This is a genomic window from Deltaproteobacteria bacterium (genome assembly GCA_020848905.1).
In the GTDB taxonomy this organism is placed as follows: Bacteria; Myxococcota_A; Polyangia.
The window spans coordinates 1-40,582 of sequence record JADLHG010000073.1; the positions used below are offsets into that span (position 1 = coordinate 1).

The 40,582-nt window shown below is 70.2% G+C and carries 32 protein-coding genes; 24 read left to right on the forward strand and 8 right to left on the reverse strand.

What is annotated here, in order from left to right:
• Positions 1–12 precede the first annotated feature (12 nt).
• On the reverse strand, positions 13–495 hold the full coding sequence (locus IT371_29700; protein ID MCC6751865.1) for a helix-turn-helix domain-containing protein: 483 nt from the start codon (positions 493–495) through the stop codon (positions 13–15).
• Positions 492–773, reverse strand: a complete 282-nt coding sequence (locus tag IT371_29705) for a DUF4258 domain-containing protein (protein MCC6751866.1) — start codon at positions 771–773, stop codon at positions 492–494. The genes IT371_29700 and IT371_29705 overlap by 4 nt, the downstream gene beginning before the upstream one ends.
• Positions 774–1,414: 641 nt before the next feature.
• On the opposite strand from IT371_29705, the gene IT371_29710 reads away from it, so the two are divergent.
• Entirely contained in the window at positions 1,415–2,002 is a 588-nt protein-coding gene (locus IT371_29710; protein MCC6751867.1) for a hypothetical protein, read from the forward strand.
• A gap of 1,892 nt (positions 2,003–3,894) precedes the next feature.
• Here the strand turns inward: IT371_29710 and IT371_29715 are convergent.
• Complete coding sequence (locus tag IT371_29715; protein ID MCC6751868.1) at positions 3,895–4,377, reverse strand: helix-turn-helix domain-containing protein; 483 nt, start codon at positions 4,375–4,377, stop codon at positions 3,895–3,897.
• 641 nt (positions 4,378–5,018) lie between these two features.
• Between IT371_29715 and IT371_29720 the strand changes: the two genes are divergently transcribed.
• The 4 genes from IT371_29720 (at position 5,019) to IT371_29735 (ending at position 9,423) form a co-directional block, all read left to right on the forward strand.
• The gene (locus tag IT371_29720) at positions 5,019–6,110 is read left to right on the forward strand and encodes a hypothetical protein (protein MCC6751869.1); all 1,092 of its coding nucleotides are present in this window, start codon (positions 5,019–5,021) and stop codon (positions 6,108–6,110) included.
• 488 nt (positions 6,111–6,598) lie between these two features.
• On the forward strand, positions 6,599–7,441 hold the full coding sequence (locus IT371_29725; GenBank protein ID MCC6751870.1) for a hypothetical protein: 843 nt from the start codon (positions 6,599–6,601) through the stop codon (positions 7,439–7,441).
• Between the two features lie 15 nt (positions 7,442–7,456).
• Positions 7,457–8,911: an amino acid permease gene (locus IT371_29730; protein MCC6751871.1), complete on the forward strand. Its 1,455-nt coding sequence runs from the start codon at positions 7,457–7,459 to the stop codon at positions 8,909–8,911.
• Positions 8,908–9,423 carry a GNAT family N-acetyltransferase gene (locus tag IT371_29735; GenBank protein MCC6751872.1) on the forward strand — a complete coding sequence of 172 codons (516 nt, stop codon included), beginning with the start codon at positions 8,908–8,910 and terminating at the stop codon, positions 9,421–9,423. Before IT371_29730 ends, IT371_29735 begins: the two co-directional genes overlap by 4 nt.
• A 16-nt stretch (positions 9,424–9,439) precedes the next feature.
• Here the strand turns inward: IT371_29735 and IT371_29740 are convergent, their stop codons facing one another.
• Positions 9,440–9,829, reverse strand: coding sequence for a hypothetical protein (locus tag IT371_29740; protein ID MCC6751873.1), 390 nt, complete (start codon positions 9,827–9,829; stop codon positions 9,440–9,442).
• Between the two features lie 163 nt (positions 9,830–9,992).
• On the opposite strand from IT371_29740, the gene IT371_29745 reads away from it, so the two are divergent.
• Positions 9,993–12,290, forward strand: a complete 2,298-nt coding sequence (locus tag IT371_29745) for a PAS domain S-box protein (protein MCC6751874.1) — start codon at positions 9,993–9,995, stop codon at positions 12,288–12,290.
• A gap of 23 nt (positions 12,291–12,313) precedes the next feature.
• Here the strand turns inward: IT371_29745 and IT371_29750 are convergent, their stop codons facing one another.
• A complete protein-coding gene (locus IT371_29750; GenBank protein MCC6751875.1) occupies positions 12,314–13,480 on the reverse strand; it encodes a heparin lyase I family protein in 1,167 nt (388 codons plus the stop codon).
• A gap of 91 nt (positions 13,481–13,571) precedes the next feature.
• On the reverse strand, positions 13,572–15,320 hold the full coding sequence (locus IT371_29755; GenBank protein MCC6751876.1) for a DUF1565 domain-containing protein: 1,749 nt from the start codon (positions 15,318–15,320) through the stop codon (positions 13,572–13,574).
• Between the two features lie 93 nt (positions 15,321–15,413).
• Between IT371_29755 and IT371_29760 the strand changes: the two genes are divergently transcribed.
• From IT371_29760 to IT371_29795, 8 genes are all read left to right on the forward strand, one after another.
• Complete coding sequence (locus IT371_29760; GenBank protein MCC6751877.1) at positions 15,414–15,776, forward strand: cupin domain-containing protein; 363 nt, start codon at positions 15,414–15,416, stop codon at positions 15,774–15,776.
• 96 nt (positions 15,777–15,872) lie between these two features.
• Positions 15,873–20,282 (forward strand): DEAD/DEAH box helicase, encoded by a 4,410-nt coding sequence (locus IT371_29765; protein ID MCC6751878.1) that lies wholly within the window; start codon positions 15,873–15,875, stop codon positions 20,280–20,282.
• Positions 20,283–20,328: 46 nt separating this feature from the next.
• On the forward strand, positions 20,329–21,018 hold the full coding sequence (locus tag IT371_29770; protein ID MCC6751879.1) for a DUF1566 domain-containing protein: 690 nt from the start codon (positions 20,329–20,331) through the stop codon (positions 21,016–21,018).
• On the forward strand, positions 21,015–21,476 hold the full coding sequence (locus tag IT371_29775) for a DUF1566 domain-containing protein (protein MCC6751880.1): 462 nt from the start codon (positions 21,015–21,017) through the stop codon (positions 21,474–21,476). The genes IT371_29770 and IT371_29775 overlap by 4 nt, the downstream gene beginning before the upstream one ends.
• Positions 21,477–21,675: 199 nt before the next feature.
• Complete coding sequence (locus tag IT371_29780; GenBank protein MCC6751881.1) at positions 21,676–23,175, forward strand: hypothetical protein; 1,500 nt, start codon at positions 21,676–21,678, stop codon at positions 23,173–23,175.
• Positions 23,176–23,507: 332 nt separating this feature from the next.
• Positions 23,508–24,032: a hypothetical protein gene (locus tag IT371_29785; GenBank protein MCC6751882.1), complete on the forward strand. Its 525-nt coding sequence runs from the start codon at positions 23,508–23,510 to the stop codon at positions 24,030–24,032.
• A 60-nt stretch (positions 24,033–24,092) separates the two neighbouring features.
• Positions 24,093–25,652 carry an SLC13/DASS family transporter gene (locus IT371_29790; GenBank protein ID MCC6751883.1) on the forward strand — a complete coding sequence of 520 codons (1,560 nt, stop codon included), beginning with the start codon at positions 24,093–24,095 and terminating at the stop codon, positions 25,650–25,652.
• A gap of 146 nt (positions 25,653–25,798) precedes the next feature.
• Complete coding sequence (locus IT371_29795; GenBank protein ID MCC6751884.1) at positions 25,799–26,440, forward strand: hypothetical protein; 642 nt, start codon at positions 25,799–25,801, stop codon at positions 26,438–26,440.
• A 16-nt stretch (positions 26,441–26,456) separates the two neighbouring features.
• Here the strand turns inward: IT371_29795 and IT371_29800 are convergent, their stop codons facing one another.
• Positions 26,457–27,812, reverse strand: coding sequence for a hypothetical protein (locus tag IT371_29800; GenBank protein ID MCC6751885.1), 1,356 nt, complete (start codon positions 27,810–27,812; stop codon positions 26,457–26,459).
• 387 nt (positions 27,813–28,199) lie between these two features.
• On the opposite strand from IT371_29800, the gene IT371_29805 reads away from it, so the two are divergent.
• The 9 genes from IT371_29805 to IT371_29845 all read left to right on the forward strand — a co-directional run bounded on the left by IT371_29805 (position 28,200) and on the right by IT371_29845 (position 38,364).
• Positions 28,200–29,153 (forward strand): hypothetical protein, encoded by a 954-nt coding sequence (locus IT371_29805; GenBank protein MCC6751886.1) that lies wholly within the window; start codon positions 28,200–28,202, stop codon positions 29,151–29,153.
• 31 nt (positions 29,154–29,184) lie between these two features.
• On the forward strand, positions 29,185–30,309 hold the full coding sequence (locus IT371_29810; protein ID MCC6751887.1) for an aromatic ring-hydroxylating dioxygenase subunit alpha: 1,125 nt from the start codon (positions 29,185–29,187) through the stop codon (positions 30,307–30,309).
• Between the two features lie 51 nt (positions 30,310–30,360).
• Positions 30,361–31,764: an amino acid permease gene (locus tag IT371_29815; GenBank protein ID MCC6751888.1), complete on the forward strand. Its 1,404-nt coding sequence runs from the start codon at positions 30,361–30,363 to the stop codon at positions 31,762–31,764.
• Positions 31,765–31,776: 12 nt separating this feature from the next.
• Positions 31,777–32,433: a cobalamin-dependent protein gene (locus IT371_29820; GenBank protein ID MCC6751889.1), complete on the forward strand. Its 657-nt coding sequence runs from the start codon at positions 31,777–31,779 to the stop codon at positions 32,431–32,433.
• Positions 32,430–33,320: a homocysteine S-methyltransferase family protein gene (locus tag IT371_29825; protein ID MCC6751890.1), complete on the forward strand. Its 891-nt coding sequence runs from the start codon at positions 32,430–32,432 to the stop codon at positions 33,318–33,320. Before IT371_29820 ends, IT371_29825 begins: the two co-directional genes overlap by 4 nt.
• Positions 33,317–33,973 carry a hypothetical protein gene (locus IT371_29830; GenBank protein ID MCC6751891.1) on the forward strand — a complete coding sequence of 219 codons (657 nt, stop codon included), beginning with the start codon at positions 33,317–33,319 and terminating at the stop codon, positions 33,971–33,973. Before IT371_29825 ends, IT371_29830 begins: the two co-directional genes overlap by 4 nt.
• Entirely contained in the window at positions 33,970–35,418 is a 1,449-nt protein-coding gene (locus IT371_29835) for a trimethylamine methyltransferase family protein (GenBank protein MCC6751892.1), read from the forward strand. Before IT371_29830 ends, IT371_29835 begins: the two co-directional genes overlap by 4 nt.
• Positions 35,419–35,633: 215 nt before the next feature.
• A complete protein-coding gene (locus IT371_29840; protein ID MCC6751893.1) occupies positions 35,634–37,403 on the forward strand; it encodes a hypothetical protein in 1,770 nt (589 codons plus the stop codon).
• 232 nt (positions 37,404–37,635) lie between these two features.
• Positions 37,636–38,364, forward strand: a complete 729-nt coding sequence (locus IT371_29845; protein MCC6751894.1) for a DUF1963 domain-containing protein — start codon at positions 37,636–37,638, stop codon at positions 38,362–38,364.
• Between the two features lie 69 nt (positions 38,365–38,433).
• Here IT371_29845 and IT371_29850 read toward each other — a convergent pair whose 3' ends face one another.
• Positions 38,434–38,997: a hypothetical protein gene (locus tag IT371_29850; protein ID MCC6751895.1), complete on the reverse strand. Its 564-nt coding sequence runs from the start codon at positions 38,995–38,997 to the stop codon at positions 38,434–38,436.
• A gap of 457 nt (positions 38,998–39,454) precedes the next feature.
• Here IT371_29850 and IT371_29855 point away from each other — a divergent pair.
• The coding region (locus tag IT371_29855) for a hypothetical protein (GenBank protein MCC6751896.1) at positions 39,455–40,582 on the forward strand (1,128 nt) is incomplete at its 3' end.

Consider the following 40,582-nt stretch of genomic DNA (forward strand, 5'->3'; position numbering starts at 1 on the left):
GCGGCTACGGGATCAGGCCGCGCGGATCCGCCACTCGTGATCGAGCGCGGCGGAAAACTTCACCCCGCTGGGTCGCTCACCAAGCTCATCGGGGAGCGGGTATTCCTCCACAGGGTCGACCACAAGCGCCGAAAGCCTGAGAAGCCGTTCCGCCGTGGGCCCCATCGGCTTCGCCCCATTCTCCCACCGCGACACCGTTTCCGGCGTCACCCCAAAATGACGCGCAAAGTCCTGTCCCGACCATCCCAGGTGCTTTCGCAGGAACCGAATCTCACCCGGCGCGAGTTGGTGCGCCGACTTGGCGATCGTGGCAGCCAGCAGACGGTGAAGCCTCGCGAGCTTCGGGATCACCACGCTCGTCGCCCCGCAGTCCTCGCAGGTCCGAAGCTTCACGCCAATCAACTCCACGTTCGGGAGCTCGTCCCCGAGGTAGGCGTGCGTTCCGATCTTCTCCGAGACCGTGCCCCCGCATTCCGGACACTTCATCGCCCTCATTTCTTTCTCCAAGCCGTGACGACGGCCAGGTTCTCCTCGGACCACAGTTGCACGACCACGCAGATCTTCGGCGTGTGCACCCGGTATCGCCACGCTCCTCCCTCGAACTCGCCGGGATCCGGCCATCCGCCCCGGAGGACGTTCAGTACGTCGACCTGGGACAACCCGTCTTCGGCCATCTCCTTCAGCGCGTGGCCCCAAAACTCCACCTCGCCATCTTCGATGATCGAGCGGATGACGCGGTGTGCTTCCGCCTCCTTCAGCGGCTCATCGCGCATCACGGCACAGCTTGACTATAGATCAATTCTACGCGTCATTGATCATATGTCAAGTCGTGGGCTCCCCCTGTGGCAGCCCAACAACGCGTTGCAGCCGACCGGCCGGGCGGCTACGATAGAGGGGCTTTCGGGGGACTCAATGACACTCGCACCACCAAACGGCTCGCTTCTCCCCGCCCGCCCGGCGACGGAACGCGTAGCCGTTGGGCAGCCAGGGTTATGGGGTAACTAGGAGGCACAGGGGGGACACGATGTTCACGTCGGACGCAGTTCCTTGCGGTAGCTCGCCAGGGAAGCGCGTCATCTCCCTGGTGCTCGGATCTCCTTTCGGACCTGCGGTGTGGCCACACGGCAGGTGGCTCGTGCTTCTCCTCGCCGTTTCCGGCACTGCGTGCAGCGCCGCCTCCAGCTCTCCGAAGATCGACAGCGGCACCCCCTCTCCCGGAATAGACCGCGGCACCTCCTCTCCGGGGATGGACCGCGGCACCTCCTCTCCAGGAATGGACCGCGGCATCTCGTCGGCCGGATGCACCGATCTTGGCGGTCCCGACCTCGGCGAGTGTGTGGCCGATCCCGGCTCTCTCCGGGGATGCGTGGTGGGTACCGCCTGGGCCGAGTGCCCCGGCCAAGGATCCCCCGCCGTGTACTGCGGCCGGGAAGGGTGCAAGTGGCTCACCGACGGTAACCCGAGGGGTTCCTTCGCGGTGCCGCTGAGCTCGACCTGCGACTCCAGGGGCACGAGCTGCTGGCCCGAGGCGCCCCCCACCATGGCCTCGTTCATCTACGCCTGGGGCGACAAGCCCTGGTCCCGAACCCGCGCCCTGACGCTGCAGGTCACAATCGACGGCAACCTAGCGCCAGCTCCTGCCGCCATCGCCTGCACGGGCTGCACTGGGGCCTGTTCGGGCCCGTCCGGCCCGTGCTCTGGCACACCGCCCTTCGTGATCCGTCAGTTTCCCGGCCTCCTCGTCTACACCGCCACCCCGCAGGGCGCTCTCGCCGGCTGGGACCTCGTCCTCGAAGTGGATCTCGGCCTCGCGCCACCTCGCGCACGCGCTTGCCGCACGCACTTCTCCGATTCCCCAAGCTGCAGGGTCAAGGAGCCCGTCTGCGCCACCGAGGGCACCGTCACCCTGAACCAATCCCCCTGTCGCAGCCGCCTCGACGACCTCAAGGCGCGTTTCACCGCACGGTTCCCCGACGGCGTCATGCTGGAGGGCACCCTGTAGATGCCGAACCGCGCACTTCATCCCGTCCGTCTCCACGACCCCGACCGCGCACCGTTCATAGCGCCCCGCTCGGTGCCCCCTCATGGCACCCTCGCCACGCTACGCCTGACTGCGGCCTCCGGTCCCCACACGCTCGCCGCTTGTCCCTGTCGTACGGGCACGAGGCTGCCCAACAACGCGTTGCAGCCAACCAATCGGGCGGTTTCGTTAAGGGGGATTGGGGTGAACTTAGAAGATAAGACCATAAAGGCCATCTCGCTCCCCACCCGCCCGGCGGCTGAACGCGTGGCCGGCCATGGGGCCGAACGCTGCGGCGGTGTCGAGCGGAGGAACTGGGGCGCGATGACTGGGGGATGCCGGGATCGACCGGGTCTTGGGGTTAGCACACCACGATGCGCGACGCACCTCGGCGGAGGCGCTGGCTTCGCCTACGGCGCGCTTTCCGCTTCGTTGCACAACGTGGCTCTTTGCCTCTTCGCCTCTCTTGCGCTGTTGCTCGCCGGGACCGCCTCTGCCTGTACCGCTCGTTCAGCGGGCCCTGACGACGCCTCTCTCGCAGGTCACGATATCTCGGCACATGTCGGGGACAGCCGCGTCCATAAGCCCGACGCGCCTGCCCTTCGTTTGGACGGCGTTGCTTCTCCCGAGGACGGACTGGGCGCAGACCACGGCACCTCGAGCGACGCGAGCAGCGACGGCCGGCGCGAGGCGGGAAGCGACGGTCCTGCATCTTGTTTGGGACTCGGCGTCACGCTTTTCACCGTGAAAGTCCTCGAGACGGAGGTATGCGGAACTCCGTTCTGTGCGCCGGGCCAGACAGCGGCCATGACCAGAGTGCTCTCCACAACCAGGACGTGCCGCGGGAGTGGTTATGGGTTTAACGTCGGGACCGAGGTGCCTATCCGTATCCCGTCGACGATTTCGCTCGCGCCGGGGGATGTCGTGAACGTCGAGTGCCACGTCTGGTCCGTGTGCTCCGACGGGTGCGGGGGCACGCTTCCGTCCGTGAAGCCGCAGGGTCCGTGTTGGCATCTCGACTTCGGCTGTCGGATGCGATGCAACTACGAGCAACCGACAAAGGTCTGGAAGTGAGCCGCTGGCTAACACACGCATCTCGGTTGCGTCATTCCGGCCGGCGCCACGGACGGGGGCGCCAGGTGACCTGCCGTGACGGCGGCTTCGTGGAGGGAGTTCCGGCAACCGAAGGCGCCGGTGACGGATGCGGATCTACCTCGCCGTCGGTCAGGCCAATGGGCCCCTGTTGGCGGAACGATTTCGGGTGTCGCATCGCATGCGATTACGGACCAAGAACCAAGATCTGGAAGTAGGCCGGCGTCGGCCCAACAACGCGTTGCAGCCGACCGGTCGGGCGGTCTCGTTGAAGGGGAATTGGGGTGAGCTCAGAAACTAAGACCATAAAGAACTTCTTGCTCCCCCCCCGCCCGGTGGCCGAACGCGCAACCGTTAGGCCGCGCGTGATTCTCCCTGACATAGCGCCGACCGCCTGTCCAGGCTCCGTGCACCGCCGCGCAAGAGTGGCGATCACATGGAGCGGCACCCATCACCTCTCGGCCGCCGTCCAGCCCGGCGGGCGGCCCACCGACGAGGCCGCGGGCAGTGCTTTCCCGTCGGTCCCATCGGCGGGCGGCCAGCGAACCACCGAGGGCGACCGTGCCGTCCTCACCCTATCCGGTCACGAGGGCGTAGCCTCGCGGCTCTTCCTAACTCTCCACGGCGCCACCAACGCGACCGTCGCGCTGGGCTCCTCTGCCGCGATCCGCGTCACACGGATGCCGTTAACGCGCTCCTTCTTCCTCAGTTACGCTGCTACGTCGAGGATGGGGGGGAGGCCGATGAGGCCGGGGGACACCGAGACCAGTGCGACTGCGGGATCAGGTCGCGCGGATCCGCCACTCGTGATCGAGCGCTGCAGAAAACCTCACCCCGCTGGGTCTCTCACCAAGCTCATCGGGGAGCGGGTATTCCTCCACAGGGTCGACCACGAGCGCCGAAAGCCGGAGAAGTCGTTCCGCCGTGGGCCCCATGGGCTTCACCCCATTCTCCCATCGCGACACCGTTTCCGGCGTCACCCCAAAATGACGCGCGCAGTCCTGTCCCGACCATCCCAGGTGCTTTCGGAGGAACCGAATCTCCCCTGGAGCCAGTTGATGCGCCGACTTGGCGATCGTGACAGCCAGCAGCCGGTGCAGCTTCGCAAGCTTCGGGATCACCACGCTCGTCGCCCGGCAGTCCTCGCAGGTCCGAAGCTTCACGCCCCTCAACTCCAGGTTCGGGAGCTCATCCCCGAGGTAGGCGTGCGTTCCGATCTTCTCCGAGACCGCGCCCCCACATTCCGGACACTTCATCGCTCTCACCACTTTCTCCGAGCCGTGACGACGGCCAGGGAAGCAACGTCTACGTCGGCATGGCCCGCGATGCGGCCTAGACGCCCGAGCAAGGCAATCCGTCTCTCATTGCTCCTCGGCGCTCTATTGCTTTCCGCATGCCGCAGTGAACCCCGCCCGTGTGGAAGCACTCGGCAGCTACCCTGCCGCATCGACCACGAGAGACGCGTCGTGGCGTGCCCGGCGGGGACCGAGCTTCAGCCTGTCTGTTGTCCGAACGAGGAAGACGCTGACCCTTTCATCGAGGCGACGGCGATTCATCCCGCCACGCGTCAGTGCTACCGGCTCACCCCATGCGTCCCCCTGGCCGCGCTCGGTTGGGCCTCCTGCAACCGGCTTGACGCTCAGGGCGGTGACGGCAGTACCACTGCGGCTCGTGACGCACGCCCGCCGGATGCCGGTGCTCACGAAGACGCGACCAGGACAGATTGAACTCTCTCTGAGGGCGCGCCGCACCGCCACGGCCGGGAATCGCCGGCGCTCAGGCGTCCTTCGTGATCCGTGCATTCCGCCCACGGTTATAGATGGCTGCATGTACGACGGCAGTCCAAGAACGCGTTGCAGCCGACCGGTCGGGCGGGTACGATGAAGGGGCTTTGGGGGGATTCACGGTGAAATGCCCATTACGGCACTGCGCCACGCCGGTCTATCTGGCCGCCTTGCTGGCGTGCCAGCTGCTCAGCGTCCGCACGTCGGAAGCGTGCACGCCCTTCCCCGCGGTCGCTCCCTATGCTCTTCCCCGCCCGTCGTCCACCCCGATCTCCACCGCGACCTCGATCCACATTATCTCGGAGCAGCGGCCGGCCTGGGTCGAGGTCACCGCGGCCGGCTCCCTGGTCAAGACCGATGGGCTCGAGCTCCTCGGGAATGTCTATCTCAAGGGCAACACGGGAAGGGCCTGGCGGGTACTCGGGCTCGATGCCGCGAATCCGAACGGGTTGCTCCTCCCCAGCACGGAGTACGTGGTCTCCGGTATCATTGGCGGCACGCGCGTGGAACTGACGCGCTTCTCAACGGGCGCGGGGTACGACAAGAGGCCGGGCACGCCCCCCGTCCTGCGGTCGATCAAGCTGTGGCGCGTACACTATGCACGCCGCACATCGACCTGCGTCTCGGGTGACTATCAGGCCTTCATCGAGCTGGACTACCAACCGGCCGCGGTTCCGGATTCGCCGCCAGCGTCCGTGCTCTATACGCTCTGGTTGTCCCCGAAGACGGGGGGCCCGATGGAGCGGATATACTTTACCGGCGCTGACCTCTACGTCGGGGGCGGGCCACTCCCACCGGATAACGGCCCTCGCCACCCGAAGTGGCCGAGCGACCTGGACCCGACGCGCGAGTATTGCGCCATCATGAGCGCCGCGGGGATCGGCGACCTCTCTCGACAACCGCTCCAGAGCGACACCGCCTGCGCGCCGGTAACCCTCGTCGAGTCCACGGCCTCCCCGTCACCATCTGGCGGCCCTGCTCCCGACGCCGGTCTCGGCGGCGGAAGCGGAAACAGCGCCGGCTGCGCCGTCCCCGGGGGCGACGCTCGGTTTGGCCTGGGGTCTGCCGCGTACGTGTTTCTAGGCTTCCTGTGGCTCGTTCGGGGAGGACGCAGGGTCTTTCGCGGATCGCCAACCACGTCGGGCAGCACCGCTCCTTCGACGACGGTGTTCGCCCGGAAGCCAGCTTCTGAGGACGATCCCCGTCTTTCCTAGTGCAACCAGCCGCTTGCGGCGGCGCCAGGCGCCAGCCCGTCCTCGGGTTTCAACGAGGCGCCACCTGCGCAATGCTTTGCAATCCTACAAGCTTTGGTTGGCGCAGGGGTTGCTCATCTCGCCGAGCCGGAGGATCTCGACCTGGCAGCACGTCGAAGGCTTGGAGCGGCGGTTCTCATCGGTTGCGTGGCCGCGGCCCTCGGCGCGGCTCGATTCGGCGGCGGGCGGCCGTAAGTGGGTCACGCGCGCAGCGGCCCGCAGGCTGGCACCCGATACGCGCGGGGTGTGGAGAGAGGCCAAGTCGCGTCGGCAGCACAGCTGGCTCTACGACCGAGCGGTCGAAGCCGCCTTCCCCGACGGGCAGGGGGACCAGGAGCTCTTCTTCGATCGCTCGCTCCCCATGCTCCGCAAGCGCGCCCACTACGAGGCCTTCTCGCGCTTCAAGGTGCTCGAGCGCTTCCCCGCGCTCGTGGCGCTCGTGGCCGGGCGTGCGCATCAGCAAGGGGGGCTCGAGCCTCGAGGTCTTCGCCGACGCCGACCAGCTGCAGCTCGGCGCGGGCTACGGCGGCATGAGCTACGAGCGGGTCAGCATCTACGTCCGCCTCGGTGAGACGCTGTCCGAGCTCAAGCGGCAGGCCAAGCAGCACCCGGCGACCGCCACGCTGGTCAAGGTGGCGCGCAAGACCGCCGGGAACGACACCCGGGAGCTGCGCCAGCGGATGACGCCTTCGGGACCCACGGCCAAGGAGATCAACGACCGCTTCCAGCACGGCACCGACTGGTGGTTTTCGGTGCGACTCCTGCGGATCATGGACCAGGCGCTCAACGAAGGACGCGACGGTCAGGCCATCACCGAGCACTACACCCGCGCGAGGCGCGCGCATCGCGACCTGCTCGCGACCTGCTTCCGGCGTAAGGACCTCCTCGGCTTCTTCCGCTCCGTTGTCGCGTCGGTGCGCAAGGCGGGCCAGCCGATCTCCCTCGGGGACTACGACGACACGCTGAGCATCGCAAATCGCTACGTGGTCGAGGACGAGGACGGCCAGCCGCGGACCCTCGTCTCGGGTCGCGGGCCGCTCCTCATCCTTGAGGACCACGCCGGGGGTCGGGCGGTGGTGGTCCCGATCTCCGACCTCGACAAGGGCGCGGTCGACGCCTACCTCTTCGACGGAACGAGCTCTTGCGGCAAGCTGAAGCTCACCGCGAACGGCAAGCGCGACCGCATCCCCCGGGACTACCGCTTCCTCTACGGGCTGGCCTTCGACCGGGACTTCTTTCCTGGCGAGATCCGCCCTGGCGAGATCCGCGAGGTGCTCCGCGAGGCAAGGTAGTATGGTTTCCGGTCCATGAGGAGAACGCCCGAGCCCGCGGGGGTACGTTACGAGCACGTTGGGGAGGACTACCTGGCGCAGCGCACCCTGCGCAAAGGGGCGGGGTGGATCTTGCTCTGGGCGCTCGGGGTCGGCGCCACGATCTCCGGGGACTACTTCGGCTGGAACTACGGCCTCGCCGTGGGCGGCTTCTACGGTATGGCCGCCGCGACGCTGCTCGTGTCGGTCCTCTTCGTCTGCATGGTCTTCAGCATCGCCGAGCTGTCGGCGGCTCTGCCGCACGCCGGAGGTTTCTACTCCTTCACGCGCAGCGCCCTCGGTCCGACGGGCGGCTTCGTCTGCGGCGTGACCGACACGATCGAGTACGTGCTCAGCCCGGCGGTGATCGTGGACGGCATCGCCGGCTACCTGCACGCGCTCTGGCCGCTCGTGCCGGCTCACGTCTGGTGGGTGGGCGCCTACGCGCTCTTCGTGGCGATCAACGTGCGTGGGGTGGAGCTCACGCTCCAGGTGAGCCTCATCGTGACCACGCTCGCCGTGGCGGTGCTCCTCGCCTTCTTCGGGGGCGCGCTCCTGAGCGGCGCCTTCTCGACGGAGCTACTCTTCAACGTGGCACCTTCTGCGGGTCAGAGCGCGCGGGGCTTTCCGCACGGGCTCGTCGGCGTGCTCGCGGCGCTGCCCTACGCGACGTGGTTCTACCTCGGCATCGAGCAGCTACCGCTCGCCGCGGAGGAGACCTACGACGTGGTGCGCGACATGCCGCGGGCCTTGCGCCTGGGGCTCGCCACGCTGCTGGTGCTCGCGCTCGCGACGCTGGTGCTCAACACCGGCGTGGGTGGAGGGGCCGAGGCCATCGCGCGCAGCGACGCGCCGCTCGGGGAGGGCTTCAAGGCCGTCTTCGGCGCGGGCGCGACGACCTGGGTCTTGACTCTCACGGCGCTAGCGGGCCTCGTGGCGAGCTTCCACAGCCTCCTCTACGCGGCGGGGCGCGTCCTCTTCGCACTCTCTCGCGCAGGATACTTCCCGCGCGTCATCTCGCTCACCAACCGGCACAAGACCCCGCACGTGGCCCTGATCCTCTCGGGGGGCCTCGGACTCGGCTGCGTGATGCTTCTCGACCGCTTTCGTGGCGGCGCGGTCGGCGCGGCGCTGCTGAACATGGCCGTCTTCGGCGCGGTCATCTCCTACGTGCTCGTGCTGGTGAGCTTCATCAAGCTGCGGCTCGGGAGGCCCGCGTTGCCCCGCCCCTACCGCAGCCCGCTCGGCATCGCGGGCGCAGCGGTCGGAGTGCTGCTCGCACTGCTCGCCCTCGTCGCGACCTTCGCCAGCCCGAAGCTCCGTCCCGCGGTGCTCGGGGTCGCGGTCTTTCTCGCCCTGGCGCTCCTCTACTTCGCCCTCTACAGCCGCAAGCGCCTCGTCGCGCAGGCCCCCGAGGAGGCCGCGGCGCGGGGGGAGGAGGGCGGCGCATGAGTCGGCCCTTGGTCACGCTCCGATCAGCGCGCGTGGAGGACGCGGGGATTCTGGCGCAGGCGGAACGCCTGATCGCGGCGACGCCCGGATTTCTCGTCTCGCAGCCCTCCGAGCTCACGGACGAGCGCTTCGCGCAGAAGATCGCCGTCCTGAGCGGGGCCGACAACGGGCGCTACCTCGTGGCTGAGACCGAGGGGGAAATCGTCGGGCACGGAATGCTCGACCCGCTGCCGCTCGCTGCGGTGCGACACGTGGCCCACTTGACGTTGGTGGTCCATCCCGGGTGGCAGCGCAGAGGTATCGGGCGGTCCCTGCTCGCCGGCTTGATCGAATGGGCGAAGGCCGCCCCGGCCGTCGAGAAGATCGAACTCAATGTCCGGTCGTCCAATACGCCGGCCCAGGCGCTCTATCTCTCGATGGGGTTCACGGAGATGGGACGCTGGAGACGCCGCGTCAAGATCGCACCGGGTCACTACCTCGACGACGTGGCCATGGAGCTCTTCGTGAAGTGAGTCGCACGGAGGCGCCTCACTTCCTCAGCTCGAAGACGCGGATCACGCGTGCGTCCTCCCCGAAGCACCAGCGCTTCTTCTGAGACCGATACGTGAGCGCGACCGAGGAGACCCGACCGGTCCAGTTGCACTCCGCCACCTTGCTGGCCGGCTCCAGTCGATCGGGGTTGCCGAACTTCGCCACCACCGCAGCCAGCGAGGTGCCGGTCCAGGGTGTACTCTGCAGGCTGCCTGCCGTCGGAGCCGGCGCCGCCCTCCCCGCTGAGCCCGATCCCTTCGGCGAGACCGTCGCCTTCGCCGAATCGCCCTGAGCCAGGCCCGTCGCGGGCCAGAGGCTCGTGACTCCGAGGAGGAGGACCCTCAGCGCGACCCTCGCGCGAACCGAAAATTGCCGCGTTTCGACCATCTCATCCCTCCAGAGGACCGGACGAAACGATCGCCGATGGACCAGCCTGCCAGCAAGCGACTTCGCGACGGCGGAGTGCACGGGCCTGCCGACGCTCCGATCTGGTACCATCCACCTTTCGCGCAGGGGGAAACGGTTCTCGCGCCTTCGAGAGGAGCGACGGATGTCGACCTTCGCCGGACTGCACGATCCCCTGGCCCTGCTAGAGGAGGTCTTCGCGCGCGCCCCGATGGGGCTACAGGTCTACGGCGCGGACGGCACCTCCCTGCTCGTCAATCCGGCCTTCAACACGATCTTCGGCGCCGTACCTCCGCCTGGCTACAACGTCCTCCAGGACGAGAAGCTCGAACGCCGAACAGCCGAGTTCCTCCGACGCGTCTTCGCCGGGGAGTCACTTCTCCTGCCCGCAACCTGGTACGACCCGCTCCGCGCCGACTACGGAACGATGGAGAGCGGCGGGCTTTCCGCCGTGGAAACGGTAGGCTTCCCGCTTCTCGACGGTCAGGGGCAGGTTCGGCACGCCGTGATGCTCTTCACCGACGTGACGGAACGCCTGCGCAGCGAGAAGGCGCGCGGGGAGACCGAGCTGCGCTTCCGGCGCATCGTCGAGCTGGCCCACGAAGGCGTCTGGACCCTCGACGAGCAAGACCGCACGACCTTCGTGAATCCACGCATGGCCGAAATGCTCGGCTGGCCGCCCGAGGAGCTGCTCGGCCGCTCGCCGCTCGACTTTTTCGATGAGCCCTGGCGCAGCCGCGCCACCGGCGGCATCGCCCGCCAACGGCTCGGCCATCCCGGCCGCGCAGAGCTGCAAATGCGGCGGAGGGACGGCCGACCGCTCTGGGTGCTGCTCTCGGCCACCCCGCTCACCGACGAGGCGGGCGCGTATCACGGAAGTCTCGCCCTGCTGACCGACGTGACCGACCGAAAGCTCGCGGAAGAGGAGGTGGCGCGGTCCGAGCGCCGCTTCCGCGCGATCGTCGAGCACGGGGCGGACGTCATCACGCTTCACGACGCCGACGGCGCGCTGCTCTACGCGTCCCCCTCGGTGCGGCGGGTGCTCGGTTACGATCCTGAGGAGCTGCGGCACCTCGACCTTCTCGCACTGGTGCACCCCGACGACCGGGCGCGCGCGGAGCAGGAAGTGCCCTTCGTGGTCGCGCACCCCGCGACGCCACATCGCTCGCTCCTCCGCGTTCGCCACCGGGACGGCAGATGGCGCTCCATGGAGACCGTCACCGTCAACCTGCTGCACGACCCGGACGTGCGAGCGGTGGTCTCGAATCAGCAGGATGTCACCGAACGCGGGCACCTCGAGGAGCAGCTACGCCACGCGCAAAAGATGGACGCGGTGGGGAGGCTCGCCGGTGGTGTGGCGCACGACCTGAACAACGTCCTTTCGGTCATTCAGGGCTTCGGCGAGATGATCGAGCCGGAGCTCCCTAACGAGGAGGTCCGCGAGGACCTGCGGGAGATCCTCCGCGCCGCAGAGAGAGCGCGCACCCTCACACGTCAGCTCCTGGCCTTCGGCCGCCGACAGGTCCTCAATCCGGAGGTCCTGGACCTCAACGGCTGCGTGACGGGCCTCCAGCGCATGCTGGGCCGCGTGCTCGGCGAGCACATCGACATCCACCTGCGACTGCACCAGGTCCCCCTTCCGGCGAAGGCCGATGCCGGACAGCTGGAGCAGGTGATCCTGAACCTGGCCCTCAACGCGCGCGACGCGATGCCGACCGGGGGCCGCCTGACGATCGCGACCGGCGAGGCGCTGCTCGATCAGGAGTATGCCCGCCACCACGCGGACGTGCGGCCGGGCGAGTACGTCACGCTGACGGTCAGCGACGAGGGGTCGGGCATGGCTCCAGAGGTCCGGGAACGGATCTTCGAGCCCTTCTTCACGACCAAGGCCGCCGGGAAGGGGACCGGGCTGGGCCTCGCCACGGTCTTCGGTATCGTCACGCAGAGCGGCGGCCACATCGGCGTGCAGAGCGAGGTGGGAGCGGGGACGAGCTTCACGATCTTCTTGCCCAGGGCCTCCGCTCCCCCCGACGAGCGGGCGGAGCGCCCCGGCCCGCGTCCAGGGCCGCCGGGCCGGGAGACGGTGCTGGTGGTCGAGGACGACGAAGGGGTTCGGCGCTTCGTCATGCGGGCGCTGGGCCGCCACGGTTACCAGCTCCTGGAGGCCCCGGGAGGTCGGGAGGCGCTGGAGGTGCACGCGCGGCACTCGGGTTCCATCGACCTGCTCCTCACCGACGTCGTGATGCCGGCGATGAGCGGCCCGGAGCTGGCGCAAGCCCTCCGCGCTCGGCAGCCGGAGCTGCGGGTGCTCTTCATGTCGGGCTACGCCGACGGCGCGGTCTCCAGCCACGGCGCGCTGGTGGCAGGCACACACTTCATGGAGAAACCGCTCACCGTCGAGGAGCTGACGCGTCGCGTGCGCCGCGCGCTGGACGAGTCGTGAGGGCGACCGGACGCGGCGAGCCCCTACGGCCCGACGCGGGTCGTGCTGATCACGGCGTCGTCGATGAAGATCGTCGCGGGGCTCGGGTTCAGCCCGTCGGAGTAGCTCAGCACGGCCCACTCGTTCTCCGCGCCCCAGCTGTTGTAGGTGCTGTTCGCGTAGCTCGTGCGGACGTTCGTGAAGTCGAAGAGCTTCACCCCGTCCTGCCAGAGCGTGACCTGACCGTCGAACCCGCTCGACTGCCGCAGGAAGGCCTCGAGGTGCACCCACTTGCCGACGGGGAGCGAGGCCGTGGTCTGGTAGAAGTTCTTCGCACCCACGCTATCGCCCGACTTGGGGCCGGCGACGGTGGCGCCTCCGTAGCCCCACCCCGCGCGGAGTCGCACGCCCCCCTTGCCATCGGCGTCGGCGTAGAAGGCCCAGAGCGGATCGTCGCGCCCGCCGGTGGACCGGGACTTGAACTGGAACAGGTTCCAGAAGAGACCGCTTCCGTTCGGCGTCACGGCCGTCGGCAGGTAGAACCACGCGCTGTAGTAGAGCGCACGATTGGCGCGGGACTCGGCCCAGCGAAAGAAGCGCGCCCCGGCCGTGGGTGAACCGGGCGTGGTGATGGTCAAGGACAGCGCCCGGGTGCCGCCGTGCGCGACGGTGGTGACCACGGCCGCGCTCGCGTTGCCGGTCAAGACCTCCGCGCCGCCGTAGTTTCCCGTCGGGCCCGTGCTCGGCGCGTACCACTCGGACTTATCCCCTGTCTCGTGACGCGCGGCCCACAGGATCTGCCCCGCGGCGGCGTCGGGGAGCAGCACGCGCTGGTCGGGAGCCGGAGTCGCGCGGTCGGGAGCCGGACTCGCGCTGTCGGCGGGCGGTGTCCCACGATCGGCCACGGGCGCTCCCTGGTCGGCAGGAGGCACCGCACCGTCGAGGCGCGGCGCACCATCCGGAAGGGGTGCGAAGAGGTCCCCGGCCGCCGCGGCATCTCCCCGATCTGCTACCGCGCCGTCTGCCGGTCCGGAGGGCGCGTCTGACCGCCCGTCCCGCGCCCCGTCGGCTCCTCCTCCGCCGCCGTCCCGGATCACCGCCCCGTCGACGACCCGCGAATCAGGTCCCCCTTCCAGCGTGCCCGCGCACCCGCCTGGAGGCGCCGCCGCGAGGAGCAGGACGACTACTACGTGCCCATACTTCTGTCTCATGGCGGAGGCAGGTTAGCACAGGAGTCCGACGCCGGGAGCGCGTGAACGGCGCCCGGGGCGGCGGGCCGGGGGCCCGGACACGGGCCCTGAGTTACTTGAGCCGCGGTCCCGACGGCGGCCGCGGCCCCCCGTAGACGTCCGCCGGCCAAGGCAGGTTCCCGCTGCCGAACGACGGATCTTCGCCCCCGGGCGGCACCGCGTACACGGGCGAGGGCACGACGCGGAAATCCTGTTCCCCCGCCTGGTAGGCCCCCACGTCGGCCTTGGCGGCCACGACCGCGGAGGAGGCGAAGCCGACGGAGAGCACGATCGCACGCGCCCGACCCCGGGCCGCCGCCGCGCTGCCGAGCCGGAAGTCCTCGGGCGTAGTGCGCAAAAAGCCCGGCTCCGCGTTCGAGAGCCCATTCGGCTCGGCGTACCCGAGGCTGGTCTGCGAGATGTCGGCATCGAGCTCCGCGTCCACGAGCCTGGGCGCCGTGGAGATGGTCACCTTCTCGGTCCGGTAGGCATTGTTGTAGTGGAAGAGCTTGTGCACCTCGGCGGCCAGGAGGTCGACGCCGTAGCCGTTCACGCCAGGAGTGGACACGTCTATGCTGTTATTGAAGACATACGCCCCGTTCGTGGGAAAGGTGCTATTTAGCTCCACCTTGAAGGCCGAGTTGCGGCGGCCTTTCGAGGCCGCTTCGCCCGTGACGTCGGTGGTGAGAGTCTGGACGTTGGCGTAGCAGTATATCGGTCCGAGGTAGGCCGGAGCCAGCGACATCATGCGATGGGTGTTCACGAGCGTGTTATGGAAGAAGTGATTATTGAAGGCGTAGGTCTCGGGCTCGTACGGGTCGTCTACGATGCGCTCGAAGCGGTTGCGATAGATCCACACGTTCGCATCGTGATAGGAAGCGGTCCGAGATCCCTTGGACAGATAGATACCGTTGAACGCATCGTGGATGTGGTTGAAGCGCACGACGTGCATCCCGGCGCCGCCGAACGACACGAACGCGCCACCCTCCCACTTCGATCCTTTTAGTTGGGTCCAGGTCTGCTGGCCGTAGCTCTGGAAGAGCTCGCAGTACTCGACCAGCACGTGATGGGCCTTGTCCTTCACGAGCACACCCTGGCCGTGGAAGTCGAGCACCAGGCGGCGCAGGACCACGTAGCCGCTCGCGGCGATCGAGACGGAGGCCTTGCTGGAGTTCACGATCTTGAGCCGCTCGAAGGTGAGCCACGAGCTCCGGGCGATGCTGACGGCGGGCTTGTCCGACGAGGTCGCATACCCCGGGTCTCCGCCGTCGATCACCGGATAGGTGTTCGGGTCCCGACTGTCCCCGAGGACAGTGATGGGCCGCCCCTGCACCCCGTGCTTGCCGTCGAGGGAGAGGCGCTCGGCGTAGGTGCCTGGCCGCACGAGGACGAGGTCCCCGGCCGCCGCCAGCGCCAGGGCCTTGCCGATCGTGCGCAGGGGTGCCGCGGCTGTGCCGGGGTTGCTGTCCTTGCCGGCGAGCGCCACCACGTAGGTCTTGCCGGCGGGGGCCGGCGCGTCCGCTGCCACCGCCCCGTCGCTCGGCCCTCCCCCGTCGGAGCGCTTGCCGTCGGAAACGCGACCGTCGGCGAGGCCACCATCCCGAGCGGTCCCATCGGCCCCCGGGGGACCATCGAAACGCGCGCCGTCGCCCGGAAGCGCGCTCGATCCACTGTCGGGCGCAGGCCCCGGGGTCCCCGCACCGCAGGCCACGGCCGCCCCCACGAAGCTCACGAGGAACGCGGCCAGCCTCCACCGGCCCTCTGCCCACGTAGCAGGCCGGTCGCGTTCTGCCTCACCCCATACCAAGTCGTCGGATCTCATGAGTATCGACGCTACCACGTCGAGGGTCACCTTGGCCTATGGCCGCGGCCTCATACCGCTCCCACATTTATGAATTGGGGAAGGAGGTGGGTCATGGGGACTGCAGAGCAGAAGAGCCTCTTCAAGCCGGACGAGGTCCGTACCTTCGAGAAGGGCCGGATGGAGCTGGTCCGCATCGGCGGCGGCGTCGTAGGGCGGGCCGTGCTGGAGCCCGGCTGGCGCTGGTCGGAACACATCAAGCCCCTCGCGCACACGGAGTGGTGCGAGGCGCCGCACTTCCAGTATCACATCGCCGGGACGCTCCACGTGAAGATGGCGGACGGTACCGAGTTCGACGCCAAACCCGGACAGGTGACGTCGCTCCCGGCCGGACACGACGCCTGGGTCGTCGGCAACGAGCCGGTCATCCTCGTGGACTGGAGCGGGGCCACCCACTGGGCCGAGCACCCGCACTAGCCCAAGCGCCAGCCCGAGCCGCTGCGCTGCTCCGCGCCGCGTGGCGACGCACGCTCTCCCCCGTTCCACGAAGCTCCGGGGCATACTACGTCTCGCATGCCGCGCCGCCCCCGAGCCTCGTCCAATCCGCCGACGCATGAGCAGGCCCTGCCGGGCTTCGGCGAGGCCACGCGCCGCTGGTTCGCCGAGACGCTCGGCGCGCCCACTCGCGTGCAGGAGCTCGGCTGGCCCGTCCTCGCCCGAGGCGAGCACGCCCTGCTCGTCGCCCCCACCGGCACGGGCAAGACGCTCGCCGCGCTCCTCGCCTGCCTGGACCGGCTGATCCGCGCGCCCCGGCCCGCTCACCCGGGGGTCCGCGTCCTCTATCTCTCGCCGCTCAAGGCCCTGGCGGCCGACATGGAGCGCAACCTGCGCGCGCCCCTCGAGGGGATCCGGCGCCTGGCGACCCACGAGGGCCTGACCTGCCGCGACGTGGAGCTGGACGTGCGCACGGGTGACACGTCGGCCAGCGAGCGCCGGCGCCAGGCTCGCGCGCCCGGCGAGGTGCTCATCACCACGCCCGAGTCCCTCTTCCTCATCCTCGGCTCCGCCGCGCGCGAGACGCTGCGCACCGTCGAAACGGTGGTAGTGGACGAGATCCACGCGCTCGCCCCGTCGAAACGTGGCGTGCATCTCGCGCTCTCGCTCGAGCGACTGGCCTGCCTCACCGCCCGCGACCCGCAGCGCATCGGCCTGTCGGCCACCATGCGTCCCCTCGAACGCGTCGCGGCCTACCTCGGCGGGGACCGGCCCGTCACGGTCGTGGACGCCGCCGAACGCCCGCGCCTCGAGCTGGCGGTGCGCCTGCCGCAGGCCGAGCCCACGCCGCAAGCGGGCGTCTGGCCCATCCTGATCCCCGAGCTTCTGGCGGAGATCCGCGCGCACCGGAGCACGATCGTCTTCGTGAACAGCCGGCGCGTGGCCGAGCGGGTCGCGCGGGCCCTGAACGAGCTCGCCGGCGAGGAGCTCGTGCTCGCGCACCACGGGAGCCTGGCCCGCGAGCAGCGCCGCGTCGCGGAGGAGGCCCTGAAGACCGGCGCGCTCCGCGGCATGGTAGCCACGAGCTCGCTGGAGCTCGGGATCGACATGGGCGCCGTCGATCTGGTGATCCAGGTCGAGGCTCCCGCCGCCGTGACGCAGGCCCTGCAGCGCCTCGGTCGCGCGGGCCACTCCGTCGGCGAGACGAGTCGCGGGCTGGTCTTCGCCAAGAGCCCGGGGGACCTCCTGAACACCGCGGTCGTGGCGGAGCGCACCCTCAGCGGCGCCATCGAAGAGCTCCAGGTACCGGACCGCACCCTGGACGTGCTGGCGCAGCAGGTGGTGGGGATGGTGACGGTCGAGCCCTGGCGAGCGAGCGACCTCCTGCGGGTGGTCACGCGCGCCGCGAGCTTTCGCGGGCTCTCCCGCGACGCGCTGGACGCCGTGCTGGAGATGCTCGCCGGGCGCTATCCGTCGGACGCGTTCGCCGACCTGCGACCGCGCCTCGTCTGGGACCGGCGACGCGACGAGCTCACCGCTCGCCCCGGGGCGCGCACGATCAGCCTCGTGAACGCCGGGACGATCGTGGACCGCGGTCTGTACGCGGTGCGCCTCGGGGAGGGGGGCCCGCGCGTCGGCGAGCTGGACGAGGAGATGGTCTACGAGTCCCGCGTCGGCGAGGTCTTTCTCCTCGGCGCCTCGAGCTGGCGCATCGAGGCCATCCAGCGCGACGAGGTCATCGTGCGCCCCGCCCCCGGCGAGCCCGGGAAGATGCCCTTCTGGAAGGGCGAGGGACCGGGTCGCCCCGTCGAGCTCGGACGCGCCATCGGCGCCTTCGTCCGCGAGCTGGCCGCGCTGCCACCCGCGAAGGCGCGAGCCCGGCTCGTCGAGCGCCACCGCCTGGACCTGTCGGCTGCCGACCGCTTGCTCGCGTACCTGGCCGAGCAGAAGGAGGCCACGGGCACCCTGCCCACCGATCGCGCGATCACCGTGGAGCGCTTTCGCGACGAGCTCGGCGACTTCCGCCTCTGCATCCTCTCTCCCTTCGGGGCGCGCCTCCACGCGCCGTGGGCCCTGCTGCTCGAAGCCCGCCTGTCGCACCGTGCCGGCTTCTCGGTCGAGTCGGTCTACACGGACAACGGGATCGTCCTGCGCTTCTCGGGGGCCGAGCCCGAGGCGCTCCCCGGGGCGGACGACCTCGTCCTCTCTCCCGAGGAGGTGGAGCCGCTGCTCGTCGAACAGCTGCGACACGCGCCGCTCTTCGCCGCCCATTTTCGCGAGAACGCCGCCCGCTCGCTACTCCTCCCGCGCAGACGCGCCGGACAGCGGGCCCCTCTCTGGTCCCAGCGACAGCGCGCGCGGGAGCTGCTCGGCGTCGCGCTCAAGCATCCTCGCTTCCCGATCGTCCTCGAGACCTACCGCGAGTGCCTGAAGGAGGTCTTCGACCTGCCGGCCCTTCTCGAGCTCCTCGGCGCGATCCGCTCCCGGAAGGTGCGGCTCGAGGAGGTCGAGACGCGCACGCCCTCTCCCTTCGCCCGCGGCCTCGTCTTCGCCTTCGTGGCGGCTTACCTCTACGAGGGAGACGCTCCCGCGGCGGAGCGCAGGGCGCAGGCCTTGACCCTTGACCGCACGCTCCTGCGCGAGCTCCTCGGAGAGGAGGCGCTACGCGACCTGCTCGACGGCCAGGCGGTGGGCGAGGTGGAGGAGGAGCTCCAGCGTCTGAGCTCCGAGCGGCGCGCTCGTACCGCCGACGAGCTGCACGATCTGCTGCGACAGGTGGGAGATCTATCGCTCGCGGAGGTCGAGGCCCGTACGAGCGAAGACCCCCGCCCCTGGCTCGAGGACCTCCGGGTCGACGGCCGCGCCCTCGCGCTCCCTATTGGAGGGGACGCTCGCTTTGTGGCGGTGGAGGACGCCGCGCGCTATCGCGACGGGCTCGGCGTGACCCTGCCGGGCGAGCTTCCCGCCGCGCTCCTCGAACCCGTCCCCGAGGCGCTCGAGGGGCTCCTCCTACGCCAGGCGCGACGCCGCGGTCCCTTCCACGCCGCGACGCTCGCCGACCGCTACGCCCTCCCCGTCGCCGCGGTGGAGGCGCTCCTGCGCGCCCTCGTCGCCCGCGGGGAGCTTGTCCACGCCGAGCTGCTTCCGGGAGGCACCGCGCCGGAATGGTGTCACGTCGAGGTCCTGCCGCTGCTCCGCAGGCGATCGCTGGCGCGGCTCCGAAACGCGGTCGCGCCGGTCGGCCCCGAGGCGGTCGCGCGCTTCCTCCCGCGGTGGCAGGGGCTCGATAGTCCCGCCGGCGGCCTCCCCGCGCTGCGACGCGCGGTGACCCAGCTGGAAGGACTCGCCTTGCCCCTCTCGGAGCTCCTCGGCCGCGTCCTTCCGGCGCGCGTGGCTGGCTTTCGCCCGGCTCAGCTCGACGAGCTCGGGGCCGCGGGAGAGCTCGTCTGGGTGGGCGCCGGCGCCCTGGGACGGCGAGACGGTCGGGTCCGCCTCTTTCGCCGGGAGCGGGCCCGCGAGCTCCTCGAGCCGGCGGCGACGGAACTCCCGGCGGAATATAGAACGCCGATTCATGAACACATCCTCGTATTCCTCGCTTCCCACGGCGCCTCCTTCGCCGTGGCGCTGCGCCAGGCGCTCCCCGAGGTCCCCCCGGCCGAGCTCCACCAGGCGCTCTGGGAGCTCGTCTTCGCCGGCCTGGTAACGAATGACACCTTCGCCCCGCTCGCCGAACACCTCGGGACCATCCGCCGCGCTTCGGCTGCGCGACTGCGGCGAGGCGGCCGTCCCCGCCGTGCGCCGTCGGGCGTGCAGACCACCTCCGGGCGCTGGTCTACCGTGGCCTCGCTCGCCAGCCCGGAGACGCCGCCCACCGCGCGAGCTCTGGCCTGGACCGAGCTTCTGCTCGAGCGCTACGGCCTGGTCACGCCGGGCGTGGTCGCGGCCGAGGGGCTCGAGGGGGGCTTCGCGCGTCTCGCCCCGATCCTGCGCGAGCTCGAAGCGCACGGTCGCGTGCGACGCGGCTACTTCGTGGAGGGCGCAGGAGGGCTGCAGTACGCGCTGCCCGGCGCGATCGATGGCCTGCGCGAGGCGCGCGATGGCGGCGACGAAGAGCTGACCCTCCTCGGCACCTCGGACCCCGCGTGTCCCTACGGGAGCCTGCTGGCGTGGCCCGAGCTGCGGCGCCCCGAGCTCGCCGGCCCCGCTAGGCGAGCCGGTACGCAGCTCGTGCTCCTCGGAGGACGACCGGCGCTCGTGGTCTCGGGGAGCGGTCGTCGCGTCTCGACCTTTGCCGGCGAGGGCGAGGCGACGCTCCTCGCGGCCTTTCGCGACGGCCTCCGCACGGTGGCGCGCGAGCGACGAAGGCTTTCGATCCGGGTGGACGAGGTAGACGGCGAGCCCGCGCTGCTCTCGGCGCTGCGACCGCTCCTCGAGCGGGCCGGATTCAGGGGCGAGGCGCCGGGCCTGGTGCTCGAGCTGACGCGCTGACCGAGGAATCGTGGCATGCTCGCGCCGCTCTGATGATGGTGACCGGATGACGCGTAGACTCGTGCCGCCCCTCCTCGCCCTCGCGGCCTTCACCGCGCTCTCCGTCGCGGGTTGTGCCAAGGCCCCCTCCCCGACAGTTCCCGACACCGGCGCGCCTCCCGTCGACGCACGGACGCATGATGCCGCGGCGGACCAGCGCCTCGCCGACGCGGGAGCCGACGGCGGCAGGTGCGGCCTCGGAAGGCGGGCCTGCGCGGGGCTCTGCGTGGCGGAAGCCAGCGGCTGCACCTGCGCGGGAGGTGCGCGGCCGGCGCCTGCCGAGTGGATGGCCTGGGTGCCGAAACCCATCCCGACCCCAGCCACCTCCTACGCCACGACGGACGACGCCGTCGTGGACACCCATACCTGCCTGGTCTGGCAGCGCGCGGTGCCGGGCGGCACGTTCACACTCCAGCAGGCCAAGGACTACTGCGCCGGACTGCGCCTCGCCGGCCACGACGACTGGCGCGTGCCGACGACGGTCGAGCTCCTCTCCATCGTGGAGCGCGCCAACACGAACCCGGCCATCGACAGCACGGTCTTTCCGGAAACGCCCTCGACGGTCGATGACAACTGGAGCTGGAGCGCGACGCCGGTAGCGCGCGACGCCGGGTACGGGTGGATCGTGGGATTTCTCTACGGCGTGACCAGCCCGAACGATGTCAACCACCCGAGTCGTGTGAGGTGCGTGCGATGAAGAGGCGAGCTCGCCGCTCCGTCGCCGTGGTGCTCGGCGTCGTCGCGCTCGGCTGGCTCGCTAGAGACGGACGCACGGACGCGCCCCCGGGCCGCTACACGGTGACCGCCGAGACGGTGCACGACGGGGTGACCAAGCTCACCTGGCAGCGGCATCCGAGCGCCCAGCTCGTCGCCTGGAGCGACGCCGCGGCGGCCTGTGGAAAGCTGTCGACCGAGGGTACCGGGTGGCGAATGCCGTCGATCTCCGAGCTCGAGTCGCTCGTGGACCGGAGCCGTTACAACTGGGCGCTCGACCCCGCCGCCTTCCCCCGCCCCCAGAGTCCGCTCGAAGACCGCTTCTGGAGCGCGACGCCCTCCGCCGGCACGCCAGGCTCCGGCTGGCAGGTCGACTTCTACCACGGCAACAGCAACACCCAGAGCAAGGCCACGAAGCTCTACCTGCGCTGCGTCCGGTAGCGGCGAGGCAGCCGACCGCTGGGCGGCGGGCGCTCGAGCCCAGCACACCGTCACCGAGAATCGAACGCCCCGCGGCGGCTCCATTCACGGCCTGCGGGGGCCCGACCGATCTCCAACCGTCGCATCTTCGCGTACTTGTCCCGCCATGACCACTGGCCTGGCCGTTGCACTTTCCACCGTCGAGATGTGGAGGATCCCCGTGCCCCGCCGTCGCTCCCTGGCCAGTCTAGCGGCCGCCCTGCTCGCCCTCGCGTCCCTGCTCGCCCTCGGGTCCCCGCTCGGGCACGCCGCTCAGCCGACGGCCAACCGACCGGCCGTCAGCGCCCCGGGCCTGCGGGTGACCACGGTCGCCGGCCGCAAGTACTACGTGACCTACCGGGTCTGCTCGGCGAAGCGCGCGGCGGCCTACCAGGACACGAGCAAGGCCTCGCGCTGGGCCACCTCCAACCAGACCTGGCAGTTCGGTGACGGCTTCTACCTCTTCACCGAGCTCGCCTCGGCGAGGAAGTTCGTGGGCTGCGGCCTCGAGCAGGCGGCGGAATTCATGCTGCGCGCCCCGAGCACCGAGGTGTCGCTGCGCGACACGATCGTCGAGATCCTCCTGCCCAAGGACGAGGTGGACCGTCGCGGCATCCGGACCGTGGCGCCCCAGCTCTCGTGGGCGAGGCGGGGGAGCGCCGAGGCGAGCGCGCTGCAGGACGTGCGCAATGCGACGGGACTCATCTTCGGCGGGTGGCAGGAAGACCCGGACTACCCCGCGGCCTCGTTCGCGCCGCTCGTCGGGGCGCCGCAGCTCGTGGTCACCGACCGCAGTCCCGGCTCGGTGCTGAACCAGGCGCTGGTGCGGGTGCGCGAATCCTCGCGCCCCGGCCGCCGCGCGCCCTCCGTCGGGACCGCCCGCGCGACCGCCTTCACCTACGACGCCGTCAGCGGCGAGGTGCGTGGCCTGGCGGGCCCACAGGCGAGCGAGAGCCGGCGCGCCGGGCACGCCGAGCTGCACGCTCTCTTCGCGGCCCGGCAGCTCGACGGGACCGCGGTGCTGGGCTACCTCGCCCGCCACTTCCCGCAGGCGACGCAGGCGCTGGATCGCCGCTCGGGCACCTGGGAGGGCTACACGGTGCGCGAGCACACGGAGAAGGCCTTCGGCGTGCTCACCGAGCAACTGCCCCACGTCGATCTGACCGGCCTCGCCGCGCGCCACCCCGAGATCAACCCGCGCCGCGTCCTGGCCCTCGCCCTCGCCCTGCACGACGTGGGCAAGCCGCGCACGCTCGAGCAAGCGCGCTCGCTGCTCACCCAGATCGGACGCGGGCTCCTGAGCCGCACCGAGGCCGCGAAGCAGCTCGTGCCCCACGAGGAGCACAGCCTCGCCGCCATGACGCCGGTCCTCTGGCAGCTCGGCTGCAGCCCGGCGGAGATCAAGCTGGCCCGCTCGCTCGTGGAGAACCACACGCTCGGCCGGCTGGCCAAGGGGAGCCAGAGCTTCACCGGCGCGGTGCGCGAGCTCGAGGGCGCAGCCGCAGCAGCGGGGCTCGCCGCCGCCGACTACTACAAGCTCCAGCTCCTGTTCTACACGGCCGACGCGGGCTCGTACCCCGTGCTGCGCGCCGACCTTTTCGACCGCGCGGCCTCGGGCCGCCTGAGCCCCAAGGCCGTCCACTTCCAGATGATCGAGCTGCGCCTCGGCGACGGACGATGACGCGCCGCCGCCCGTCAGCGTGGGGATCGATGGTCGTCTTGCTCTCGCTCGCCTGCGGATGCACGAGCACGACCCCCGCCGGCGAGGGCAACGAAGGCGAGCCGTGCTTCGCCAACGGGACCTGCTACGCGCAGCTCGTCTGCAACGCGCAGAGCCTGTGCGAGCGCCGCGCGACGACCGACGCAGGAGGAGCGTCGAGGGACCAGGGTGGTGGAGCCGGTTGCCCTTGCGACCTCGTGGGCGCTTTGCGTTGCGCGGGCGAAGCAGCCCAGACCTGCGGGCGCGACCAACGTTGGCAAACCAGCCAAACCTGCGGCCCATCGACGACGTGCGTGCGCGGCAAGTGCGTCGAGGGCGGAAGCGGCTGTCCGTCGAGAGGCGAGTACGATGGCGTGGCGATCGTCGGGGAGATTCGGGATGCGGTCGCGGTGACCGGGTGCCGCCTCGGGGACGGAAAACCAGTGGCCTACACCGAGGATCGGGCCGAGGAGCATGCGCGCGAGGTCGTCATCAGCGCGCCGGGCTGCGCCAACCCCAGCGCCAGCCTGAACCTCTCCACGGTCTTTGGCCTCGACGTGAGCGCCAAGGTCTCTTCCACGACAACCGGGACGAGCCCGACCGTCGTGGTGCCACAGAACCGTTTCTGGACCGCGTACCGCCAGACGGTACGCCTGCACCGCTTCGCTACGCTCTGGAATGGCTCCCGCTACGTCGGCTACGCCTCTGTCACCGACTGGCGCTACGACAAGGTGATCGCCACCGGCAACCAATGCCCGGTACCTAGCCCGCTCCCGGCGAAGTGGTTGAGCACGGAGAAGCTCTGCCTATTAGCCAAGATGAACTGCACCTGCCCGTAAGCGCCCGCTCGACGCCCTCCTCGCCTCTCGCGTAGAGTGGCCGCGCGCGGAGGCGCCCCCATGTCCGACCGTAAGCGCTACCAGGATCTCTTCGAGGCGCGCGAGACTTTCTCGCCGGCCGAGATCCGCTTCGAATACGTTCGCCGCACCCTGGGCCTCTTCCTGGGTCCGCTCGCCTTCGCCCTCCTCGTGCTGCTCCCGCCCGCCAGCCTGCCGCTCCCCGCGGCGCGCCTGGCCGCGGTGCTGGCGTGGGTCCTCATCTGGTGGGCCACCGAGGCCGTGCCGCTGCCCATCACGGCGCTCCTCGGCCCGAGCCTCTGCGTCGTGACCGGCGTCGGCAAGGCCGCCGAGACCTTCGCTCCCTTCGGCGACCCGATCATCTTTCTCTTCCTCGGCAGCTTCATCCTGGCCGAGGCCATGTACGCCACACGCCTCGACCGACGCTTCGCCTTCGCCATCCTGGCCCGCCCGGCCGTCTCGGCCACCAGCACGCGCATCTTCGTCGTCTTCGGTCTCATCACCGCCGGCATGTCGGCCTGGCTCTCGAACACCGCGACCGCCGCCATGATGTACCCCATCGGGATGAGCATCCTCTCGGCCCTCTCGCAGCTCCTCTCGAGCGCCGAGGGGCGAACCGTGGACCTCTCGCGGCTGCGCTACGGCACGGCGCTGATGCTGGTGGTGGCCTACGGCGCCTCGATCGGCGGCATCGCGACGCCCGTCGGCACGCCGCCGAATCTCGTGGCCATCGGCCAGCTCGAGTCGCTCGCCGGCATCCGCATCTCGTTCTTCCAGTGGATGGTGATGGCCACACCGATCATGCTCGTCATGCTGGCCACGCTCCTCGTCTACCTGCGCCTCGCGCTCCCCCCAGAATCCGAGCAGATTCCCGGCAGCACGTCGCATGTGGCCGAAGAGCGCCGCGCCCTCGGCCCCTGGACCAGCGCGCAGCGCAACGTGCTCATCGCCTTCCTCGTCACGGTCGCGCTCTGGGTCTTGCCGGGGCTCCTGGCCCTCTTCCTCGGCACGGACGCGCCGCTCTACCGCACGACGCAGCGCTATCTGCCCGAGGGAGTCGTCGCGCTCCTCGGCGCGCTCCTGCTCTTCGTGCTGCCCGTGGACTGGCGGCAGCGGCAGTACACGATGACCTGGAACAACGCGGCCCGCATCGACTGGGGCACGCTGCTCCTCTTCGGCGGCGGACTCTCGCTCGGGGACGCGATGTTCAAGACGGGGCTCTCGAAGTACGTGGGCCAGGCCATCGTGGGGCTCACGCACGCCCGCTCTCCGGCGGCGCTCTCGTATCTTTTCGGAGCGACCGCCATGGCGCTGACCGAAACCACCTCCAACGTGGCGGCCACGACCATGGTCTGTCCGCTGGCCATCGCCGCGGCCAAGGCGGCGGGGATCAGCCCCGTGGCTCCGGCCGTCAGCTCGGCGCTGACCGCCAGCATGGCCTTTCTCCTCCCCGTCTCGACCGCCCCGAACGCGATCGTCTACGGCTCGGGCTGCGTCCCGATCACCGCCATGCTGCGGCACGGAGCGGTGCTGGACCTCGTCGGTCTGGTCATCATTCCGGGCGCGGTGCTCCTTCTCTCGCGCCTGCTCGGGCTGGCTTGAGAACCGCGCAGCAGGCCCCGCCCCGCCGGGGCGGCGAAGATTTCCTGCGACGCGCCTCCTGACGGCGGCCCCTCTTGACGGCGGCGCCGATTCTCTGCGAGACCCGCATGGGTCGGACCGCTGTTCCGAACCAGGAGGCCGTCCCCGTGAGATCCGCCGCAACCCTGTGCCTGCTCCTGCCGGTCGTGCTCGCCACCGGCTGCGCCTCGACGCACTTCCGCACGAACTTCCGCTCCACCGGCGAGTTCGACCTGGCGCGCGACCAGGCCATCACCGACCGCTTTCGCCAGGCAGCGCGAGATCCAAGCCCGGGGCCCGCCCACGTGCGCGTGCTCGTGGACTCGCTGCCGGTGGGGCTGACCTACAAGGACCACGTGCTCGGCGTGGCTTCGGGCTACGGTCACCAGATCCTGGGCAAGTTCGACCTCGCGCAGGCCAGTGGAGCCTTTCCCGACTACCGCACGCGCTGGCGCAAGTACCTCTGCTACCCGCAGATGCCGCTAGCCTGGGTGACGCTCGGGATGTGGGTGGTCTTCGTCCCGGCCTTCTATCCGTGCTTCGCCGGGGGCGCGGTGCAGAAGACCGAGATCGTGGACGCGGTGAAGAAGCTCGTCGGGGCGAGCGGAGGAGACGTGGCGATCATCACCTTCACCGGGGAGCGCAGCCTGGCCGAGGCGATGGGGGCCAAGGGCTTCGTGGTGCGCATCGACCCACGCTTCAAGGGGCAGCCGTTGCCCACCAAGCCCAATCCGCCCGCGGGGCGGCCTGCGGGCGGGCTCGAGATCTGAGGAGCGCGGCTGGCCCTCAGTTCGCGCAGAGCATCCCGACCTTGGTGGTCGCGGTGGCGTCCTTCGTCGTCGCGGTGAAGGTCAGGGTCCGCAGGCCGCCGCCCTTCACATCGGTCACCTCGCAGTCGGTCACAGCCTTGCCCGCCCCGATGGGCAGGGTGCAGCGCACGCCGGGCCAGCTGGGCTTCTTCTCCTCGATCCAGGAGACCTCCACCTCGGTCTTGGTCGTGCCCGTGTTGGTGAAGGTGGGCCACATCTCGCCGCACGCGCCGGAGGCGAACGAAACCGTGACCTGACCGACGGTGAGGTCGGCCGGGGGCAGCGGCGCCGCCTCGCCACCGTCGGCGGCGGGCTCGGCGCCCGAGAAGAAGTCCGCGCAGACGAAGCCCTCGAGGGTCTTGCCGCCGACGACCCAGGGCGTGTTCACCACCTTCCACCCCGCGCCGCCGGAGCAGGCATTCCCCGAGGCGGAGTTGAGGCCCGCGAGTACCTCGGTGACGGTGGCGTTGAAGACGGACGCGTCGGCCGGCAGGTTCTTCGCCTTCGGCACGAGCCCGAAGGCCTCGAGCTTCGCGCCGAGGGTACAGTCCTGCTGGGTGAGCGTCTCGGCGGTGGTGCCGAAGCCGAGCACCGGCAACGTCCCGTAGGTCGTAACGCCCTGCCCGTAGTAGACGAAGCCTGCTATGGGACAGGTCATCTTCCCGAGCCAGTTCCGGTAGCAGGTGCGGACGTTCACCGGGAGCTCCCAGCGCTGGTTGTAGTCCGTGTTCTGCGTGAAGGTCTGGAACTTGGCCACGCACCCCGGGTCGAAGGCCGACGCGGGCTGCGGCGTCACCACGCTGGCCGAGAAGTGGTCCGCGCAGACGAAGCGCTCCACCGCGCCACCACTGCCCGGCACGTTCGCCGCCCAGAAGACGCCCGACGGGCAGTCCGCGGAACCGGTCTTGGGCAGGGCCGCCTGCAGCTCCGTCACGACGCTGTTGAAGGCCGCGGTGTCGCCCGGCAGGTTCTTCACCGGATCGATGAGGCCGTAGTACTCGAGCTTCGCGCCGAGGGTGCAGCCCTGCACGTCCAGGAGGCTCGCCACGATCGGGGCGAGCGGCGCGTAGCGATAGATGACGGCTCCTTGCGTGAGAGCGCCCGCTTTGGTGCACGCCACCCCGCCGGCCTTGGCGACGCCGTTTCCGTCGGCGCAGCGCCAGGTCTCCGCCTGCTGCGCGGCGTAGTACGCGTCGAGGGGGAAGGCGATCTTCGAGCAGCTCTCGAGGCTCGAGGCGCGGCGCTCCGACTCCCCGGCCGCCCCGCGGGGCCCGCCGCAGCCGAGCAGCGCCGAGGACAGCAGCACCGCACGCATCCATCCGAGATGGCTCATGGTCCACTCCCTAAACGAAGGTTCGTCGACTTTGGGATGCCTCATAGCAACCGCCGTGCCGATGCCGACGCGACCCGCCTGGCGGCGAACCTTGCGTAAGTGCACCGTTGGGCGCCCAGGGCGAGCCCGAGCCGCTGCGCGCCGCGCGAACGGAAGGTGGCCTCCGGGCCCGCCGATCGACCGATTTCCAGAAGCGCTCCGGGCCCGCCGCACGGCAAACTGCGGGCCCGCCTGGCGGCAACGGCTGTCGCCTGGAGCCTGCCGTGGCACCGCATGGCCCGCCCGGACCGGGTAACCTCCAATAATAACGAGCCCCGACGAAGGAGCCGTTCCGGTCCGCAGCTTGCAAAGGTCCCCGGGCGACCCGTCATCCCGGAGATCCGAGCCATGCTTCGCACGTCCGAAGTCCGTACCCTCCGTGGCCTGACGCTCCTCTGCAGCCTGCTCCTCGGGGCCGGCCCGGCGATGGGCGCCAAAGCCGCCTCCAGCGCCGGCAGCTCCGAGGGTCTGACCCCCGTCGCCTACCTCCGCCAGCTCTTCGCGCGCTACGGCGAAGAGGGCGTCCGCCGCGCGCAGACGCCACGAGTCACCTCTCTCGTGCATCAGCTCGCCGCCCCGCAGCTCGCGGTGATCGGCGAGGCCTTCGACCAGGGGGAGTGGTTCTTCCACAGCGGGATGTTCAGCACCGACAACGTGCCGTGGAACGAGCGCGAGGCCCGCGAGCAACACGCGCGCGGCCTGCGCCAGGCCCACGACGCGATCCACGGCAACCTGATCCAGCTCGCCGGGTTGGTCGCCCTACCGAGCTTTCAGCCCCCCGCGTGGGAGCTGCGCTTCGCCGCGCGTCGTACGGACCACGTCATCGAGCCGCGCCCCACGCCTCAGGCCGAGGTGCAACAGATCCTCCGCGAGATCTTTTCCAGCTTTGGCGGCGGGCGCTGGACCTACCGCTTCAAGCGCGGGCAGGCGGAGCTCGACTTCCGCGAGTCGTGGGGGATCACGGGCACCAAGACCACCGCGGTCCAGCTCGGCGCGAAGCGCCTGAGCGCCGTGCAGCGCGACTGGGGCGTGGTGGACGCGACCGAGAAGGGCTACCAGGGCCGCGAGCTCCCGGGCGGCGGCTACGTGGTGGCCCAGCTATCGATCAAGTACCGTGGGCGGGGCAAGGAAGCCTTCGGCGCCGCTCCGAACCACGACGAGTCCACGTACCAGTACATCCCCGCCGACCGGCAGAGCGCGGTCGAGCTGAATCGCGGGCAGTACCTGGCGCTCTGGCAGGCGCGCGGCAAGCGCCAGGTCGAGCGGATCGTCGAAGCGGCGCGGCCCAAGGCGCCTCGCTAGCCCGGACCCCGACCGCCACCTCGGAGCGCCGATGAAGCCCACCCTCTCCAAGACGCTCTTTGCGGATCTGACCCCCGAGACCCTGCGCACGCTGCCGCTGACCCAGGCGGTGACGAATCCCTCGGCCTGGTTCATCGACCCGCGCTTTCACGAGCTGGACCGCGAGGCGATCTTCGCCGCCACCTGGCAGAGCGTGGGCTACGCCGCGCAGCTCGACGAGCCGGGGCAGTACTTCACCTGCACCGTGGCCGACGAGCCCGTGATCGTGCTCCGCGATCGCGACGGCCTGCTGCGCGCCTTCTACAACGTGTGCCGGCACCGGGGCGGACCGCTGGCCCTCGATCACGCCGGCTGCGTGAAGGCGCTGCAGTGCAAGTACCACGGCTGGACCTACCTCACCGACGGGTCGCTCCGCGGCATCCCGAAGTGGAACGCGGTGGAGCTCTTCGACCGCAAGGACTACGGGCTCGTGCCGATCCAGGTCGCCCTCTGGGAGGGGCTGGTCTTCGTGAACCTGTCGCGCAGCACCGAGACGCTCGAGACGCGGCTCGGCGGCATCGTCGAGCAGCTCCGCCCGAACCGGATCGGGACGAAGCGCTTCGCGCGGCGCGTGGACTACGACGTGCAGGCGAACTGGAAGGTCTACGTGGAGAACTACCTCGAGGGGTACCACGTCCCCCTCGTGCACCCGGCTCTGAACCAGCTCCTCGACGTGCAGGAGTACGTGACGGAGCTCTACCCGAGCTACTCGCTGCAGAAGAGCCCGATCCGCGCCGGCAAGGACGACGTCTACACGCAAGGAGCGGGGGGCGAGGCCTTCTACTACTGGATCTGGCCCAACCTGATGCTCAACCTCCTCGGGGACCGGCTGCAGGTGAACCTGGTCGTGCCCGTCGCGCACGACCGGTGCAAGGTCATCTTCTGGACCTACTACGACGACCCGACGGGGCCCGGCCAGGCCGAGCGCATCGCCGGGGACCTGGCCTACAGCGACGAGGTGCAGGCCGAAGACCGCCTGATCTGCGAGCACGTGCAGCGCGGGCTCGGGTCGCGGGCCTACGACCAGGGCCGCTTCTCGGTAGAAATGGAGCAGGGCGTCCACCATTTTCAGACGCTCTTGAAGGAAACCTACGCGCGCTGGCTGCGGCCGGGATGAGGGGCGCCGCGCGAGTCACGGACAACAAGGTGGGCTAAGGTGGAGGCCGGGATGGGAACACCGACCGAACGAGGCGTCTTCTCGGAGGAGTCCGCGCTCACGCGGCAGCTCTCGCTCTTCGACTCGGTGATGATCGTCGTCGGGATGGTCATCGGGTCGGGGATCTTCCTCACCACGGGGGGGATCGCCCGATCGTTGCCGCACCCGGGGTGGATCCTGGCGGTGTGGGCCGCGGGGGGGCTGGTCTGCCTCGCGGGGGCGCTCACCTTCGCCGAGCTCGGCGCAATGATGCCCACCGCGGGCGGCCAGTACGTCTTTCTGCGCGAGGCCTTCGGCAAGCTCCCGGCCTTTCTCTTCGGCTGGGCCTGCCTGATGGTGATCTACTCGGGCTCGGTGGCCGCCGTCTCGGCCGGCTTCGCCGAGTACCTGGGATACTTCTTTCCGAGTCTGCCGAAGGTCGCGAGCTCGGTCGCCTCGGTGCTGCTGCTCACGTGGCTCAACGCGCGCGGGGTGCGCGAGAGCGCGCGCCTGCAGAACGTCTTCAGCGCGGCGAAGATCGTGGCCATCCTCGGGCTCGGGCTCGTGGGCACCGTCGTGGTGCAGCAGAAGGGCCTTTCCCTAGGCGCGGGAGGCATCGCTGCTCCGGGCTCCGCGGGGATCCCGCCGCTCAGTCACCTCGGCGTGGCGCTCATCGCCGTGCTCTGGGCCTTCGACGGTTGGAGCTGCATCACCTTCGCCGCGGGCGAGGTGAAGAATCCGCGGCGCAACCTCCCCCTCTCGCTGCTCATCGGCACGCTCCTCGTATCGGGCCTCTACGTGCTCGTGAACTACGTCTACGTGGCGGTGATCCCGATCGCGCGCCTCACCGACACGGTGCGCGTGGCGGAGGTGACGACCACCTCCCTCCTCGGTCCGCGAGGGGCGGTGGTGCTCGTCCTCGTCGTGCTCGCCTCCACCTTCAGCAGCATGAACGCGATGATCCTCACCGGCCCGCGGGCCTACTTCGCCATGGCGCGGGACGGGGTCTTTCTGCCCGCCCTGGCCAAGGTGAGCCCGACGCGCGGCACGCCGGCCGCGGCCATCTGGGCGCAGGGGATCTGGTCCGTGCTCCTCGCGCTGTCGGGGAAGTACGATCAGCTCTTCACCTTCGCCATGTCGGCGGCGATGGCCTTCTACGTCGCGACCGGCGCCGCCGTGTACGTCCTGCGCGCGAAGTACCCCGGAGCGCACCGACCCTATCGGGTCTGGGGTTACCCGGTGACGCCGCTGGTCTACATCGCGGGGACCGGGCTCGCGCTGGTGAACGGCCTCGTCGACCGCCCGTGGGAGAGCCTGGCCGGGTTCGGGCTGGTGGCCACGGGCATACCGGTCTACCTCTACTGGCGCAAGCGTCGCCCGGCAGAGACCCCGGAGCGCTGCGAGAACCTCGAGCCCGACCCTGCCCCATCCGAGTAAGGAGAACTGGAGATGTCCACGCCCAGCCACGATGAGATGAAACAGGCCGTGATCGACGGGGACGTCGACGCCGCGCGCGCCCTCGCCGAGGCGGTGGTCGCGAGCGGCGCGGACCTGCTGCCCGCGGTGGAGGACGGCTTCGCGGCCGGGATCCGGCGGGTGGGCGAGCTCTGGGAAGAGGGCGAGTACTTTCTGCCCGAGCTCGTGCAGGGGGCCGAGGCGATGAAGGCCGCCATGGCGGTGATCCGGCCCGCACTGGCGCTGCGGCGCGGGTCGGAGCAGGCGCTCGGCCGCGTGGTCATCGGCACGGTGCAGGGGGACCTCCACGACATCGGCAAGACACTCGTCGGAACGCTGCTGGCCGCGAACGGCTTCGAGGTCTTCGATCTCGGCACCGACGTGCCGGTGGAGGCCTTTGTCGCGAAGGCGCGCGAGGTCGGGGCGAACGTCGTGGGGGCCTCGGCGCTGCTCACCACCACGATGACTTGGCAGAAGACGCTCGTCGAGGCCGTAGCAGCGAGCGACCTGCCGAAGACGACGCGCGTGATCGTGGGCGGCTCGCCGACGACCCCCGCCTGGGCCAGCGAGATCGGCGCGGCCTACGCGGAGAACGCGATGCGCGCGGTGACGGTGACCCGGGAGCTCGTCGCAGGAGCGGTGTCCCGGTGAGCGCCTTCCTGGACCGCGTGACCTCCGGTGCGACCCCGCTGCTCCTCGACGGCGGGCTGGGCTCGATGCTGATCGCGGAAGGGCTGGAGAGCGGCGCCGCCCCCGAGGCGTGGAACGTTTCGCACCCCGAACGGGTGACGCGGGTGCACCGCGCCTACGTCGCCGCCGGCAGCGACGCCGTGCAGACCAACACCTTCGGCGGCAACGCGCTGCGCCTCGCGCGCTTCGAGCTCGGGGCCTCGCTCGCCGAGCTGAATCGCCGCGCCGTGGAGCTGGCGCGCGCCGCGGGGCCACGCTTCGTCGTGGCCGACGTCGGGCCGAGCGGCGAATACCGCCCGCCCGTCGGACACGCGGACCCTGCCGCGTGGCGGGCCGCCTTCGCCGAGCAGGCCCGGGCGCTGGCGTCGCCCGGCCCCGACGCCTTCCACCTCGAGACGATGAGCGACCTCGTCGAGGCGCGCACGGCGCTCGAGGCGGTGCTCGAGCAGGCCCCAGGCGTGCCGGTGATGGTCTCGATGACCTTCGAGCGGAGGAAGCGCGGCTTCTACACCATCATGGGCGACCCGCTCGCCGCCTCGCTGCGCGCGCTCGCCGACGCGGGGGCCGCGGTGGTGGGGGCGAACTGCACCCTCACGAGCCCGGACATGCGGGCCCTGGCCGAGGAGGCGCTGGCCGCCGCCACGGTGCCGCTCGTCTTTCAGCCCAACGCCGGGCTGCCGCGCCTCGAAGGGACGCACGTGCACTACGACCAATCCCCCGAGGCCTTCGCCGAGGACCTGGCCCACATCGCCGCGCTCGGGGCCCGCGTGCTGGGCGGCTGCTGCGGCACGGGGCCGGCCCACATCGCCGCGCTCGCCGCACGGCTGCGAGGCGGAACCTCCGCATGAAGCCGGGAACGATCATCCCGCTCGCGGTCACGCTGCGGCGCGAGGAGGTGCTGCGGCTGCTCGGCTACCCCGAGGAGCGCGAGCCGCCGCGCCGGATCGGGACGCTCCTCGAGAGCGCGTTCACCGAGGCGCGCGGTCTCGTGCGGGCCCGCGGGACCTACCTGCGCCTTCCCAAGTCGCGCGCCACCGAGGTGCGGCTGCCGCCCGTCGAGGCGCAGGCGCTGACCGTGGGCCTCGTCACCGCGGGAGCCGAGCTAGAGGGCCGCGTGGCCGAGCTCGCCGACGCGGGAGACCTGACGCGCGCGCTGCTCCTCGACGCGATGGGGAGCGCCGCCGCCGAGGAGGCCGCGGACCGGCTGAGCGCGATCATCAGCGCCGGTGGCGAGACCGACGCCCCCGCCGCCGGGTGCCGCCTGAGCCCCGGCTACGGCGACTGGCCGCTCGCCGCCCAGACGTCCCTCTTCGCGCTGCTCCCGAGCCAGGAGGTGGGCGTCTCGCTCCTCCCCTCGATGCTCATGCAGCCGCGCAAATCGGTCTCCTTTGCCATGTGGCTCGGCGCGCGCGGGATCCCCGCCCCCGGCCTCTCGGGGTGCGAGCGCTGCGGCCTCGTGACCTGCCGCTATCGACGAAAGCCCAGGAGTGAACCGCAATGACCCTACGCCCCTCTCTCAAGCTCCTGCCCGCCGAGGACGTGGAACGCATCGTCGGCGAGGCCTGTCGCGTCCTCGAAACCGCGGGCGTACTGGTGGAAAACGCCGACGCGCGCGAGCTGCTCCTGGCCGCGGGAGCGAGCGAGGCCGACGGGCGCCTCCGCCTCCCCGAGCGCCTCACGCGTACGAGCCTCGAGAGCGTCCCGTCGCGGGTCCAGGTCTTCGACCGGGAGGGCAAGCTGGCCCTCGACCTCGGCGGAGACAACGTCCACTTCGACCCCGGCTCGTCGGCAATCCACATCTTCGACGCCGAGCGCGGCCGACACCGGGACGTGACCTCGCAGGACCTGATCGCCGTGGCCCGGCTGGTGGACGGCCTGCCGGGGTACGCGGCGCAGTCGACGTCTCTCGTCCCGGGCGACGCGCCGGCCGAGCTCGGGGACCGCTACCGGCTCTGTCTGGCGCTGATCCACGGCCGGAAGCCGGTCGTCACCGGAACCTTTGTGAAGGACGGCTTCGCCGTGATGCACGCCATGCTCTCCGCCGTGCGCGGCGGTGAGGGGGCGCTGCGCGAGAAGCCGCTCGCGATCTTCGACTGCTGTCCGAGCCCGCCGCTCCGCTGGAGCGACCTGACCTGTCAGGCGCTGATGGACTGCGCGCGCGCCCGCATCCCGGCCGAGCTGGTCTCTGTGCCCATGACCGGCGCCACCTCGCCCGTCACGCTGCGCGAGGCCGTGGTGCAGCACTGCGCGGAGAACCTCTCGGGGATCGTGATCCACCAGCTCGCGGGGCGCGGCTCGCCGGTGATCTACGGCGGCTCGCCCGCGGCCTTCGACATGCGCCAGGGCACGACCCCCATGGGGGCGATCGAGACGATGATGATCGACGTGGCCTACGCGCAGGTGGGCAAGCACCTCGGCCTGCCGATCCACGCCTATATGGCGCTGTCGGACTCCAAGTGCCCCGACTACCAGGCGGGCTTCGAGACGGGGATGGGAGCCGTGCTGGCCGCGCTGGCCGGGATCAACATGGTCTCAGGCCCCGGAATGCTGGACTTCGAGAACTGCCAGTCCTTCGAGAAGCTGCTCCTCGACCACGACGCGTGCACCGCGGCGCTGCGCCTGGTGCGCGGCCTCGAGACGCGGCCCGGGGACGCGGTGGCCCTGATCGGCGAGGTGGTCAAGGCGCAGGAGTTCCTCTCGCACCCGCACACCCGCAAGCACTGGCGCCAGGAGCTGATGATCCCCTCGACGCTCGTCGAGCGCCGCACCTACGGCGACTGGGAGGGAGACGGGGCGCTCTACGCGCACCAGCGAGCGCAGGCCGAGGTGAAGAAGCGCCTGGCCGCGCCGCCGAGCTCGCCGCTGCCGGAGGAAGCCTTCCGCGCGCTGGAAGAGCTGATGCGCGCCGAGACCCGCCGCGTCGGGGCGAGCCCGCTGCCGCTCTGAGGCCCGAGGGCGCCGTGCCTCGGACAGGGATCTCGAGCCTCCGCTCCTGCACCACTCTCCTACCAATCCCGCGGACCTGCCACTCGCACGCTTGACAGGCGCCGGGACGGTGCCATTCGTCCTCTATATACGGACGCAGTGAGCGCCTTACTGGGGCAGCGCGTGAGGCGCTGGCCTCGTGGGCGGCGTGTTGGGAGGGAAAGGAGGGAGGTGTCATGCGTCTCAGTGGATTCCTCGTGAGCGTGGCCTTGCTCGTGGGCTGCGGGCCGGCGGCGAAGCCTGACCCGCAGGTGCCGATCGGGAGCAAGGCCGAGGCCCTGGTGAACACGTACATCGGCCAGTTCATCGAAATCGACCAGACCACCAACGGAGGTGACGCGAACCTGATCTTGAATGGCACGAACCAGAAACCCCTGCCGCTCGATCCGGCCACGGTTCCGACGTGGACCGACTGGACCCTCGTCCCCACGACGGGACATCGCTTCCTCGACATCACGGACCCCGACACGACCTCGTTCCCACGGTCGATCGGCTGCGTCGGCACCTCCCAGGTGCTGAGCAAGATGGACCTGACCTACGTCGGCCTCGCGAACAACCAGGACTTCGCCTACTTCGCCGTGCAGCGGGCCAACAACAACGGCGACGCGGGCTACTACTGGCTGATGACGAAGAAGACCCCGAAGCTCAAGGGGCCCATCTCGCCGTGCAAGAGCGGCGAATCCTATCTGGAGTACGAAATCAGCCAGAACGACGTGCTGCTCGGTGGACACTTCCAGCCGAGCGCGAGTCCGCTCCTGCGCGTCTTCTCGGCGAAGAAGAACGCGACCCTCGACGCTGTCGCGGCCATCGACTTCAGCGACACCTCGCTCTGGGAGGAGCAGGCCTCCGCCATCGCCGCGGTGGCGGTGAACCTGTCCAACATCTCCCCGGGAACCTGGGGGAGCGCGGGGGTGGCCAAGCAGGCGCTGGCGGCAAACGGGGACCTGACCCACGAGCTCTTCGCCGAGGCCGCGGTCCGGACGTCGCTCTTCACCGGCGGCTCGATCTGCGGCGCCACGTTCTTCGGCACGGTGATCACACGCTCCTCGGGCTCGGGCGGCACGTCCCCCGACCTGAAGGATTTCTTTGGCCCCGAGGAGTTCAGCTTCGGCACGGTGGACGCCCAGGCCTCGCTGAGCCCGAGCTGCGCGAAGAGCTTCTCCTTCAGCGCGTCGGCCACGGGGATCGACGGGCAGCCCCTGCAGAACCCGAGCTGTAGCTGGACCTTCAAAGACAGCGGCGGCAACACGGTCGGCAGCTCCGCGCTCTGCAGCGGGAGCTTCAGCCCCGCGAGCGGCGGCACCTTCACCGGTACGGTGGTGGTCTCCGACCCCGGCAATAGCTGCGCGGACACGGTCACCACGGCGCCGGTCGCAGCCTATCCCCCGCTCTCGGTGCAGCCGATCCTCGCCGCCACCTGCGCCAGCTCGTACACCTACGACGCCACGGTCACGGGCGGGAGCGGCAGCGTGAGCTACGCCTGGAGCTTCCCCGGCAACACCACCCCCGGCACCTCGAGCACCAAGAGCGGCAGCGTGGCCGTGGGCTCACCGGGCACGACGTACACGGCCTCGATCACCGTCACCGACGCGCGCTCGGATCTCCTCTGCACGGCGAGCGGGCAGGCCACGGTGACCCCGCTGGCGCCGCTGGCCATCAACCTGACGCCGCTCGCGACGCCCCTCACCTGCGCCGCGAACCTGACGAGCGACGCGGCGACCTATCAGGCGAATCCATCGGGAGGCAACGGAAGCTACACGATCACGTGGTCGCTGGCCGGCTGCGCCCCCGGTGCGACCTGCACCGTCGATCCGCCCGACAACCTCTTCTGCACCACGGTCGGGCTGAGCGCCACGCTCTCGGATAGCAGCGGACTCTGTCCGCCCGCGGCGTCCGAGAACGAGCTCTACACGAAGAGCACCACGATCTCCGTCAGTAACAACTGAAGCCCTGCAGCGCACCGGCCGCCCTCCTGCCCGGCCCTCAGAGACCACTTGGGGGCAACGCCATGACGGTGAGCCGTCATTCTGGTAATCCTGCTGGATGGAACCACCGGCCCTCAGCTTGCCAGGCGAGGTGAGAGCAGCTCTCGATGCGCACGGTGCAGGACTCGCCGACCGGCTGGAGGCCCTGGCCCGGGAGCGGAGACGCCCGTGCGTGTACTTCCGGAGCCACCGCGTGGCGGACACGCCACTGCGGCACGGCTGGGTTGGGACACTGCTGGGGCGGAATCCAACAGCGCCGCAACTGCCGGCTACGGCGAGCAAGTTCGGCGGCGTGCCCTATGCCGAGGACGACGAGGACTGGCTCGGTTGGCGTTTCCTCGGACAGGTCGACCTGGCGGAGGCCGCCAAGCACCTGCCACACTCTCCACTGGCCGGGCTCCTGCGCCTGGACAGCAGCGACCTGCCAGGATCCGCCGGATTCCGCGTGCGCTGGTTTCCCGCGCCAGACCTCTCCAAGGCCATCACGCCCACGGTGTCGTCGGTGGCAAAGTGGGAAACGCGACACGAATTCAAAGGCGGCTGGTCGTTGCCACACAACGACCGCGACTGGTTTTCCCTGCTGCCGCCCAAGGGCGAGCTGGACGCCATCCACCGAGAGACGGGTCTCAGCCTCTGGGATTTCTGGAACGACTGGGAGCCTGCCGGGTTCAACGACGACGCGCGGGAGGAGTTCCACACGATCTTGGGCTGGCCGAGTGGGGGCCTGGACGAACCCTACGGGTTCGATCCCCCGCCCGATTGCAGCGGCGACGCCTCCGACTACGAGATGCTGGTACGGCTGACCTTCGACAACGCCGCCGGCTTCTCGTGGGGGACAAACTGGATCTACCTGCTGGTGCCGAAGAACGACCTCGCGCGGGGCGACCTGTCGCGCGTCCTGGTCACGGGCGCGAACGCATAGGCGCAGCTTCGACGTCGTTCGCGTCGGCAAGGACTACCTCGCGGGGACCTTGCGGTTCGCGCGGTGGGCCTAGAAGTTCGGCACCTGGAGGATCATGCGCATGAAGCTGTCGGCCTGGCCGCCGTTGCGGTGGACGATCTTCTGGCCGTCGGGCAGCGTGGTCTTGCCCACGCCGAGCCAGTTACCGTTCGCCCCCACGACCCACTGCCGGTCCTCGTTGAGGATGTTCGGCACGTGGAAGTGGCCCTTGGCGTAGGTGCGCTTGGGCCCGAAGACGAGGAGCTGCGGGTCGGCCTGCCCCTCGGCGATCTCGGTGCGGCGGAAAAAGGTCACGCCTCCCTTGCCCTTCCAGATCGTCCCGGTCGTGGTGAAGCCGGGAACCGACGACTGTAGCTCCACGCGCACGGTCTTCGAGCCGGCCGAGCGCCAGTACTTGGCAGATCGCAGGCCATCTCCGCCGTAGGCGAAGGTCCGCTCGAGGAACTTCACGTTCTTGCCGTCCACGCGCTCGGACCAGCGCTTCTCGACGTAGCCCGGGCCGTTCGTGACCGTCACCTTCCCGGCCAGCGCCGGAAGGGCCAGCAGGGCCGTGGCCAAGAACGCGGTCACCGATCCCCTTGCCAGGCGTCCCATGAACATCTCTCCTCCTCCGTCCGCGGGCGTTCTTCCCGCACGTGTCGCGCGGCGCGACGTTGTCGTTCGCGCTCGAGGCCAGACCGGTCCACGCGGTCGGAAGCGCCGACCGTTGGCTCGAGGCCTGTCATTGAGTGCGGGCGCTTGCGTATCAAGAACCGCACCAAGCCCTGCTGCCTTGCGGTCCGTTGATCTCCCAACGCTTGAGCTGGGCGCGGCGGCATCGCGAACCGATCGGCCACGGATCTTGGGACACCCCCTTCGATTCTCGGGGGGCTCTTGCCTGCGATCAGGCCAGGCGATGTCAGGCGTCCAGAGTTCCCTACGACTCGTCTGTCAGGATCTGAGGGGGCGGTGCGTCTGGAGGGTGAGGCACAGGGCGGCGTCAGGCGACGTGCAGAACGCCGATCTAGGGGAGGCCCTCATGAACGGTTCGGCGGAGCGACGGACAGGGTCGATGCGACGCGTCGGCGCGCTGGTATGGGTCAGTCTGGCCATCTCCTGCGGCGCGGAGCAGCTTCCCGCCGACGGAGGACCGCTGCAGGATGCGTCGGCCGATGCGGCGCGTACCGATGCTCGCCCGGGGGATGTCGGTGCCCCCGATAGCGGAGTCCCCGATGCGCAACCGGCCGACGGCCGCACGCCGGACCGCGGCGCGGGCGATGCCCGAATGCCCGATGCGCAGGTGCCCGATGCCCGCGTGCCCGACGCCCGTGTCCCCGATGCGCGCGTGCCCGATGCCCGTGTGCCCGATGCTCGCGTCCCCGATGCCCGCGTGCCCGATGCACGCCCCCCCGACGCCGCGGGCTTCACGCGGGTCTCGGGGAGCGTGCAGAAGGGGCCGTTCTCGCTCGGCTCGACGGTCAGCCTGGCCCTGCTCGACGGCCAAGGTAACCCGACCGGCCAGATCTACCCCACCACCACTACCGATGACTTCGGCCGCTTCGACGTGACCGTGCCCGGCGCGAGCCTCTTGCGCGCCGAGGCCGTCGGCTTCTTCCTCGACGAGTGGACCGGCTCGCTCTCCGTCGCCGCGCTCACGCTCCGCGGCGTGCTCACCGCCCCGAGCGGGCCGACCGACAAGCGCTACGTCAACACCCTCACGCACCTCGCTGAGAGGCGCGCGCTTTCGCTCATGCGCGCCGGCGCGACCCCCGCCGCGGCCGTGGCCCAGGCCGAGCGCGAGACGATCGCCGCGCTCGGCATCTTCCACCCCGCGGGCACGCAGGCCCAGCACGCGGAGCAGGTGGACCTGCTCGTCGGCAGCTCCGGCGACGCGGCCTACCTGCTCGTCACGAGCTGCATCCTGGCCAAGATCGCCTCCGATGCCGGCGGCGGCGTGGCCGCCCTCCAGCTCCTGCTCAACCGCATCGCCCTCGACCTCGAGCCCGACGGCCTGCTCAGCCCCACCACCAAGGCCGACCTCGTGGCCGCCGAGAAGGCCCTGCCGCCGCTCCGCTGCCACGACCACCTCGTCGCCTGGCTCGTGCGCCTCGGCCTGAGCGGCTCCATGGTCCCCGACCCGCTCCTCGTCGTGGACAGCGACAGGGATGGCCTCCCGAACGGCACTGACCCCGACGACGAC

Coding starts and splice junctions, on each gene's coding strand:
- IT371_29730 (MCC6751871.1), top strand. CDS start 7,457: ATGAGGAGAACGCCCGAGCCCGCGGGGGTACGTTACGAGCACGTTGGG.
- IT371_29760 (MCC6751877.1), top strand. CDS start 15,414: ATGGGGACTGCAGAGCAGAAGAGCCTCTTCAAGCCGGACGAGGTCCGT.
- IT371_29770 (MCC6751879.1), top strand. CDS start 20,329: ATGACGCGTAGACTCGTGCCGCCCCTCCTCGCCCTCGCGGCCTTCACC.
- IT371_29705 (MCC6751866.1), bottom strand. CDS start 773: ATGCGCGATGAGCCGCTGAAGGAGGCGGAAGCACACCGCGTCATCCGC.
- IT371_29840 (MCC6751893.1), top strand. CDS start 35,634: ATGCGTCTCAGTGGATTCCTCGTGAGCGTGGCCTTGCTCGTGGGCTGC.
- IT371_29735 (MCC6751872.1), top strand. CDS start 8,908: ATGAGTCGGCCCTTGGTCACGCTCCGATCAGCGCGCGTGGAGGACGCG.
- IT371_29740 (MCC6751873.1), bottom strand. CDS start 9,829: ATGGTCGAAACGCGGCAATTTTCGGTTCGCGCGAGGGTCGCGCTGAGG.
- IT371_29755 (MCC6751876.1), bottom strand. CDS start 15,320: ATGAGATCCGACGACTTGGTATGGGGTGAGGCAGAACGCGACCGGCCT.
- IT371_29800 (MCC6751885.1), bottom strand. CDS start 27,812: ATGAGCCATCTCGGATGGATGCGTGCGGTGCTGCTGTCCTCGGCGCTG.
- IT371_29790 (MCC6751883.1), top strand. CDS start 24,093: ATGTCCGACCGTAAGCGCTACCAGGATCTCTTCGAGGCGCGCGAGACT.
- IT371_29820 (MCC6751889.1), top strand. CDS start 31,777: ATGTCCACGCCCAGCCACGATGAGATGAAACAGGCCGTGATCGACGGG.
- IT371_29835 (MCC6751892.1), top strand. CDS start 33,970: ATGACCCTACGCCCCTCTCTCAAGCTCCTGCCCGCCGAGGACGTGGAA.
- IT371_29850 (MCC6751895.1), bottom strand. CDS start 38,997: ATGGGACGCCTGGCAAGGGGATCGGTGACCGCGTTCTTGGCCACGGCC.
- IT371_29810 (MCC6751887.1), top strand. CDS start 29,185: ATGAAGCCCACCCTCTCCAAGACGCTCTTTGCGGATCTGACCCCCGAG.
- IT371_29700 (MCC6751865.1), bottom strand. CDS start 495: ATGAGGGCGATGAAGTGTCCGGAATGCGGGGGCACGGTCTCGGAGAAG.
- IT371_29745 (MCC6751874.1), top strand. CDS start 9,993: ATGTCGACCTTCGCCGGACTGCACGATCCCCTGGCCCTGCTAGAGGAG.
- IT371_29830 (MCC6751891.1), top strand. CDS start 33,317: ATGAAGCCGGGAACGATCATCCCGCTCGCGGTCACGCTGCGGCGCGAG.
- IT371_29750 (MCC6751875.1), bottom strand. CDS start 13,480: ATGAGACAGAAGTATGGGCACGTAGTAGTCGTCCTGCTCCTCGCGGCG.
- IT371_29815 (MCC6751888.1), top strand. CDS start 30,361: ATGGGAACACCGACCGAACGAGGCGTCTTCTCGGAGGAGTCCGCGCTC.
- IT371_29805 (MCC6751886.1), top strand. CDS start 28,200: ATGCTTCGCACGTCCGAAGTCCGTACCCTCCGTGGCCTGACGCTCCTC.
- IT371_29775 (MCC6751880.1), top strand. CDS start 21,015: ATGAAGAGGCGAGCTCGCCGCTCCGTCGCCGTGGTGCTCGGCGTCGTC.
- IT371_29765 (MCC6751878.1), top strand. CDS start 15,873: ATGCCGCGCCGCCCCCGAGCCTCGTCCAATCCGCCGACGCATGAGCAG.